57 protein-coding genes (1 of these 57 cut by a window edge) are annotated in these 53,627 nt (G+C 72.6%); 33 read left to right on the top strand and 24 right to left on the bottom strand.

Translation table 11 applies throughout. The features are described 5' to 3' along the window. Positions 1–73, bottom strand: the 5' end (the start) of a protein-coding gene (locus tag ACZ7HT_RS28995) for an NADPH-dependent FMN reductase (RefSeq protein ID WP_471171307.1). The gene continues 500 nt to the left of window position 1, outside the view; 73 of the gene's 573 nt are visible here — the first part of the coding sequence; its start codon is at positions 71–73; the stop codon falls past the left edge of the window. Positions 74–210: 137 nt separating this feature from the next. Here ACZ7HT_RS28995 and ACZ7HT_RS28990 point away from each other — a divergent pair, with 137 nt between their 5' ends. Further along, positions 211–1,593, top strand: coding sequence for an NAD(P)/FAD-dependent oxidoreductase (locus ACZ7HT_RS28990; protein ID WP_471171306.1), 1,383 nt, complete (start codon positions 211–213; stop codon positions 1,591–1,593). A gap of 100 nt (positions 1,594–1,693) precedes the next feature. Here the strand turns inward: ACZ7HT_RS28990 and ACZ7HT_RS28985 are convergent, their stop codons facing one another. After that, positions 1,694–2,485 (bottom strand): L,D-transpeptidase family protein, encoded by a 792-nt coding sequence (locus tag ACZ7HT_RS28985; protein ID WP_471171305.1) that lies wholly within the window; start codon positions 2,483–2,485, stop codon positions 1,694–1,696. A gap of 329 nt (positions 2,486–2,814) precedes the next feature. Here ACZ7HT_RS28985 and ACZ7HT_RS28980 point away from each other — a divergent pair, with 329 nt between their 5' ends. From ACZ7HT_RS28980 to ACZ7HT_RS28970, 3 genes are all read left to right on the top strand, one after another. After that, a complete protein-coding gene (locus ACZ7HT_RS28980; protein WP_471171304.1) occupies positions 2,815–4,215 on the top strand; it encodes a pyridoxal phosphate-dependent decarboxylase family protein in 1,401 nt (466 codons plus the stop codon). Positions 4,216–4,295: 80 nt separating this feature from the next. Next, a complete protein-coding gene (locus ACZ7HT_RS28975; RefSeq protein ID WP_471171303.1) occupies positions 4,296–5,372 on the top strand; it encodes an NAD(P)H-dependent amine dehydrogenase family protein in 1,077 nt (358 codons plus the stop codon). Beyond that, entirely contained in the window at positions 5,372–5,860 is a 489-nt protein-coding gene (locus ACZ7HT_RS28970; RefSeq protein WP_471171302.1) for a carboxymuconolactone decarboxylase family protein, read from the top strand. The genes ACZ7HT_RS28975 and ACZ7HT_RS28970 overlap by 1 nt, the downstream gene beginning before the upstream one ends. Positions 5,861–5,971: 111 nt before the next feature. Here the strand turns inward: ACZ7HT_RS28970 and ACZ7HT_RS28965 are convergent, their stop codons facing one another. The 3 genes from ACZ7HT_RS28965 to ACZ7HT_RS28955 form a co-directional block, all read right to left on the bottom strand. Continuing rightward, positions 5,972–7,621, bottom strand: coding sequence for a GMC oxidoreductase (locus tag ACZ7HT_RS28965; RefSeq protein ID WP_471171301.1), 1,650 nt, complete (start codon positions 7,619–7,621; stop codon positions 5,972–5,974). A gap of 122 nt (positions 7,622–7,743) precedes the next feature. Continuing rightward, complete coding sequence (aspA, locus tag ACZ7HT_RS28960) at positions 7,744–9,186, bottom strand: aspartate ammonia-lyase (protein ID WP_471171300.1); 1,443 nt, start codon at positions 9,184–9,186, stop codon at positions 7,744–7,746. Between the two features lie 357 nt (positions 9,187–9,543). Then, positions 9,544–10,665: an asparaginase gene (locus ACZ7HT_RS28955; protein ID WP_471171299.1), complete on the bottom strand. Its 1,122-nt coding sequence runs from the start codon at positions 10,663–10,665 to the stop codon at positions 9,544–9,546. A 118-nt stretch (positions 10,666–10,783) separates the two neighbouring features. On the opposite strand from ACZ7HT_RS28955, the gene ACZ7HT_RS28950 reads away from it, so the two are divergent. Then, the gene (locus ACZ7HT_RS28950) at positions 10,784–11,248 is read left to right on the top strand and encodes an Lrp/AsnC family transcriptional regulator (RefSeq protein ID WP_471171297.1); all 465 of its coding nucleotides are present in this window, start codon (positions 10,784–10,786) and stop codon (positions 11,246–11,248) included. Between the two features lie 210 nt (positions 11,249–11,458). After that, entirely contained in the window at positions 11,459–11,860 is a 402-nt protein-coding gene (locus ACZ7HT_RS28945; RefSeq protein ID WP_471171296.1) for a hypothetical protein, read from the top strand. 7 nt (positions 11,861–11,867) lie between these two features. On the opposite strand, the gene ACZ7HT_RS28940 is transcribed toward ACZ7HT_RS28945, so the two are convergent. Next, a protein-coding gene (locus tag ACZ7HT_RS28940; RefSeq protein ID WP_471171295.1) for an IS5 family transposase occupies positions 11,868–12,727 on the bottom strand; the annotation gives its coding sequence in 2 pieces (ribosomal slippage) (positions 11,868–12,385 and positions 12,385–12,727; 861 coding nt in all). A 225-nt stretch (positions 12,728–12,952) separates the two neighbouring features. Here ACZ7HT_RS28940 and ACZ7HT_RS28935 point away from each other — a divergent pair. The 9 genes from ACZ7HT_RS28935 to ehuA all read left to right on the top strand — a co-directional run bounded on the left by ACZ7HT_RS28935 (position 12,953) and on the right by ehuA (position 20,328). Next, positions 12,953–13,756, top strand: a complete 804-nt coding sequence (locus tag ACZ7HT_RS28935) for an endonuclease I family protein (RefSeq protein WP_471171293.1) — start codon at positions 12,953–12,955, stop codon at positions 13,754–13,756. A gap of 341 nt (positions 13,757–14,097) precedes the next feature. Continuing rightward, entirely contained in the window at positions 14,098–14,628 is a 531-nt protein-coding gene (gene ectA, locus ACZ7HT_RS28930) for a diaminobutyrate acetyltransferase (protein WP_471171292.1), read from the top strand. A gap of 53 nt (positions 14,629–14,681) precedes the next feature. Then, entirely contained in the window at positions 14,682–15,962 is a 1,281-nt protein-coding gene (gene ectB, locus ACZ7HT_RS28925) for a diaminobutyrate--2-oxoglutarate transaminase (protein ID WP_471171344.1), read from the top strand. Between the two features lie 28 nt (positions 15,963–15,990). Next, complete coding sequence (locus ACZ7HT_RS28920; RefSeq protein WP_471171290.1) at positions 15,991–16,401, top strand: ectoine synthase; 411 nt, start codon at positions 15,991–15,993, stop codon at positions 16,399–16,401. A gap of 34 nt (positions 16,402–16,435) precedes the next feature. Next, positions 16,436–17,332 carry an ectoine hydroxylase gene (gene thpD / locus ACZ7HT_RS28915; RefSeq protein WP_471171289.1) on the top strand — a complete coding sequence of 299 codons (897 nt, stop codon included), beginning with the start codon at positions 16,436–16,438 and terminating at the stop codon, positions 17,330–17,332. Beyond that, positions 17,329–18,219 carry an ectoine/hydroxyectoine ABC transporter substrate-binding protein EhuB gene (ehuB, locus tag ACZ7HT_RS28910; RefSeq protein WP_471171288.1) on the top strand — a complete coding sequence of 297 codons (891 nt, stop codon included), beginning with the start codon at positions 17,329–17,331 and terminating at the stop codon, positions 18,217–18,219. The genes thpD and ehuB overlap by 4 nt, the downstream gene beginning before the upstream one ends. Positions 18,220–18,231: 12 nt before the next feature. Further along, complete coding sequence (ehuC, locus tag ACZ7HT_RS28905; RefSeq protein ID WP_471171287.1) at positions 18,232–18,906, top strand: ectoine/hydroxyectoine ABC transporter permease subunit EhuC; 675 nt, start codon at positions 18,232–18,234, stop codon at positions 18,904–18,906. Next, the gene (gene ehuD / locus ACZ7HT_RS28900; RefSeq protein WP_471171343.1) at positions 18,906–19,541 is read left to right on the top strand and encodes an ectoine/hydroxyectoine ABC transporter permease subunit EhuD; all 636 of its coding nucleotides are present in this window, start codon (positions 18,906–18,908) and stop codon (positions 19,539–19,541) included. The genes ehuC and ehuD overlap by 1 nt, the downstream gene beginning before the upstream one ends. Next, on the top strand, positions 19,531–20,328 hold the full coding sequence (gene ehuA / locus ACZ7HT_RS28895; RefSeq protein WP_471171286.1) for an ectoine/hydroxyectoine ABC transporter ATP-binding protein EhuA: 798 nt from the start codon (positions 19,531–19,533) through the stop codon (positions 20,326–20,328). Before ehuD ends, ehuA begins: the two co-directional genes overlap by 11 nt. A gap of 36 nt (positions 20,329–20,364) precedes the next feature. On the opposite strand, the gene ACZ7HT_RS28890 is transcribed toward ehuA, so the two are convergent. Then, positions 20,365–21,282: a SigB/SigF/SigG family RNA polymerase sigma factor gene (locus ACZ7HT_RS28890; RefSeq protein ID WP_471171284.1), complete on the bottom strand. Its 918-nt coding sequence runs from the start codon at positions 21,280–21,282 to the stop codon at positions 20,365–20,367. 180 nt (positions 21,283–21,462) lie between these two features. On the opposite strand from ACZ7HT_RS28890, the gene ACZ7HT_RS28885 reads away from it, so the two are divergent. Continuing rightward, on the top strand, positions 21,463–21,891 hold the full coding sequence (locus ACZ7HT_RS28885) for an ATP-binding protein (RefSeq protein ID WP_471171282.1): 429 nt from the start codon (positions 21,463–21,465) through the stop codon (positions 21,889–21,891). A 10-nt stretch (positions 21,892–21,901) separates the two neighbouring features. Here the strand turns inward: ACZ7HT_RS28885 and ACZ7HT_RS28880 are convergent, their stop codons facing one another. Both ACZ7HT_RS28880 and ACZ7HT_RS28875 read right to left on the bottom strand, forming a co-directional pair. Next, positions 21,902–23,395, bottom strand: coding sequence for a SulP family inorganic anion transporter (locus tag ACZ7HT_RS28880; protein WP_471171280.1), 1,494 nt, complete (start codon positions 23,393–23,395; stop codon positions 21,902–21,904). A 252-nt stretch (positions 23,396–23,647) separates the two neighbouring features. Next, positions 23,648–24,205 (bottom strand): HPP family protein, encoded by a 558-nt coding sequence (locus ACZ7HT_RS28875; protein WP_471171279.1) that lies wholly within the window; start codon positions 24,203–24,205, stop codon positions 23,648–23,650. A 168-nt stretch (positions 24,206–24,373) separates the two neighbouring features. Between ACZ7HT_RS28875 and ACZ7HT_RS28870 the strand changes: the two genes are divergently transcribed. From ACZ7HT_RS28870 to ACZ7HT_RS28860, 3 genes are all read left to right on the top strand, one after another. Then, positions 24,374–25,216 carry an N-formylglutamate amidohydrolase gene (locus ACZ7HT_RS28870; protein ID WP_471171277.1) on the top strand — a complete coding sequence of 281 codons (843 nt, stop codon included), beginning with the start codon at positions 24,374–24,376 and terminating at the stop codon, positions 25,214–25,216. Between the two features lie 10 nt (positions 25,217–25,226). Continuing rightward, complete coding sequence (locus ACZ7HT_RS28865; RefSeq protein ID WP_471171276.1) at positions 25,227–25,490, top strand: DUF6296 family protein; 264 nt, start codon at positions 25,227–25,229, stop codon at positions 25,488–25,490. Positions 25,491–25,609: 119 nt separating this feature from the next. Next, complete coding sequence (locus tag ACZ7HT_RS28860; protein WP_471171274.1) at positions 25,610–26,326, top strand: flavodoxin family protein; 717 nt, start codon at positions 25,610–25,612, stop codon at positions 26,324–26,326. A gap of 388 nt (positions 26,327–26,714) precedes the next feature. Here ACZ7HT_RS28860 and ACZ7HT_RS28855 read toward each other — a convergent pair whose 3' ends face one another. After that, positions 26,715–27,329 carry a TIGR03086 family metal-binding protein gene (locus tag ACZ7HT_RS28855; protein ID WP_471171273.1) on the bottom strand — a complete coding sequence of 205 codons (615 nt, stop codon included), beginning with the start codon at positions 27,327–27,329 and terminating at the stop codon, positions 26,715–26,717. 80 nt (positions 27,330–27,409) lie between these two features. On the opposite strand from ACZ7HT_RS28855, the gene ACZ7HT_RS28850 reads away from it, so the two are divergent. Next, positions 27,410–28,348 carry a helix-turn-helix transcriptional regulator gene (locus ACZ7HT_RS28850; RefSeq protein ID WP_471171272.1) on the top strand — a complete coding sequence of 313 codons (939 nt, stop codon included), beginning with the start codon at positions 27,410–27,412 and terminating at the stop codon, positions 28,346–28,348. 281 nt (positions 28,349–28,629) lie between these two features. Here ACZ7HT_RS28850 and ACZ7HT_RS28845 read toward each other — a convergent pair whose 3' ends face one another. Next, complete coding sequence (locus tag ACZ7HT_RS28845) at positions 28,630–29,064, bottom strand: DUF6892 domain-containing protein (protein WP_471171271.1); 435 nt, start codon at positions 29,062–29,064, stop codon at positions 28,630–28,632. Positions 29,065–29,434: 370 nt separating this feature from the next. Here ACZ7HT_RS28845 and ACZ7HT_RS28840 point away from each other — a divergent pair, with 370 nt between their 5' ends. Next, positions 29,435–29,647: a hypothetical protein gene (locus ACZ7HT_RS28840; RefSeq protein ID WP_471171269.1), complete on the top strand. Its 213-nt coding sequence runs from the start codon at positions 29,435–29,437 to the stop codon at positions 29,645–29,647. A gap of 151 nt (positions 29,648–29,798) precedes the next feature. On the opposite strand, the gene ACZ7HT_RS28835 is transcribed toward ACZ7HT_RS28840, so the two are convergent. The 3 genes from ACZ7HT_RS28835 to ACZ7HT_RS28825 all read right to left on the bottom strand — a co-directional run bounded on the left by ACZ7HT_RS28835 (position 29,799) and on the right by ACZ7HT_RS28825 (position 33,932). After that, positions 29,799–30,080 (bottom strand): hypothetical protein, encoded by a 282-nt coding sequence (locus ACZ7HT_RS28835; protein WP_471171267.1) that lies wholly within the window; start codon positions 30,078–30,080, stop codon positions 29,799–29,801. 11 nt (positions 30,081–30,091) lie between these two features. Further along, positions 30,092–31,774: a serine/threonine-protein kinase gene (locus ACZ7HT_RS28830; RefSeq protein WP_471171266.1), complete on the bottom strand. Its 1,683-nt coding sequence runs from the start codon at positions 31,772–31,774 to the stop codon at positions 30,092–30,094. Between the two features lie 292 nt (positions 31,775–32,066). After that, positions 32,067–33,932 carry a PLP-dependent aminotransferase family protein gene (locus ACZ7HT_RS28825; protein WP_471171264.1) on the bottom strand — a complete coding sequence of 622 codons (1,866 nt, stop codon included), beginning with the start codon at positions 33,930–33,932 and terminating at the stop codon, positions 32,067–32,069. A 381-nt stretch (positions 33,933–34,313) separates the two neighbouring features. Between ACZ7HT_RS28825 and ACZ7HT_RS28820 the strand changes: the two genes are divergently transcribed. Genes ACZ7HT_RS28820 through ACZ7HT_RS28810 form a run of 3 tightly spaced genes read left to right on the top strand, consistent with a single transcriptional unit; the run spans position 34,314 to position 37,004 of the window. Continuing rightward, positions 34,314–34,850 (top strand): hypothetical protein, encoded by a 537-nt coding sequence (locus ACZ7HT_RS28820; RefSeq protein ID WP_471171263.1) that lies wholly within the window; start codon positions 34,314–34,316, stop codon positions 34,848–34,850. A gap of 52 nt (positions 34,851–34,902) precedes the next feature. Beyond that, positions 34,903–36,177 (top strand): VWA domain-containing protein, encoded by a 1,275-nt coding sequence (locus ACZ7HT_RS28815; protein WP_471171261.1) that lies wholly within the window; start codon positions 34,903–34,905, stop codon positions 36,175–36,177. Then, positions 36,177–37,004: a hypothetical protein gene (locus tag ACZ7HT_RS28810; RefSeq protein WP_471171259.1), complete on the top strand. Its 828-nt coding sequence runs from the start codon at positions 36,177–36,179 to the stop codon at positions 37,002–37,004. Before ACZ7HT_RS28815 ends, ACZ7HT_RS28810 begins: the two co-directional genes overlap by 1 nt. A 69-nt stretch (positions 37,005–37,073) precedes the next feature. On the opposite strand, the gene ACZ7HT_RS28805 is transcribed toward ACZ7HT_RS28810, so the two are convergent. Further along, positions 37,074–38,324 (bottom strand): MFS transporter, encoded by a 1,251-nt coding sequence (locus tag ACZ7HT_RS28805; protein WP_471171258.1) that lies wholly within the window; start codon positions 38,322–38,324, stop codon positions 37,074–37,076. A 63-nt stretch (positions 38,325–38,387) separates the two neighbouring features. Between ACZ7HT_RS28805 and ACZ7HT_RS28800 the strand changes: the two genes are divergently transcribed. Then, complete coding sequence (locus ACZ7HT_RS28800) at positions 38,388–38,762, top strand: MerR family transcriptional regulator (RefSeq protein ID WP_471171257.1); 375 nt, start codon at positions 38,388–38,390, stop codon at positions 38,760–38,762. 85 nt (positions 38,763–38,847) lie between these two features. On the opposite strand, the gene ACZ7HT_RS28795 is transcribed toward ACZ7HT_RS28800, so the two are convergent. The 3 genes from ACZ7HT_RS28795 to ACZ7HT_RS28785 all read right to left on the bottom strand — a co-directional run bounded on the left by ACZ7HT_RS28795 (position 38,848) and on the right by ACZ7HT_RS28785 (position 42,128). Next, entirely contained in the window at positions 38,848–39,327 is a 480-nt protein-coding gene (locus tag ACZ7HT_RS28795; RefSeq protein ID WP_471171256.1) for a (2Fe-2S)-binding protein, read from the bottom strand. 14 nt (positions 39,328–39,341) lie between these two features. Then, on the bottom strand, positions 39,342–41,717 hold the full coding sequence (locus ACZ7HT_RS28790; protein WP_471171255.1) for a molybdopterin cofactor-binding domain-containing protein: 2,376 nt from the start codon (positions 41,715–41,717) through the stop codon (positions 39,342–39,344). Between the two features lie 69 nt (positions 41,718–41,786). Then, positions 41,787–42,128: a hypothetical protein gene (locus ACZ7HT_RS28785; RefSeq protein ID WP_471171254.1), complete on the bottom strand. Its 342-nt coding sequence runs from the start codon at positions 42,126–42,128 to the stop codon at positions 41,787–41,789. Between the two features lie 160 nt (positions 42,129–42,288). On the opposite strand from ACZ7HT_RS28785, the gene ACZ7HT_RS28780 reads away from it, so the two are divergent. Then, positions 42,289–42,726 carry an OsmC family protein gene (locus ACZ7HT_RS28780; protein ID WP_471171252.1) on the top strand — a complete coding sequence of 146 codons (438 nt, stop codon included), beginning with the start codon at positions 42,289–42,291 and terminating at the stop codon, positions 42,724–42,726. 10 nt (positions 42,727–42,736) lie between these two features. On the opposite strand, the gene ACZ7HT_RS28775 is transcribed toward ACZ7HT_RS28780, so the two are convergent. Further along, entirely contained in the window at positions 42,737–43,429 is a 693-nt protein-coding gene (locus tag ACZ7HT_RS28775; RefSeq protein WP_471171251.1) for an RraA family protein, read from the bottom strand. A 185-nt stretch (positions 43,430–43,614) separates the two neighbouring features. On the opposite strand from ACZ7HT_RS28775, the gene ACZ7HT_RS28770 reads away from it, so the two are divergent. Then, complete coding sequence (locus tag ACZ7HT_RS28770; RefSeq protein WP_471171249.1) at positions 43,615–44,121, top strand: DinB family protein; 507 nt, start codon at positions 43,615–43,617, stop codon at positions 44,119–44,121. Between the two features lie 57 nt (positions 44,122–44,178). Here the strand turns inward: ACZ7HT_RS28770 and ACZ7HT_RS28765 are convergent, their stop codons facing one another. Continuing rightward, entirely contained in the window at positions 44,179–45,621 is a 1,443-nt protein-coding gene (locus tag ACZ7HT_RS28765) for a carboxylesterase/lipase family protein (RefSeq protein ID WP_471171247.1), read from the bottom strand. Between the two features lie 195 nt (positions 45,622–45,816). On the opposite strand from ACZ7HT_RS28765, the gene ACZ7HT_RS28760 reads away from it, so the two are divergent. Further along, complete coding sequence (locus ACZ7HT_RS28760; protein ID WP_471171244.1) at positions 45,817–46,182, top strand: hypothetical protein; 366 nt, start codon at positions 45,817–45,819, stop codon at positions 46,180–46,182. A gap of 88 nt (positions 46,183–46,270) precedes the next feature. Here ACZ7HT_RS28760 and ACZ7HT_RS28755 read toward each other — a convergent pair whose 3' ends face one another. Beyond that, entirely contained in the window at positions 46,271–46,642 is a 372-nt protein-coding gene (locus ACZ7HT_RS28755) for a cupin domain-containing protein (protein WP_471171242.1), read from the bottom strand. Between the two features lie 382 nt (positions 46,643–47,024). Between ACZ7HT_RS28755 and ACZ7HT_RS28750 the strand changes: the two genes are divergently transcribed. The 3 genes from ACZ7HT_RS28750 to ACZ7HT_RS28740 all read left to right on the top strand — a co-directional run bounded on the left by ACZ7HT_RS28750 (position 47,025) and on the right by ACZ7HT_RS28740 (position 49,383). Continuing rightward, on the top strand, positions 47,025–47,384 hold the full coding sequence (locus tag ACZ7HT_RS28750) for an SPW repeat protein (RefSeq protein WP_471171240.1): 360 nt from the start codon (positions 47,025–47,027) through the stop codon (positions 47,382–47,384). Between the two features lie 225 nt (positions 47,385–47,609). After that, a complete protein-coding gene (locus ACZ7HT_RS28745) occupies positions 47,610–47,969 on the top strand; it encodes a DUF805 domain-containing protein (protein WP_471171239.1) in 360 nt (119 codons plus the stop codon). Between the two features lie 124 nt (positions 47,970–48,093). Next, positions 48,094–49,383, top strand: a complete 1,290-nt coding sequence (locus tag ACZ7HT_RS28740; protein ID WP_471171238.1) for an ATP-binding protein — start codon at positions 48,094–48,096, stop codon at positions 49,381–49,383. Here the strand turns inward: ACZ7HT_RS28740 and ACZ7HT_RS28735 are convergent. Beyond that, entirely contained in the window at positions 49,361–50,299 is a 939-nt protein-coding gene (locus ACZ7HT_RS28735) for a carbohydrate kinase family protein (protein WP_471171236.1), read from the bottom strand. The two genes, ACZ7HT_RS28740 and ACZ7HT_RS28735, sit on opposite strands and share 23 nt — an antisense overlap. Positions 50,300–50,437: 138 nt before the next feature. On the opposite strand from ACZ7HT_RS28735, the gene ACZ7HT_RS28730 reads away from it, so the two are divergent. Next, positions 50,438–51,013, top strand: a complete 576-nt coding sequence (locus ACZ7HT_RS28730; protein WP_471171235.1) for a YdeI/OmpD-associated family protein — start codon at positions 50,438–50,440, stop codon at positions 51,011–51,013. Positions 51,014–51,026: 13 nt separating this feature from the next. On the opposite strand, the gene ACZ7HT_RS28725 is transcribed toward ACZ7HT_RS28730, so the two are convergent. Both ACZ7HT_RS28725 and ACZ7HT_RS28720 read right to left on the bottom strand, forming a co-directional pair. After that, on the bottom strand, positions 51,027–51,533 hold the full coding sequence (locus ACZ7HT_RS28725; protein ID WP_471171233.1) for a GNAT family N-acetyltransferase: 507 nt from the start codon (positions 51,531–51,533) through the stop codon (positions 51,027–51,029). A gap of 84 nt (positions 51,534–51,617) precedes the next feature. Then, a complete protein-coding gene (locus tag ACZ7HT_RS28720; RefSeq protein ID WP_471171232.1) occupies positions 51,618–53,111 on the bottom strand; it encodes a hypothetical protein in 1,494 nt (497 codons plus the stop codon). On the opposite strand from ACZ7HT_RS28720, the gene ACZ7HT_RS28715 reads away from it, so the two are divergent. Continuing rightward, positions 53,110–53,529 carry a hypothetical protein gene (locus tag ACZ7HT_RS28715; RefSeq protein WP_471171230.1) on the top strand — a complete coding sequence of 140 codons (420 nt, stop codon included), beginning with the start codon at positions 53,110–53,112 and terminating at the stop codon, positions 53,527–53,529. The genes ACZ7HT_RS28720 and ACZ7HT_RS28715 overlap by 2 nt on opposite strands. The last annotated feature ends 98 nt before the right edge of the window (positions 53,530–53,627 follow it).

Raw genomic sequence — 53,627 nt, 5'->3', positions numbered from 1 at the left:
CCCGGGACAGGATCCGGTTGATGGACTTCGTCGAGAGGCTGCCGACGAAATAGCCGACCTGGTACGTGGTCATGCGCGCTGTCCTGCCTTCCGCTGGGGGGAGTTTCCGGGGCCTTCCATGGGGCCTTCCGCAACGTAACCCGAGGAGCGATACGTCACCAATCGCGATAAAAAGGGTGAAACCAACGCTCATACGGAAGGGCGGACAGCGTGACGCGACCGAGAATCCTCGTGGTGGGCGCCGGTTTCGCCGGTGTGGGCTGCGTACGGCGGCTCGAACGGCGGCTTGCCGATCGGGAGGCGCTGATCACGCTCCTCTCACCGTTCTCGTACCAGCTGTACCTGCCGCTGCTCCCCCAGGTGGCCGCGGGCGTCCTGACCCCGCAGTCGGTCGCGCTCTCGCTGCGCCGCAGCCAGCGGCACCGGACCCGGATCGTCCCTGGCGGTGTCGTCGGCGTCGACACGGCCGCGAAGGTCTGTGTGGTGCGGACGATCTCCGGCGAGTTCGTGACGGAGCCGTACGACCACCTCGTCCTCGCGCCGGGCAGCGTGACCCGCACCTTCGACATCCCGGGGCTCGCCGATCACGCGCGCGGGATGAAGACCCTCGCGGAGGCCGTCTACATCCGCGACCACGTCATCGCCCAGCTGGATCTGGCGGACGCGAGCGACGACGACGAGGAGCGGGCCGCACGGCTGCGGTTCGTCGTGGTCGGCGGCGGCTACGCGGGCACGGAGACGGCGGCCTGCCTCCAACTGCTCACCCGCAACGCGGTCAAGCGCTACCCCCGGCTCGACCCCGACCTCATCAAGTGGCACCTCGTGGACATCGCGCCGAAGCTGATGCCCGAACTGGGCGACAAGCTGGGCGCCGCCGCCATGGACATCCTGACCAAGCGCGGCATCGAGGTGTCGCTCGGAGTGTCGGTGGCCTCCGTGGACGACGAGGCGGTGACCCTCACCGACGGGCGGGTGCTGCCCAGCCGGACGCTGATCTGGACGGCCGGAGTGGCCGCGAGCCCGCTGATCGGCACGCTCGGCGCGGAGACCGTCCGGGGCCGGCTCGTCGTCTCGGCCGAGATGGACGTGCCGGGGCTCGACGGGGTGTGGGCGCTCGGCGACGCGGCCGCCGTCCCCGACCTCGTCAAGGGCGACGAGGGCGCGATCTGCCCGCCGACCGCGCAGCACGCGATGCGGCAGGGCAAGGCCGTCGCCGACAACCTCGTCGCGACGCTGCGACACGAGCAGACCCACCCGTACACGCACAAGGACCTCGGGCTCGTCGTGGACCTCGGCGGGATGGACGGGGTGTCGAAGCCGCTCGGTGTGGAACTGCACGGGGCCGCCGCCCAGGCCGTGGCCCGCGGCTACCACTGGGCGGCGCTGCGGACCAATGTGGCCAAGACCCGGGTGATGACGAACTGGCTGCTCAACGCCGTCGCGGGCGACGACTACGTACGGACCGGGTTCCTGGCCTCGAAGGCGGGGACGCTCCGGGACTTCGAGTACACGGACGCGTATCTGACGCCGGAGCAGGTCCGCGAGCACACGGGCTCGTTGCGCGGGGCGGTCGGGACGGGCGGCGGCGACTGACGCACTCCGCGCGGCGGAGACCGACACCCTCCGCGCGGCGCCGGGTGTCCGATTCCCGGCGCCGGGCAGGCTGTCCGTACGCGAGACGCCGCGCGGGCCGTCATTCCGCGAGTTCTCGCGCCGGGCCCATGACCACGACGGGATCCGCGGCCGGGTCGAGGGCGCGCAGGAGTTCACGCAGCGCCTCCTGGTCCAGGGCGATGCAGGCCTGCGTGGGTCCGCCGTGGTCGACGTGGATCCAGACGCCGCCGCCCTTCTCGTCGCCGAGCGGACGCTCCCTGTCGAGCGGGCTCCGCCCCGGCACCCGGTTGTAGTCGATCGCGATCACGTGATCGAACGATCCTTCCAGCGGCTCACCCAGGAAGCCGGTGCCGCTGATGTCGAACAGTTCGTCCTCGTCGTACGGGAGCCGGGTGCCGGGATCGGGGAGCCTGCCGCCCGCGTCGCCGATCCGGAAGACCCCGATGGGGCTGCGCAGATCACCGGCCGTGTGGTCGGAGGTCCAGCCCTGGAGGGCGTTGTGGGCGCGCCACGGTCCGGCGGCCTCGATCCAGCCACGGGCGGGGTCGCGCCGGTACAGGGTGGCGGTCGAGGTGTTGGAGTCCTCGGTGGCGCCGGTGACGACGAGGGCCTGGGTGCTGCCGTCGGGCACGAGGGCCTGGGTGTCCGGGCCGACACCGGGGAGCCTGGGCACGGGGACCGGGGCGGACGCGAGGTGGTTGGCGCCCGCGGCCGGCGAGGCCGGGTGGGGACGGCCGTCACCCGAGGCGGGCGCGGTCGTGCGGGCGGGTGCGGGTGTGGGTGCGGTGGGGCTCGCGCAGCCGGTGAGCAGCAGGGCGGCGCACAGTGCGCCGGCGCTCAGCAGCGCGGGTGCGCCCTTGCGGACGGGCATGGGACGGCATCCTCCTGGCCGGGGGCAGTGCAGCGATCCGTACCCGTTCGACGGGCGGCACTGCCGCCGCGACCGCGCCCTCACCCGTACGGCTGCCTCCGTGGCGCGAACGGCCGACCGCGCCTTCCCCGCGCGGCCCGACCGGAATCCGTACCAGTGAGGTACCGCCGAAGTACCGCTGAAGTGCCATTGACGTGCCATTGAGGTGCCACCGAGGCACGGCTGAGATACCACTGAGAGCGATCGGCCCGCCTCCGGATCCCGAAACCAGGCCACTTCCTTCGGATTGGCCCCCGCGTTCCCCTTGATCGACTGCCTACTCTGAGGCCATGCATCCCAGCCTCGCCGCCGACCTCGCCCGCCTCCCCGAACTCCTCCAGTCCGCCCGCGACTTCGCGGCCGGTGAGCTGTCCCGGCTGGATGAGCGGCCCGTCGCCACCGCCGAGGATGCCCCCGTGCCCGAGCCGCTCCCGGCGGAGGGCGTCGGCGCGCAGGGCGCCCTCGACCGGTTCGCGCGGCGCTGGGACCCCGGCTTCTCGGGCTCGGCGGGCCCGCGCTACCTCGGCTTCGTGACCGGCGGCGCCACCCCGGCGGCGCTGACCGGCGACTGGCTCACCGGTACGTACGACCAGAACGGATCCAGCGGCGGGGGTTCGACCTCCGACGCCCTGGAGCGCGAGACGGTGGGCTGGCTGCGGGAGCTCTTCGGGCTGAGCGGGGAGCACCGGGGCGCGTTCGTCAGCGGCGCCACGATGTCGAACACCGTGGGTCTGGCCATCGCCCGGGAGTGGCTGGGCGAGCGGCTGGGCGTCTCGGTGTCGCGCGCCGGGGCGGCCGCGCTCGGCCCCGTCACCGTCCTGTCCGGCAGCCCGCACTCCAGCATCACCAAGGCCCTGTCGGTCCTGGGCATCGGGCGGGACCGGCTGCGGCCGGTGCCGCTGCTCGGCGGGGAGCGCGAGGCCGTGGACGTGGCGCGCCTCGCCGAGGCGCTGGAGTCGCTGGACGGGCGGCCGGCGATCGTGGTCGCCAACGCGGGGACGGTGAACACGGTCGACTTCGACGACCTGCGGGCGATCGCCGCGCTCAAGGAGCGGTACGACTTCTGGCTGCACGTCGACGCGGCGTTCGGCGCGTTCGCGGCGCTCTCCCCCGCCCACGCCTCGCTCGTCGACGGTCTCGACGCCGCCGACTCGATCTGCGTGGACCTGCACAAGTGGCTGAACGTCCCCTATGACGCCGCCGTCCAGTTCACCCGCCGTCAGGACCTCCAGGTACGGGTCTTCCACAACGAGTCGCCGTATCTCGGCCTCCCGACCGGGACGCCCGACTTCCTGCATCTGACGCCGGAGAACTCGCGGCGGCTGCGCGCCCTGGCCACGTGGTTCTCGCTGACCGCGTACGGGCGCGAGGGGCATGCCGAGATCGTGGAGCGCTGCGCGGCCCTCGCCCGCCGCCTCGGCGAGGGGATCGCGGCCGCCCCCGGCCTCCGGCTCCTCGCGCCGGTGCACCTGAACGTCGTGTGCTTCACGCTCGCCGACCGTCCGACGGCGGAGCGGCTCGCCGCCGTGGCGCGGGCGGTCGCCGACTCCGGCGAGGCCTTCCTCACCCCCACGGTCCTGCACGGGACGCCCGCGCTGCGCGCCGCGTTCAGCAACTGGCGGACGACGGAGCAGGACACGGACCGGGTCCGGGACGCGCTCGCGCGGGCGGTCGCGCTCCTTCCGGCCTGAACCGGCAACTTTCTGACGACCCGTCAGAACATCTCGTCGCGGGTCTGGGAACCTCCGGCGCCCGGCGCTACCCTCCGCGCATGATTCGGACGGTGGTGTGGGGTACGGGGAATGTCGGGCGCGCGGCCATTCGCGCCGTGGACGCCCATCCGGGTCTCGAGCTCGCGGCCGTGCTCGTGTCCGACCCGGCCAAGGTGGGCCGTGACGCGGGCCGGCTCGCGGGGCTCGGGCGCGATCTCGGGGTGCTCGCCGGCGACGACGTCGGCGCGGTGCTCGACGGGCGGCCGGGGGCGGTGGTGTACGCGGCCTCCGGCGACACCCGGCCCGACGGGGCGCTCGCCGATGTGGCGCGGGCCGTGGCGGCGGGCGCGGTGGTGGTGACACCCGCCCTGTATCCGCTGTACGACCAGCGCAACGCGCCGCCCGAGTTCCGGGATCCGGTGCTCGCGGCGGTCGCCGAGGGCGGCGGTTCGCTCTTCGTGTCGGGCGTCGACCCGGGCTGGGGCAACGACGTGCTGCCGCTCCTGGTGAGCGGCCTCGCCGCCACGGTGGACGTGATCCGCTGCCAGGAGATCTTCGACTACTCGACGTACGAACAGGAGGAGTCGGTCCGCGAACTCGTGGGGATGGGCCGGCCGATGGAGTACGAGCCGCCCATGCTCTGGCCGTCGGTCCCGACGATGATCTGGGGCGGGCAGATACGCCTGATGGCCCGCGCGCTCGGGGCCGAACTCGACGAGATCCGCGAGACCTTGGAGCGGCGCCCGCTGGAGTCCACGGTGAAGACGCGGACGATGGGCGCGTTCGAGGCGGGCACGCAGGGCGCGGTCCGCTTCGAGGTCCAGGGGATCGTCGGCGGGGAACCCCGCATCGTGATCGAGCACGTCACCCGGATCCACCCCTCGTGCGCGCCGGACTGGCCGGTGCCGCCGGACGGGGCGGGCGCACACCGGGTGATCGTCGAGGGGAGCCCCCGGATCGAGGTGACGGTGGCGGCGACCGACGAGGGCGAGAACCGGTCGGCGGGCGGGAACGCCACGGCGGTGGGGCGGCTCGTCGGGGCGATCGAGTGGCTGGCGGCGGCGGAGCCGGGACTGTACGACGCGCTGGACGTGCCGCTGCGGCCGGCGGTCGGGAAGCTGGGAAGGAGACCGTAGTGATCATCGACATTCCCGAGGGCCAGGAGCCGATCGGGTACGTGTGGGGCGACATGGTCCCGGAGATCGGGACGGCGGCGGCGAACTTCTCGCTGTCCGTGTACGCCCATACGACCCTGGGGCTGCGCGAGTTCGAGGCGGCGCGGCTGCGGATCGCGCAGATCAACGGCTGCGGCTTCTGTCTCGACTGGCGCACGGACCGGGACGGGGTGAAGGTCGAGCAGGGGTTCGACGAGCTCGTCGCGGCGTGGCGGGAGACGGAGGTCTCGGAGTCCTTCGACGAGCGGACGCGGCTCGCGGCCGAGTACGCGGAGCGTTACGCGCTCGACCACCACGGTCTCGACGAGGAGTTCTGGGCGCGGATGACGGCGCGGTACAGCCAGGCGGAGATCGTGGAGCTGACGATGAGCCTGGGCTCGTGGCTGGCGTTCGGGCGGCTCAACCGGGTGCTCGGGCTCGACGAGGTCTGCGTGCTGCCGACGCACTGAGGATACGGAGAGGGGGCGGCCGCTCGCCGGCCGGCCCCTCGGCGCCTTCGGAGGCCCTCGCGTTCCGAAGTCCTCGTCCTCAGAAGTCCTCGCCCTCCGAAGTCCTCGTCCTCAGAAGTCCTCGGCGATGATGCGCTCGATGTTGCGCTCGGCGAGGGCGGTGATGGTGACGAACGGGTTGACGCTGGTGTTCCCGGGGATGAGGGAGCCGTCCATGACGTAGAGCCCCTGGTAGCCGTGGAGGCGGCCGTGGTTGTCGGTGGCCCGGTCGAGGACGGCGCCGCCCAGCGGGTGGTAGGTGAGGTGGTCGCCCCAGATCTTGTAGGCACCGAAGAGGTCGGTCCGGTAGATCGTCCCCTCCCTGCTGTTGATCTTGTCGAAGATGGACCTGGCCATGTCGATGGACGTCTGCTTCCAGGCCCGGTCCCAGCTCAGGTCGACCTTGCCCGTGGCCGGGTTCCAGCTGAACTCGGCGCGGCGGGGGGTGCGGGTGATGGAGAGGTAGAACGAGGCGTAGGTCTCGATGCCGGTGGGCAGCGGGGCGACCTCGGAGAAGGCACCGCCGGCCTCCCAGTTGTCGATGCCGGCGGTGGGCATCGAGGACTGGAGCTGTCCGGTGGGGTCCCACATGTGGTTGGCGCGGCCGCACATGACGTTGCCGTTGTCGCCCCAGCCCTTGCCGATCTCGTCGTTGAGGGCGCCCAGGGCGCCGGTCGCCTTGAGCCGGGTGAGGAGCTTGCTGGTGCCGACGCTGCCGGCGGCGAAGAAGACCCGGTCGGCGCGGACGGTCTTGGTGACGAGGGTGGCGCCGGTGGTGTCGATCTGCTCGATGACGACGGTGTAGCCGCCGGCGGCGGCCGGGCTGACGGAGGTCACCCGGTGGAGCGGGGAGACGTTCACCCGGCCGGTGGCGGCGGCCTGGGCGAGGTAGGTCTTCTGGAGGCTCTTCTTGCCCGCGTTGTTGCCGTAGATGACCTCGCCGTCCAGGGCGGACTTCTGGACGGCCCCGGCGGCCTCCTGCTTCATGTAGTCCCAGTCGTAGACGTTGGGCACGAAGACGAAGGGGAAGCCGGAGCGCTCGGCGTGCTTGCGGCCCACGCGCGCGTACTGGTAGCAGTCCTGGTTCTCCCACCAGTTGACGTCCACCGAGGTGACGCCCAGGCCCGCGTTGGCGCGCGGGTAGTAGGTGGCGTACATCTCGGCCGGGTCGACGGTGGGGAGGATCGCCGGGAAGCGCTCCCGGAGCGGGGTGACGGCCATGCCGCCGTTGACGAGGGAGCCTCCGCCGACACCGCGCCCCTGGTAGACGGTGATGCCGGCGAAGTCCTCCGCGTCGAGAATGCCGGTGTGCACCGGCACGTCCTTGTCGAGGGGGAAGCCGAGGAACTGGCTCAGCGGCTGCTTGGTGCGGCTGCGCAGCCAGAAGGAGCGGTAGTCCGGCTTGGTGGTGTTGGCGAAGATCTTGCCGTCGGGGCCCGGGGTGTCCCAGGCCATGCCCATCTCGATCATGTGGACGTCGACGCCGGCACGGGCGAGCCGCAGGGCGGCCACGGAGCCGCCGTAGCCGGTGCCGATGACGAGGGCACGGACCTGGGAACCGTCGGGGATGGGGGTGCAGTTCAGGCCGGGCACTTCGGCGCGGGCGGGGGTGGTGATCGTACCGGCGAGGGCGGCGGCGCCGAGAACAGAACCTGTTCCGGCGAGAAAACTGCGGCGGCTGACTCTGTGGTTTCCCTGGGCGGACAGGGGGTGTTCACTCATGTGATCTTCCTCGGCTTCGCGAGTGAATGGGAACACGTTCTACGACTGCCCGCCGAGGAAGTCACGAGAAACTGCCGGGTAACTTATGGCCGGAGAGGCCCTCTTGATCCCCCTGCCCGCGCTCAGACGGCGGCCGGGCCCGGGGCTCCGGTGAGGCGCTCGGGGGTGAGGAGTTCGGCGAGTCGCTGGGCGGGCAGCAGGCCCTTCTCCACGGTGAGTTCGAGGACCCCGCGGCCGGTGGCGAGCGCCTCCTGGGCGATGGCGGTGGCGGCGGTGTAGCCGAGGTGCGGGTTGAGGGCCGTGGCGAGACCGATGGAGTTCTCCACGGCCGCCCGGAGCGCCTCGGCGTTGGCGGTGATGCCGTCGACGCAGCGCTCGGCGAGGGTGAGGCAGGCGGCGCGCAGCGAGAGCAGGCTCTTCGAGAGGGCGTGGAAGATCACCGGCTCGAAGGCGTTGAGCTGGAGCTGTCCCGCCTCGGCCGCCATGGTGATGGTGATGTCGTTGCCGATCACCTCGAAGGCGACCTGGTTGACGACCTCGGGGATCACCGGGTTGACCTTGCCGGGCATGATGCTCGAACCGGCCTGCACCGGCGGCAGGTTGATCTCGCCGAGGCCCGCGCGCGGCCCCGAGGAGAGGAGGCGCAGGTCGTTGCAGGTCTTGGAGAGCTTGACCGCGATCCGCTTGAGGACGCCGGAGAGCTGGACGAAGGCGCCGCAGTCCTGGGTGGCCTCGATGAGGTTGGCGGAGGTGACGAGCGGGAGCCCGGTCAGCTCGGCGAGGTGGCGGCGGGCGGTCTCGGCGTAGCCGGGGGCGGCGTTGAGGCCGGTGCCGATGGCGGTGGCGCCGAGGTTGATCTCGTGGATGAGCTCGATCGCCTCGGCGAGCCGGCCGCGGTCCTCCTCCAGCATCACGGCGTACGTGGAGAACTCCTGGCCCAGCGTCATGGGCACCGCGTCCTGGAGCTGCGTGCGGCCCATCTTCACGACCTCGCGGAACTCCAGGGCCTTGGCGGCGAAGGCGTCCTGGAGGACGGCCATGGCCTTGAGGAGCTCGCGGGCGGCGCCGATCGCCGCGATGCGGATCGCGGTCGGGTAGACGTCGTTGGTGGACTGGCCGAGGTTGACGTCCTCGTTGGGGTGGAGGTGGGTGTACTCGCCCTTGGCGTGGCCGAGGAGCTCCAGGGCCCGGTTGGCGACGACCTCGTTGGCGTTCATGTTGGTGGAGGTGCCGGCGCCGCCCTGGACGACGTCCACGACGAACTGGTCGTGGAGCCGTCCCGTACGGATCTCCCGGCAGGCGCCGGCGATGGCGGCGGCCTTGTCGGAGGGGAGCAGGCCGAGCTCCTCGTTGGCGCGGGCGGCGGCCTCCTTGACGGCGGCGAGCGCGTCGATGAGGAGCGGGTAGACCGAGATGGGCGTGCCCGTGATGGCGAAGTTCTCGGTGGCGCGCAGGGTGTGGACGCCCCAGTAGGCGTCGGCGGGGACGTCCCGGTCGCCGAGCAGATCGTGCTCGCGGCGGACAGGAGCGTCGTGCGGGGCCGGTGCGGGAACCGCGGGAACCATGAAGGGCCGTCCTTGGGGAGAGGAGGGGAGGGATACCGGGTGGTACGGAGGCGTGCGCGGGCGCGGGAGGCGCACGTGCGGCCGGGTGGCTGTGTCCGGGCACGGCGGAGCCGCCGGGTGACCCCGGCGGGCGCGGTGCGCCGGTGAGGGAGGTTGAAATCCGGCTCGCGGGCGGGCGGGGGGTGCACCGTCCGCGAGCCGGGGCTGTGGGGTGGCCTGTCCGGGCCCGAGCCGCCGGGCGGGGCAGGCCTGCGGGGCTCTCGGGCCTGAACCGCCGGGCGGGGCGGTCCGGTGGAGCTCTCGGGCCTGAACCGCCAGGCGGGGCGGTCCGGTGGAGCCGGAGCCGCCGGACAGGCCTTAGACGCGGGCGGCGACCGCCGAGGCCGAGCGGGAGTGGCCGGTGGCGAGGGCGGGCTCGTCGCGGACCGGTCCTTCGAGGAGGCGGCGCAGGAGGGCGGTGCTGCGGGCGGGGTCGCCCACGGCGGCAGCGCCTTCGGCGAGGAGCGTGGAGAGCAGGGCGATGCGGGCCTGGCCGGCCCGGAGGGTGCCGGTGAGCAGGGCGCCCGAGGCGACGAGGTCGACCGCGCCGCCGCCGGTGTATATCTCGGCCAGCGGCCCGGCGGGGACGCGGGTGGTCACGGCGACGAGGACGCCCTGGGCGACCGCGTCGGCCACGGCGTCGGCGATCTCGGGGGTGGCGTTGCCGGCGCCGGTGGCGACGAGGACGATGCCCCGGGCGCCGGCGGCGACGGCCGCGTTCAGCAGGAACGGGTCGCCGTCGGAGTGGTGCGTGACGATGTCGACGCGGGGCAGCGGGGTGGCGCCGGGGCCGGTGGCGCCGGGCGCCGCGGTCCGCGCGGCGGTCGGCAGGGGCAGCGGGGCGGGGCGCTCCGGCTGCCGCTCGATGTCGACGCGGGAGAACCCGACGCGGCCGAGGCGCTCGGCGGAGGGGTCGGAGAAGGCGTCGGCGGCGAGGGTCTGGGTCTTCACGGTGCCGCGTGCCGCGTGGACGCGTCCGTCGAAGACGATGAGGACGCCGAGGTCGCGGACGGAGGCGGCGACCTGGAGGGCGTCGTAGAGGTTGCCGGGGCCGTCGCCGTCGCCGGTGCCGAAGGGGCGCTGGGCGCCGGTGAGGACGACCGGGCGCGCGTCCGCGTGGTGGAGGTCCAGGAGGAAGGCCGTCTCCTCCAGGGTGTCGGTGCCGTGGGTGACGACGATGCCGTCGACGCCGGGGTCGGCCAAGGTCTCGTGGACGGTGCGCAGCAGCGCGAGCTGGTGGGCCGAGGTCATGCGGGAGCTGTTCACGTTGAACAGGTCGACGACCTCGACGGTGACGCCCTCGGGCAGGGGGGCGGTCGCCAGCACGTCGTCGCCGGAGGCGTCGGCCGCGTAGCCGGTGCCCTGCCAGCGGCTGGCGATCGTGCCGCCGGTGCTGATGACGACGATCCGGCGCGCCCCTCCGTCGTTCGTCCGCTTCATGCCTGCCGTCCTCACTCCGTACCCATTTCTCCTGCGATCGCAACGATAGGACAGGAAGCGCGCAAGGCGATTGCGAAATCAGCCCCCTCTCTGTTTCAGCGTGGTGGATAATTGCGCCATGGACCGGATTGATCTCCACATCTTGCGTGAGCTCCAGAACGACGGCCGGCTGAGCAACCAGGAGCTGGCCCAGCGGGTCGGGCTCAGCGCCTCCCCCTGTCTGCGCCGGGTGCGCCAGCTGGAGCAGGACGGGGTGATCCAGGGCTACCGGGCGATCATCGATCCGGAGGCGGTGGGGCGGGGCTTCGAGGTGCTCGTCTCGGTGGAGGTGAAGCGGGACCGGGAGACGGTGGAGGCCTTCGAGGAGGCACTCCAGGACGTGCCGGACGTGATCGAGGCGTACCGGCTGTTCGGGAGCCCCGGCTGTCTGCTGCGGATCGCGGTGGCGGACCTCGCGGCGTACGAGCGGCTGTGGATCGAGCGGCTGACGACGCTGACCGGGGTCACCGAGGTGAACTCGCAGATCATCATGAAGCGGATCAAGGAACCGAAGGGGATGCCGGTGGACGTCCGGGGCGTCTGAGCCTCCGGGCCTAGAGCCTGTCTCTCAGATCCGCCTGTGGCATCGTCATGCTCGTAATCGAGGCCTGGTTGGCTCGGCGATTTCTAGGGCCAGCACCGCCTGGCGCAGGGGGAAGGCATGGTTCACAGTCCATTCGACGTTTCTTTGGCGCACGGCCAGAGCATGCAATGGAAGCTCGGCGGGTCTGGGTGGGCCACCTGGTCATGGTCAGTGAACGCTGCGGAACAGAAGGTGCACGCCTCCTATGTAGGACCCGAGGTCCTGGCCGCGTTCATGAACGGTGTCCGGGATCTACTCCGTGGGTGCAGTGCGACCTTCGTGACGTTCTTCGACGAGCCAAGCGGGACGAGAGTCTTCTTCAACCAGACAGAGAAGGAGGTCTTCGTTCAGATCGTGGAGTTCGCGGACTTGAACGAGCCGTCGTCCTGGTGGTCGGACGCGAAACTGGTCTGGGCCGGTCGGCTACCAACAGAGGCATTTGTCGGCGCTTTCATGGCCATGACTGAGGAGCTTCTCTCCGAACACGGGACAGACGGGTACCTGAAGCGCTGGGGCTACGAGTTCCCCGCCCTGGAATGGGAGACGCTCCAGGCAGCGCACACCTCCCGCTGACCCGCACCTATGCTCGCGTCCAGATCAAGATGGCTGCGAGGTGGAGTGCGCCCTCGTAGGCGATCGCGAGCTTGTCGGTTCGCATGGCCAGGCCGCGCCATTGCTTGAGGCGGTTGATGCATCGCTCGACCGCGTTGCGCTGCTTGTACGTCTCGGCGTCGAAAGCGGGCGGTCGGCCGCCGGCCCTGCCGCGACGAAGGCGGTGACCGACCTGGTCGGCGGGCTGAGGGATGACGGCACGTATTCCGCGTCGGCGAAGGTGGTTCCTGATCGCGCGGGATGAATACGCGCGGTCGGCCAGGACGGCATCCGGTCGGCTCCTCGGTCTTCCAGGCCCACGTCGCGGAACGCGAATGTCGGCCATGACGGCCTCAAAGGCCGGCGCGTCACCTGCCTGACCCGCGGTGACGCGGACGGCCAGCGGCCGCGCATGGCTGTCGCTGGCCAGGTGGACTTTCGTGCTCAGTCCGCCTCGGGAGCGTCCCAGCGCGTGGTCCTCGGGTTCGGCCTGGTCTGGAGCCCCTTTTTCCTGGCTCCGGCAGCGTGCTGGTGGGCTCGGCAGACGGTGGAGTCCACCGACACGGTCCAGCCGATGTTGTCAACGGCGTCGGCCGCTGCCAGGAGCGCGGCAAGGATGCGTTTCCAGGTGCCGTCCGCAGCCCATCTGAGCAGCCGTTTGTGAGCGGTCTGGAACGAGCCGAGCTCGTCCGGCAGGTCACGCCAGGGTGAGCAGGTGCGGTACTTCCACGCGATGGCTTCAAGGGTTCGGCGGTGGTCGGCCCACCGCCGCCCACGGACCGGATCGGCCGGCATCAGCGGCTCGATCCGGTCCCACATCGCATCAGTGATCACCAACCGGACAGACATGTCCGATCAACTGACCAATCGACCAAAGAGACACGCCCTAGCCCCCTGGGCCGGTTTCGGTTGTGCCGGATGCGAGAACGTCACGGAACAGCCTCCTTCCCGTTACATGACAGGTACCTGACGTGTGCCACTCTCCCGATGACACCCAGTCAACACGCGTAGACAACGGCGGCGTTGAGCCACGCCCGCCGTCCCGCGCGTGCCGTCCCCGGGAAAGGGCCCCCCATGTCCGTTGTTCGGATCGGTGGATGGAAGGCGTGGGCTGCGGCCGTCGCCGCCACCCTCGTCGGCATCACGCTCCCCGCGGTCACCGCGACTCCCGCGAGCGCCACGACCACCGCGTACGACAGCACGTACTACAAGGACGCGATCGGCAAGACCGGCACGAGCCTCAAGTCCTCGCTGCACACCATCATCAGCAGTCAGAGCAAGATCTCGTACGACGCGGTCTGGAACGCGCTGAAGGCGACCGACCAGGACCCGAACAACACCAACAACGTGATCCTGCTCTACAGCGGCGTCTCGCGCAGCAAGTCCCTCAACGGGGGCACCGTGGGCGACTGGAACCGCGAGCACACCTGGGCCCAGTCCCACGGCAACTTCGGCACCACGGCCGGCCCCGGCACCGACCTCCACCACCTGCGCGCCTGCGACGTGCAGGTCAACAGCACCCGGGGCAACAAGGACTGGGACAACGGCGGCAGCGCGGTCAGCGGCGCGCCCGGCAGCTACACGGACAGCGACTCCTTCGAGCCGCGCGACGCCGACAAGGGCGACGTGGCCCGCATGATCCTCTACATGGCCGTCCGTTACGAGGGCGACGACGGCTTCCCGAACCTGGAGCCCAACGAGTCGTCCACGAACGGCAGCGTGCCCTTCCACGGCCGCCTCTCGGTCCTGAAGCAGTGGAACGAGCAGGATCCGCCGAGCGCCTTCGAGGAGCGCCGCAACGACGTCATCTACAACACCTACCAGCACAACCGGAACCCGTTCATCGACCACCCGGAGTGGATCGAGGCGATCTGGTAGCCCCCGCGCCGCGGAAGGGACACGGAGCCGGGGGGGGGGGGGGGGGGGGGGGGGGGGGGGGGCGGCGCCCCCCCCCCCCCCCCCCCCCCTCCCCGCTTCCCGCCCCTTCAAACGCGAAAACCCGGATCTTCTCACGCTCTTAAGAGATCGCATCCGACAAGCCGGAGGCGTTATTCATCCGTTATAAACGGTGACTCTGCCCACTTTTGATCGAAATTGCCGTGCGTCAGGGAGTGGATTCCCACCACGGAGACCGTCGACGCATCTATCACGCCACCGGCCATCCGAACAAGACCGCCGCCCCAGGAAGTTCCGCCGTCCGCTCGGTAGCTTCGGCGCCCATGACCACTGCCCCCCTGACATCCCCGGTCGGCGGCGTCTCCGTCGGCCCGGCCGAGATCGCGGACGGCGCCGAGCTCTGGCGGATCGCGCGCGGCTCGGGAGAACTCGACCTCAACTCGCCCTACAGCTACCTGCTGTGGTGCCGCGACTTCGCCGACACGACCGCCGTCGCCCGTGACGCCACCGGACGACCGGTCGGCTTCGTCACCGGATACCTGCGGCCCGACGCGCCGGGGACGCTCTTCGTCTGGCAGGTCGCCGTGGAGGGTTCGCACCGCGGAACCGGGGTAGCCGGGACCCTGCTCGACGCTCTGGCCGCCCGCGTGGCGGACGGGCACGGACTCGACCGGGTGGAGGCGACCGTCACACCGGGGAACCTGGCCTCCGACCGGCTGTTCCGGTCCTTCGCCCGCCGGCACGGCGCGGACCTCACCCGCGAGGTCCTCTTCCCGTCCGCCTCCTTCCCCGTGGCGGGACACAACGCCGAGGTGCTCTACCGCATCGGCCCTCTCGCACCCCCGGCGTCCTGAGCCGAGTCGCCCCACTCCCCCGCACCACACCCTGGAGAAGAGACTTCGTGACCCTGACCGACATCGCCGCCCCCTCCGTCTTCGAGACCGTCGAATCGGAGGTCCGCAGCTACTGCCGCGCCTGGCCCGTCGTCTTCGAACGCGCCAGCGGGAGCCGGCTGTACGACGAGGACGGCCGTCCGTACCTCGACTTCTTCGCCGGGGCGGGCTCGCTCAACTACGGCCACAACAACCCGGTGCTCAAGCGCGCCCTCCTCGACTACCTCGCCGACGACGGCATCACCCACGGCCTCGACATGTCGACGACCGCCAAACGCTCCTTCCTGGAGACCTTCCGCGCCACCGTCCTGGAGCCCCGCGCCCTGCCGTACAAGGTGATGTTCCCCGGACCCACCGGCACCAACGCGGTGGAGGCCGCCCTCAAGCTCGCCCGCAAGGCCACCGGACGGAAGACGGTCGTCTCCTTCACCAACGCCTTCCACGGGATGTCGCTCGGCTCGCTCGCCGTCACCGGCAACGCCGCCAAGCGCGCCGGCGCGGGCGTGCCCCTGCCCCATGCCACCCGGATGCCCTTCGACCGGTACCTCGGCGGCAGCACACCGGACTTCCTCTGGTTCGAGCGGCTCCTCGACGACCCCGGCTCCGGCCTCGACCACCCGGCCGCCGTCATCGTCGAGACCGTCCAGGGAGAGGGCGGCGTGAACGTCGCCCGGGCCGAGTGGCTGCGCGCACTCGCCGAACTCTGCCGCCGGCACGAGATGCTCCTCATCGTGGACGACGTCCAGATGGGCTGCGGACGCACCGGCGACTTCTTCTCCTTCGAGGAGGCGGGCATCACGCCCGACATCGTCACCCTGTCCAAGTCCATCAGCGGCTACGGCCTGCCCATGGCCCTCTGCCTCTTCCGCCCGGAGCTCGACCTGTGGGAGCCCGGCGAGCACAACGGCACCTTCCGCGGCAACAACCCCGCCTTCGTCACCGCCACGGCCGCCCTCGACACCTACTGGCGCGACGACGCACTCCGCGAGCGCACCCTGAGCCGGGCCGACCGCGTGGAGCGCGCCCTGCTCGACCTGTGCGGCGACGACGGGGCGACGGGGGTGGCGGTGCGCGGCCGCGGCCTCGTGTGGGGACTGGAGTTCGCCGACGGGGAGCGTGCCGAGGCCGTGTGCCGGCGGGCCTTCGAGACCGGTCTGCTCCTGGAGACCTCCGGGCCTCGCGGCGAGGTGGTCAAACTGCTGCCGCCGCTGACCGCCACGGACGACGAACTCGACGAGGGCCTCGGCGTCCTGGCCCGCTCCGTCCGCCACACCGCCGGCCGCCTCGCCGCCTGACCACCCCCGCACGAAAGGCCGACACCCCGTGATCGTCCGTACCTTCGACGAGCTGGAGAACACCGAGCGGCACGTCCGGGCCGCGTCCGGGACCTGGGAGAGCAAGCGCATCGTGCTGGCCCGCGAGCGGGTCGGCTTCTCCCTCCACGAGACCGTGCTGTACGCCGGGACCGAGACCTCCATGTGGTACGCCCACCACGTCGAGGCGGTCGTCTGCACCGCCGGCGAGGCCGAGCTCACCGACCACGAGACCGGGCGCACGTACACGATCCTGCCCGGAGCGATGTACCTGCTCGACGGGCACGAGCGCCACACCCTCAGGGTCAAGCGGGACTTCCGCTGCCTGTGCGTCTTCAACCCGCCGGTCACCGGGCGCGAGGACCACGACGAGAACGGCGTCTACCCGCTCCTGACCGAACCCGAGACCGGTCAGGCCTGAGCCCGCTCCCCCGTACGCGAAAGGAAGGCACCCCATGGCCTCCGCACCCACCCGTCCCGTCGACCTCTACCCCACCCGCGGCTCCCGCGAGGAGCTCATCGGCCGCAAGGACCCCGTCGTCTGGTCCGAGCCCGGCACACCGGGACCCTTCTGGGCCCGGGAGCTGGCAGGGTACGACCGGGACGGCTTCGTCACGGTGGACGAGATCGTCACCCCGGACGAGGTCGACGAGCTCCGCGCCGAGCTGGACCGGCTCGTCGCCGACCCCGCGCTCCGGGCGGACGAGCGGGCCGTCGTCGAGCCCCGCTCGCAGGAGATCCGCTCCGTGTTCGAGGTGCACCGGATCAGCCCGGTCTTCGCCCGGCTCGCCGAGGACCAGCGGATCGCCGGGCGCGCCCGGCAGATCCTCGGCTCCGACGTGTACGTCCACCAGTCGCGGGTCAACGTCAAGCCCGGCTTCGGCTCCAGCGGCTTCTACTGGCACTCCGACTTCGAGACCTGGCACGCCGAGGACGGACTGCCGCGGATGCGGACCGTCTCGGTCTCGATCGCGCTCACCCCGAACCACACCACCAACGGAAGCCTGATGATCATGCCGGGCTCGCACCGCACCTTCCTGGGCTGCGCGGGCGAGACGCCCGAGGACAACTACAAGCAGTCGCTGCGGATGCAGGACGCCGGGACCCCGTCCCAGGAGGCGCTCACCACCTTCGCCGACGCGTGCGGCATCCGGCACTTCACCGGCCCGGCGGGATCGGCCACCTGGTTCGACTGCAACGCCCTGCACGGTTCGGGCGACAACATCACCCCGTACCCGCGCAGCAATGTCTTCCTCGTCTTCAACAGCGTCGAGAACGCACCCGAGGCGCCCTTCGCCGCCCCCGTCCGTCGTCCCTCCTTCATCGCCGCCCGCCCGGGAGACCGCTCATGACGCTCGGCCGCCGCGGCTTCCTCACCGGAGCCTCGCTCCTCGGCGGTCTCGCCCTGACCGCGTGCACCCGCACCCAGGCCGGGACGGGCGCGCCGGAAGGCGACGGGCAGCTCCTCGCCCACCTGCGCGAACAGGGCTTCGTGCGGGTCGGGTTCGCCGGTGAGGCGCCGTACGGCTTCCAGGACGGCGGCGAGCTCGCCGGGGAGGCCCCGACGCTCCACCGCGAGATCTTCAGGGCGCTCGGCGTACGTGAACTGCGGCCCACGCTCACGGAGTTCGGCGCGCTGATCCCCGGGCTGCTCGCCGGCCGGTTCGACGTGGTGAGCGCGGGGATGGCGATCACTCCGGAGCGCTGCGCCAAGGTGATCTTCTCGGAGCCGGAGTTCGTCTCCCCCACCGCGCTCATGGTCCGCGAGGGCAACCCGAAGGGCGTGAGCGACCTGGAGTCCTGCGCGACGAAGGGCGCCACCGTCGGGGTGCTGACCGCGGCCGTCGAGGCGTCCTACGCCAAGGCGGCGGGCGTCCCGGACGGTGCCGTGAAGACGCTGGCCAAACAGCAGGACGGGCTCGACGCCCTGCTGGCCGGCCGGATCGACGCCTTCGCGCTGACCGCCATCTCCCTGCGCTGGCTCGCCCGGACGAACCGGGACGCGCCGGTGGAGGTGGGCGAGGCGTTCGTCCCGGTGGTCGGCGGCGCCCGGCAGCTCGGGGCGGGCGGGGCCGTGTTCCGGCCGGGGGCGGGCGGGCTGCGGGACGCCTTCGACCGTGAGCTCCTGAAGATCACCGGCTCCCCCGACCGGTTCGTCGGACTCGTCGGGAAGTACGGCTTCACCGCCCGCGAGGTACCGCCCCGCTCGCTGCGGACCGCCGACCTGTGCACCGGCTGAGGGGCACCCGGCGTGGCTGACTTCCTGCCCGAGCTCCGGCGCGCGCTCCCCCGGCTCGCGGAGGGGCTCCTGGTGACGGCGGAGGCCACGGTGCTCGGCGCGGCGCTCGCCCTGCTCCTCGCGTACGTCCTCGGGCTTTCGTCCCGGTCGGCGCGGCTCCCGGTGCGCGGTGCGGCGCGGTTCGTCGTGGAGTTCTTCCGGGGGACCTCGCTGTACGTGCAGCTGTTCTGGCTGTTCTTCGCGCTCCCGATGGTCGGCTTCCGGCTCGAACCGCTCGCCTGCGCCGTACTCGCGCTCGGCCTCAACTACGGGGCGTACGGCGCCGAGGTGGTGCGGGGCGCGGTCGCGGCGGTCCCCCGCGCGCAGACCGAGGCGGGGATCGCGCTCGGCATGGGTCCTGTGCTGCGCCTGCGGCGGGTCGTCCTGCCGCAGGCGCACGCCCTGATGGTCGCGCCGTTCAAGAACCTGCTCGTGCAGCTCCTGAAGGCGACGCCGCTGCTGTCCCTGGTGACCGTCCCCGATCTCACCTTCCAGATCGACCAGTTGCGCTCGTCGACGGGCGCGACGGCCGCCTCGTACCTGCTGCTCCTCGGGCTCTACTTCGCCCTGGCCGTGGGCCTGGGCCTCCTCATGAACGCCCTGGAGCGGGCGGCGAAGGCCCGGCTCGGGCAGGAAGGCGGTGCGTGATGTGGGACGGGGAGGCGGCCCGGGCCGCGCTGCCCGCCGTACTGGAGGGGTTCGGCGTCACGGTCCTGGCGACCGTGCCGGCGTTCGCCGTCGCCGCGGTCCTCGGGCTCGCGCTCGCCCTCGTCCAGCGGGCGGGCCCCGGGTGGCTGGCGCTTCCGGTGCGCGCGGCGGCCGCGTTCGTCCGCTCGACGCCGCTCCTGGTGCAGCTGTTCGCGGCCTGGGTCCTGGTGCCGGCGCTCGACGCGCCGGTGCTCGGCGTCCTGGTCCTCGGCGTGCACTACGCCACGTACCTCTCCGAGGTGTACCGGACGGGCATCGACGCCGTACCGCGCGGCCAGTGGGAGGCCTGCACGGCGCTCTCGCTGCCGCGCCGGCGGGTGTGGCGGGCGGTGGTGCTGCCGCAGGCCGTGCGGAACGTACTGCCGCCGCTCGGCAACTACGCCGTGTCCATGTTCAAGGAGACCCCCCTGCTCTCGGTGATCACGGTGCACGAGATGGTCCACGAGGCGAACACCTTCGGCAGTACGCACTTCGCCTATCTGGAGAGTTTCACCCTGGCCGCCGCGGTGTTCCTGCTCGCGAGCTGGCCGACGTCCGTCTTCGTACGACGACTGGAGGCACGCCTTGCCCACTGAGGACCGGAAGGATCCGGCGGCCCCCGCGGTCCGCTTCGACCGGGTCACCAAACGGTTCGGCGACCACACCGTGCTCGACGGCCTCGATCTGGAGGTGGGGCGCGGGGAGCGGGTGACGCTGATCGGTCCGAGCGGGTCGGGGAAGACCACGATCCTCCGGCTGCTCATGACGCTGGAGCGGGTCACCGACGGGCTGATCCTCGTGGACGGGCAGCCCTACTCGCACATGCCGCGAGGCGCGGGCGGGAAGCTGGTGCCGGCGGACGAACGCCATCTGGCGGTTCTCCGCCGCCGGATCGGCATGGTGTTCCAGCAGTTCAACCTGTTCCCGCACATGAGCGTCCTGGACAACGTCGTCGAGGCACCCTTCCACGTGCTCGGCGAGGGCCGGGAGGAGGCCCGTCGCAGGGCGCGGGACCTGCTCGATCTGGTCGGGCTCGGCGTCAAGGCCGCGGCGCGGCCGACCCGGCTCTCCGGCGGCCAGCAGCAGCGCGTGGCCATCGCCCGCGCGCTCGCGATGCGGCCGGAGATCCTGCTCCTCGACGAGGTGACGTCCGCGCTCGATCCGGAGCTGGTGGCGGAGGTGCTCGACGTGCTGCGGGACATCGCCCGCAGCACCGACATCACCCTGCTGTGCGTGACGCACGAGATGGGCTTCGCCCGGGACGTCTCCGACCGGATCCTGATGTTCGACCGGGGCCGGATCGTGGAGTCGGGCCCGGCGGGCGAACTCCTGGAGTCCCCCACGCACGCGCGCACGCGCGCGTTCCTCGGCTCGGTGCGCTGAGCCCACCGGCCGGGTGCCCGGGGCGCGATCCGCCCGTCAGTCACCGGTCGCCGCCCCCGCCATGCCCTGCCGCAGACGGTCCAGGCTGCGGGCCAGGAGGCGCGAGACGTGCATCTGGGACACACCCAGGCGTTCGCCGATCTGCGTCTGGGTCAGCTCCTCGACGAAGCGCAGGTGCAGCAGCAGCCGGTCGCGCTCGCCGAGGGCTTCCACGAGCGGGGCGAGGGTGTGGAACTCCTCGAAGAGCGCGAGCGCCGGATCCTCCTCGCCGATGAGGTCGGCGAGGGCCGCGTCGTCGTTCTCCTCGTCACCGCTGCCGAGCGCCGCGTCCAGGGAGGTCGACCGGTGGCCGTTCGCGGCCAGCTGCGCCTCGACCACCTGCTCCTCGGACAGGTCCATGACGGGCGCCAGTTCCGCGACCCGGGGTGCGCGGCCGAGCCGCGCGCTCAGTTCGTCGGTGGCCTTCGCCGGCTCCGACCGCGCCTCCCGGAGCCGGTGCGGGACATGGACGGCCCAGGAGGTGTCACGGAAGAACCGCTTGATCTCGCCCACGATGTACGGCACGGCGAAGGTGGTGAACTCCACCTCGCGGGACAGGTCGAAGCGGTCGATGGCCTTGATCAGGCCGATCATGCCGACCTGGACGATGTCCTCCCGCTCGTCGGCCCGCGCGGGGAACCGGCCCGCCGCGTACCGGACGAGCGTCATGTTCATCTCGATCAGGGTGTTCCGGACGTACTGGTGCCCGGCCGTGCCCTCCTCCCGTGCCGCGAGTTCACGGAGGAACACCCGCGACAGGGCGCGGGCGTCCCGGGGCGGCACCTCGCGGGGCGCCCGGAGAAGGGGGAGGTCGCCCGCCCGGAGACGGGGAAGGTCCCCCGCCGGAAAAAGGGGGAGGTCCCCCCTCGTACCGCTCGTCACGTCCGTCGTCGCCTTGGCCACCTCGGTCCGCACGGGGACGACCTCCTCCTGCTCTCTGTCCGTTCGGCGGTCCCGGTTCGCGTACCCGCTCCGCGCGGACGCACTCCTCGGCGGTCCGGGGCGTCCTCGGCGCGTCCGGGAGGCATCACTCCGGCATGTCCGGGCAGGCGTCTCCCATCACCCTTCGACGCATCGGGAAGTGAGGGACCCGCGATGAACAGCCGGAGCGAAGCCCGGACCCGTACGACCGCCGCGGCTTCTCCGGCCGCCGCCGGAAGGGCCGGACCGACGCCGCTCCTCACTCCGGCGCAGGCCCGCCGGCTGGTCAGCCGCACGCTGACGGCTCTCGGCCCGCTGCCGCCCTCCCAGGTCGACGACCTGTTGCTCGTCACTTCCGAGCTGGTCACGAACGCCCATCGCCACGGGGGCGGGGTCACCTCGTTCGGGATCGCCGTCGGCCGCGACCGGGTGACCGTCTCCGTGGCCGACGCCAGCGGGGAGCCGCCGCGCCACGAGCTCCACGGGGAGCTGCGGCCCGGCGGCTTCGGCTGGCCGATCGTGCTGCGGCTGTGCCGCGAGGTGTCCGTGGACACCCGGCCGGACGGAAAGACCGTCCACGCGGCGGTGACCGTCGACCGCTGACGCCGTGCCCTCAGGCGTCCGCGGGGCGGGCGGGGTGACGCTCCGGCGGGCCGTGGAGGTGTACGGAGGCGGGGCCGCCGCGCGTGCGGTGGCGGTCGGCCCAGGACTCCAGGGCGGCGCGGCAGGCGTGGTCGAGGTGGTGGAGCCCGGAGAGGTCCAGGACGACCGGGCGGTCGCGCGGCAGGGATTCGAGGGTGTCGAGGATCGTGGGCAGCCGCAGGAAGGTCACCGTGCCGGACAGGCCGACGCGGACCGGTCCTTCGCCTTCGTCGGTGTGGTCGACGCGGAGGTGGGAGGCGTCCCAGGCCGCCTTGGCGACGGAGACGACGAGTCCGATCAGGACGCCTTCGAGCATGTTCACGGAGACGATCGCCAGGGCCGTCACCACGAGGACGAGCGCCTCGCCGCGGTGGCCGCGCCACAGGGTGATCAGGCCCCTGAAGGGGATCAGCTTCCAGCCCGCGTGGACGAGGATGCCGGCGAGCGCGGCGAGCGGTACGTACTCCAGGGTGCCGGGCAGCAGGGCGGCGAAGACCAGGAGCCACAGCCCGTGGAGCACGCGGGAGGTCTTGGTCCGGGCGCCCGCCTGGACGTTGGCCGCGCTGCGGACGATGACGGCGGTCATGGGCAGGGCGCCGAGCAGCCCGCAGAGCGTGTTGCCGAAGCCCTGGGCGAGCAGCTCCTTGTCGTAGTCGGTGGACGGTCCGCCGTGTAGCCGGTCCACGGCCGCCGCGCTGAACAGGGACTCGGCGGAGGCGATCAGCGCGAAGGCGAGGACGGTGCCGAGCAGGGCGAGGTCGGTCAGGGCGGAGAGGCCGTCCGCTCCCGGCAGCCGCACGGCGTCGACGACTCCGTTCACCCGTACCGTCGCGACGGGCAGGTCGAGCAGGGCGGTCGCGAGCGCCGCGAGGAGGACGGCGACGAGTGCGCCGGGGACGGCCCGCACCCTGTGGGGAAGGTGCCGCCAGCCGGCGATCACGAGGACCGTGGCGGCGGCGAAGGCGAGCGGGACGAGGGTGGCGCCGTCGGTGACCGCGCGCCCCAGGGCGGCGGGCAGTCCGGCGAGCCGGGACGGCCCGGAGGCGGGAGCGCTGAGTCCGGCCGCCGCGTAGAGCTGGCCGGCCACGATGACGAGGCCGATCCCGGCGAGCATGCCCTCGACGACGGAGAGGGAGATGGCCCGGAACCAGCGGCCCCAGCGCAGCAGGCCCAGGGCGACCTGGAGCAGCCCCGCGAGGAGCACGATGACGCCGAGCGCGGCCGGGCCGAGGGTCCGGACCGCGTCGAGGACGAGGACGGTGAGGCCGGCGGCGGGGCCGGAGACCTGGATGCTGCTGCCCCGCATGAGGCCGGTGACGGCGCCGCCGACGATGCCGGTGACGAGCCCGAGTTCGGCGGGGACGCCGGAGGCGACGGCCACGCCGATGCAGAGCGGCAGCGCGACGAGGAAGACGACGAGGGAGGCGGCGAAGTCCTGCCGGAGGTACGGAAAGGAAGTTGCCATACAGGGGGTCATACGCCCTCGTCCCTGACGGTCCGACGTCCGCGGGCGGCTTCCGACCGGAACCGGCCGGAACGTGACCCGATCACCCCCGGGGAAGGCGCCCGGAGGTGCGGATCACCGGGGGCGCACCGGGCCTCAGGCGCCCGCACACGCGTTCAGCCGGAGGGCGTACGGTCGCCACGCCGGGGCGCAGGGGTGCGGAGGCTCCGGGACTCCGGGACTCCGGGACTCCGGGCTCCGGGGCTCCGGGCCTCACCACCAGTAGGCGGGGTACCTCGGGGCCGCGCGGCGGACGCGGGAGGCGGCGAACGCGGTCAGGACGAGCAGCACCGTCGCCCCGAACAGCAGGGGGACGAACCCGCCGGGCGCGGGGGCCTGGAGCACGATGACGACGGCGGTCGCGCAGGCCGGTGAGTGCGGGGTGCGGGCCAGCGTGGTCAGCGCGAGGGTGACTCCGGCGGCGACGGCCGCGGCCCAGGCGCTGCCGTGCGCGGCGACGGCCGCCACGGCGTATCCGGCGGCCGCGCCGAGGAGGTGGCCGACGATCACGCTGCGGGGCTGGGCGAGCGGCAGCGCGGGGGCGCAGTGGACGAGCGCGGCACTTGCGGCCAGCGGGGGTATCAGGACCGGCTCGTGGATGAGGGCGCCGATGGCGACGAGCCCGAGGAGGGCGGCGGTCGCGGCGCTGACGCTGTGGACGGCGGCGCCGGGCGCGGGGCGGGCCGGGGCACGGCCGGCGATCCATCCCGGGCGGGAAGCCGGTGGGGCGGAGGTGACGGTGTCGGGACGCGGTGCGGCGTCGATGCTCATGGGATGCGCGGTTTCCGGGACTGGGACGGGCAGGGGTGGTCGTACGGGTCCCTGTGGTCGACAGTCGGCCCGGTCTCACGCCTGAGCCTGGTGCGGCGGCGCGACCTCCCACCACTCTAACCAGCGGTTTCGCCACGGCGCGGGCGGGGTCGGAGGCAGGATCACTCCATGACCGACGCAGCCGGCACGACCTCCGACACCCCGCCCTCCTTCCGTCTCCTCCCCGGGGCCCCGGGCTCCCCGGTCCTCCTCCATGTGCCGCACTCCTCCCGCGAGATGCCCCCGGACGTACGCGACGGGATCCTGCTCGGCGACGAGGAGCTGGCCCGCGAGCTGGACCACATCACGGACTCCCACACGGCGGAGATCGCCGCCGTGGCCGCGGCGGCGGCGGGCGCGGCGCCCTGGCGGTTCGTCAACGGGCTGTCGCGGCTCGTCGTCGACCCCGAGCGGTTCCCGGACGCGCGCGAGGAGATGCTGTCGGTCGGGATGGGCGCGGTGTACACCCGCACCACCCACCGCGCGCCACTGCGGTCGGCCGGGTTCGATCCGGCGCCGCTGCTCGACCGGTACTTCGTCCCGTACGCCCGGGCGATGGCGGAGGCCGTGGCCGAGCGCCTGGCGGCAGCGGGGCGGGTGGTGATCGTCGACGTCCACTCGTATCCGACGGAGTCGCTGCCGTACGAGCTGCACGGCGACGGCCCGCGCCCGCCGGTCTGTCTGGGCACGGACGCCTTCCACACGCCGCCCGCGCTGCTGGACGCGGCGCGGGAGGCGTTCGGCGGGTTCGGCGGCGTCGGGACGGACAGCCCGTTCGCGGGGACGTACGTGCCGCTGGAGTACTACGGACGGGATCCGCGGGTGAGTGCCCTGATGGTGGAGATCCGCCGTGACCGGTACATGCGCGAGCCGGGCGGGCCGGCGGGCCCGGGTGTCGAGGCCCTCGGGAGGGCCCTGGCGGCCCTGGTCGACGCGGTGGCTCCGGCGGGTGAGCCTGTCCGATCGGCGTAAAATCAGCTAAATGAGCCCACTCCGATACGAGCTGGTGTTCTCCGACGGTACGGGATCGGCGCAGGACGTCGTGGTCGTGGAGCGCACGCCCCTCAAGGGGCCCGGAGGCCATCCCGTCTTCGTCGACGCCACCGGCATCATCCGGGCCGAGATCAGCGACCGGGACGAGGTGCGCATTCTCGCGAGCGGGGGCCATCAGGAGATCTCCGGGCAGGTGCTGGCCCGTGCGCTCCCGGACCCCGGTCCGAAGGATCCGCCCGCCTCGACGACCTGAGGCCCCCGGCCCTCATGGCCCAGCTCCACGAGCGCCCGGGGCGAAGGACTGGTGAGCTGTACTCGGAGATTTCCGGTGCCGTCACATCCGGACTCCCGGACCGTATCGAGGAGGAATCCGTGCCGGACTCGACGACGTCGTACGCCGACCTGCGCGCCCTGGTGATCAACTGCACCCTGAAACGTTCCCCGGAGCGCAGCCACACGCAGGGGCTGATCGACATCAGCACCGGGATCATGGAGCGCCAGGGCGTGCAGGTCGAGGTGCTCAGGGCGGTGGACATCGACATCGCGACCGGTGTGTGGCCGGACATGACGGAGCACGGGTGGGAGACGGACGAGTGGCCGGTCATCTACTCGCAGGTGATGGCCGCCGACATCCTGACCCTGGCGGGGCCCGTGTGGCTGGGAGATAACTCCTCCATCATGAAGAAGGTGATCGAGCGTCTGTACGCCTGCTCGTCGATCCTCAACGAGCACGGCCAGTACGCCTACTACGGTCGTGTGGGCGGCTGCCTGATCACCGGCAACGAGGACGGCGCCAAGCACTGCGCGATGAACGTCCTCTACAGCCTCCAGCACCTCGGATACGTCATCCCGCCGCAGGCGGACGCGGGCTGGGTCGGCGAGGCCGGCCCGGGCCCGTCGTACCTCGACCCCGGCTCCGGCGGGCCGGACAACGACTTCACGAACCGCAACACCACCTTCATGACCTGGAACCAGCTCCATCTGGCCAGGATGCTCAAGGACACCGGCGGCATCCCCGCCCACGGAAACCAGCGCTCCGAATGGGACGCCGGCTGCCGGTTCGACTTCGAGAACCCCGAGCACCGTTAGGGCGGGCCGGGCGCCGTAGAACAGCCGGGGATCAAGCAGTGGACACCGAGCGTGAGGGACATGGCTGCCCTGTCAGCGGGGTGGGGCCGGTCCCGCGCACGTGCCGCTGCGGGCGCCCGTCCTGTCCGGGGTCCGTGACGACCGTACGGCGGAGCCATGGCAAGCGCAGGTTCTGATGCGCCGACAACGGCCCCCATGATGGTGGAAGCCCTCCTCACCTGCTGGCCCACCGCCAAGCTTTCGGCGTACACCGTGGCCTCGTACACCACCCTCCGCGAGAAGGAGCGCAATGTCGCCGTCGGCCGCCGGGTCGTGGGGTCGTCCTGCCTGCACGTGCGGGGAGGGCGACCCCAGCCACGGGGCCGCCCTCCCTGTTTTCGGATGCTGATTACGGCTTGCGTCCGCACCACGCCACGAGGCGGTCGATGGCCGGCGCGTCCGCGTCCACGTCCACCGCGGCCCCGAACGGCGCACCGTCACGCGGCCCGGCGGGCAGCGCGCGCTTCATGGCGGCGTACGAGATCGCCACGAGTTCGGGGTCCCAGTCCGGGAGCTGGCCGGTCGCGGTGGCGATGTCCCAGGTGTGCACGGTGAATTCCGAGGTCCAGACGGCTGCGGCGGCCGCACCCGGGAGGCTGCCGAACGGCAGTGTCAGCGTCCGGCCCAGGATCGCGGGATCCGCCCACGCCGCCTCGACCTCACACACCGCGGCGTCCCACGCCTCTTGCCATTCGGTGTCCGCGAGGTCGTCGGCGACCGTGGGGAGACTCGTCACGTCGCCGCCGCGTCCGGCGAGGGCGATCCGGCGCAGGACGGCGACGAGGTGCCCGGCCAGCCGCCGGACGGTGAATTCGGTGCAGGGCGTGGGCCCGTCGAACTGTTCGGGCCGGACTGCGGCGACGGTGTGTCCGGCCAGCGCGACTGCCTTCAGCAGGCCCTGGCGAGGGTCGTCGGTGGGGTCAGAGGTGGCAGTAGAGCGTGGGGTGTTCTCGGTGTACGTCATGGCCCCATCCTGGAAGCTGAACAGGTCATCTCCTGGCCACTTTAGGGAAGAGAATGGTCGGTATGAGAGCCGATCGTCTGGTGGCGACCCTGCTGTTCCTCCAAACGCGTACCCGTGTGACCGTGGCCGAGGTCGCCGCCGAACTCGAAGTGTCGCCGCGGACCGCACGCCGCGACCTGGAGGCCCTGTCCACCGCAGGCATCCCCGTCTACTCGCAGCGTGGCCGCGGAGGCGGCTGGTCGCTGGTCGGCGGCGCCCGTACGGACCTCACCGGGCTGACCGCCGAGGAGATCCGGGCGCTGTTCCTGCTCGCAGGCCCTTCGTCATCCACGCCCGAACTCCGCACAGCATTGCGCAAGTTGGTGCGTGCGCTGCCCGCACCTCTGCGTGCGGGCGCCGAGGCCGCGTCGCGGGCCGGCCTGACCGACGGCACGACCTGGTCGCGTGCCGACGTCACGGCCGCCGGACCGCACCTCGACGCGCTCCGGCGGGCTGTGGTGGACGGGATCCAGGTGCGGCTCGGGTACGCCGGACCCGGCAAGCCCGTCGGCGTGCGAACCGTGCATCCACTCGGGCTCGTGGCCAAGGCGGGTCACGACTACCTCGTCGCCGAGACGGAACAGGGTTTGCGGACCTTCCGGCTCAGCCGGGTCGCCTCGGTCGAGGCAACCGGCGAGCCCGTCGTGCGGCCACCCGGCTTCGACCTTCCCACGGTCTGGCATTCGTTCGCCGCGCGCTTGGAGGAGCGGCTGTATGCCGCGACGGTTAGGGCCCGGGCCGAGCCGGGCACCATGGCGATCCTGGAGCGACTGTTCGACGGGCGCCTGCACGTCGGTCTGACGTTCCCCGACGGATGGATAGAGATACGGGTCGACGGGCCGACGCCGGAGGTCATCGCGACACAGCTGGCCGGGCTGGGGGCACGCATCACAGTGCTGGATCCGCCGGAGGCAAGGGAACGGCTCGCACGTCTGGCGGTTGAACTTGCCGGTGTGTACGGACCGCCAGGCTCCTTCTGAGCAACGAAGAAGAACATCGCCTATCTCAAAGCGCAGAACCGGCATGCGCACGCCGGGGACAATGTCCCGGCAGCGCAGCAGGCGCTCGACCGGGCCCGGGCCGACCAGGCGAAACTCCGCAACATGGCCGAGGCCAGTGGCTGAGGCGTGCGGTGTCGGGGCTGACGGTGGTGCCCGCGGCAGAGCTGCCGCAGCACCCGTCGTCGCTGGAGGCGTCCGTGTGACGGAGGTGTGCGGCCTTCCCCGGCCGGGGAGAGCGGACGACGAACGGGCGTGGGGGATCAGTCGGTGTCGATGCCGCGTGCGGCGAAGGCCTCCTCCGCGTCGGGCACGGCCAGGACACCGTCCTCGACGAAGGTGACCTCCCGCAGGTTGGGCAGCAAGTCGAGGTCGTCGAGCGAGCGGACGTCGAAGAGGTCGTCCTCGCCGTCCCAGGCGGGGGCGCAGTGCCGGAAGACGTCCGCCCCGGCGTCGAAGCACAGCTCCTCGACGCGGGCAAGCAGTTCGGCCGGGATCTCCAGGGCCTCGAAATGGTCCCGGGCCTCCGGCAGCACCTCCGTGTGGAGGCCGTTCTCCAGGACGTAGGACGCGGGGTCGCCGATGCCCCGTTCGGCCAGCTGCGCGGGCAGGTCGTAGACCGGGAGGAGCGGCTCGGGGCCGTACATGAGCTCCTCGATGACGAGCAGCTTGAGGTTGAAGTCGCGGAACTGGCTCATGGGGCATGAGTACCACGGAGGTACGACAAGGGTTCCGGCGCCCCGTCCCCGGCCGGGCGGCGGCGTGCGAGCTCGCGGACGCCACGGCCGGTCCCGGCTGGAGCGTCGCGGCGGCCGACGACGTCCTGGCCGCTGCCCTCGCCCAGACCGGCCCGAAAGTCCGTGAGGGCCTGGCCACGGTGACGGCCGTCTCGGCACGGCCCGTCGGCCCCGAGGTACATCCCGAGTCGCCGACGACCGTCCCGTCACTACGGCGACGTCCTTCGCGGCCGTCGACGAACTCGTGCCGGCGGTCCCGGAGCAGCGCCGGCGACAGCGGCGGGCGGCATGAGTCCCGTGCCCTGTCGCGGCCGGCTTCGTTAAGCACGGTATGACGATCTTCAGCCGCCGCGTCCTTGCCTCGGCCACTGTCGCCGCCACCGCCGTCCTCGCCTCGGCCGGGGTGGCGTCGGCCGACAGCGTCGGTAACAACCTTCCTGGGCTCGGACTCCTGTCCCAGAGCTTTGGAAACGGTGACCAGCAGGACAACACGGCCGACACCCTGCCCACGCACAACGCCTTCAACAATGTCACCCTCCCCTGATCGAAGTCGTCCCGGGCTGGACCGGGCCGTGTGATTCCCGGAGGCGCACACCGGGCGAGGGGTTCGGCGACGGGATGGTGCTTGCTGCCGCAGCCGCGCAGCTCGGCGATGAACGGCGGCGGCACGACGACACCGGTGGTCTCCCGGATGGTCACGGTCCGGGCCGGGCGCGGTCGCCGATCCGGGGGGCCTCGATCGACGAGTCGATGATGTTGGCGGCGGCGGCCGGGGGCTTCACCTCGACGCCGCAGCGCGGGCAGCAGTACACGTACCGCGGTCGTACTTCCCGGCGGCGTTGCCCTTCCTCCACGTCCGCCGGGCGTCGACCGGCCCGCACCCCGTGCAGACGGCCAGCGGTGACGTCCACCGCTCGATGTCGGGGCAGCGGGTGTCCTTCGGGGTAGGAGCCCTTGCGGACAGCTACGATCCGCAAGGGCGTTGACCTCAGGACGCGGGCAGGGTCGACACGACCTTGCCGGAGGCGTCGGCAGCGAGATAGCCGCTGGCGCTGTAGGCGTTGCTCAGGTAGAAGCGCAGGGTCGGACGGTCGTCGTTGAAGGTCCAGCGGTCGACGATCACGTAGCGCATCGTGGGGTCGTCCACCTTGAGGTCGCGTTCGCCGCGCTTCATCAGCGCGGGGAGGCTGTCCCAGGGCATCGTGGACACGTCGAAGGGCTGCTCGTCGGCGTCGTCGGCGCTGATGGTGCCGCCGGGGCCGGTCTTCCTGGCCACGCCGGCCCGGTACTCGTACGCGTCGTAGGTCTTCGCGCCGGGCCGGGTCGGGATGTTCGCCAGGGCGTACTCCTCATAGACCGTCAGATCCTTGATCGTCGTGGTGCCGCTCGCCCGGCGGAGCTCCGCGATGACGGCACGGACGTTGGCGGTGGTGAGGAGGCTGCCGCGGACCGCGGGCGCGGGCGCGGAGGCGGCCGGGACCGTGCCCGAGGTCTGGCCGGGGGTGCGTACGGCGCCGGTCGGCGAGACACCGCCCTTCGCCCCGGAGGTTCCGCCGCTGCCGTCGCCGCCGTCGGGGAACAGATTCACGACGCCGATCACCGCGGCGGCCGCCAGCGCGAGGCCGACGACGACGCCTGCGGCGCGCTTGCGCGGGCTCGAGGGCGCGCGGGTGGGCAGCGTCGGCGGGCCGAAGCCCGCGCCCGGCGCGGCGGGCGGGCCGTAGGCGGGGTGCGGGTACGGCACGGGCGCCGGCGCGTACGGGCCGGGGGCGGCAGGGACGGCGACGGGGGCAGAAGGAACAGCGGCGGAAGCAGGAGCCGCGGCAGCGCCGCCCTCCGCCTCCGCCAGCAGCCGGTCCAGGAGCGCCCCGTCCGGCCGCTGCGCCGGATCGCGGACGAGGAGCCGGGTCAGTACGGGACCCAGCGCGCCGGACCGCACCGGCGAGGGGATCGGGTCGTCGAGCACCGCGACCACGGTGGCGAGGCCGGTGGCGCGGCGCAGCGGGTGGTGGCCCTCGGCCGCCACGTACAGGAGCATGCCGAGCGACCACAAGTCGGAGGCCGGGTTGCCCTCCTCGCCGCGGACCCGCTCGGGGGCGATGAACTCCGGCGAGCCGATCAGGTCGCCGGTGGAAGTGAGCCGGGAGGTGGCGCCGTCGAACGCGGCGATGCCGAAGTCGGTGAGCACGGCCCCGCCTTCGTGGCGGAGCAGGACGTTGGCGGGTTTGACGTCGCGGTGCTGGATGCCGGCGGTGTGCGCGGCGCGCAGTGCGGAGAGGACCTGGCGGCCGAGGGCGAGCACCTCGGGGACGGGCATCGGGCCCGCAGCGAGCCGGTCGTACACGGAGCTGCCCTCGACGAGCTCCATCACGATCCACGGGTGCGAGCCGTCCCGTGGCTCGACGATGTGGTGGATCGTCACGACGTGCGGGTTCGACACCCGGGCCAGGGCGCGGGCTTCGCGGACGGCGCGTTCGCGCAGCTGCGCGGCGAATCCGGGGTTCGCGTCCTCGACGGCGGGGTCGGGCGGGCGGACCTCCTTGAGGGCGACGTCGCGGTCGAGGGCGATGTCGCGGGCGCGCCAGACCGTGCCCATGCCGCCGCTGCCGAGTCGGGAGATCAGTCGGAAGCGTCCGTCGACCAGGGGTCTTCGGTCGTCATTCGTGCTCATGGGCGGTCATCGTAGGCGGTATCGGGTGACAGGTCGGAGCGGGCCCGGCCCGTCACCCGGCGCGGGGTGCGGCAGGGCGGCGACCGGGCCATCTCGTACGCACCGGACAGCACCTCGACGAGCGGGGCGTGGAGAACCAGCGCGAAGAGCCGGCCGACGGCAAACAGCGGGTCCAGGTCGCGGCTCTGCTCGTCTCACCGCCGCCACAGACCATCTCCGTCGCGAGCCCGCGCGGCCCTGGTTGCCGAGCAGCCAGGGCCGGGCGGGCGGGAAGAGAGGGCGTCGGAGCCCGTTACTGGAAGCCGCCTCCTGTGAGTGGCAGTGCGGCGAGTGACAGCGCGCCTTCGGCGAGCTCGATCGAGGTCTCGGGTGCCGCGGGCGCGGCGGCGGTCACGGGGAACCGGTAGGCGGGGTCTTCCCTGAGGTCCTTCAGCAGGGCTCGGATCTTCTCCTTGTCGACGGAGGACATCAGGAAGACGTGCACGTACCGGCGTCGGGTCGTCGTGTCGTGCGGATCCATCAGCACGTCCTGCGAGGACAGGGACCACTTGGCCACCAGCTCGTCGCTGGGCCGGCGGAACCGCACCGTGACGGCACCTTCGGTGAGTGCCGGCCACAGCTCGATGTGCTCGTGCTGCTCCAGCTCCCGGAGCTGGTCGTACAGGTCGACCGCCAGGTCCTGGGCCTTCCTGATCAGGTCGACCTGGTCCTGGTAGGAGTGCTGGGCCAGGTGGTCCCAGAGCACCAGCGGCGAGAAGCCGTTGCGCGATCCGGCGAAGGTGGTGTCGGGCGCGCCGATGTACTGCGGCTGGGACGGCGGCGCGATCTGGTACTTGACCTTCGTCATGTAGATGCCGCACGGCCAGGGCGCGCCGGGCCACTTGTGACCACTCATGGAGATCGACGAGACCATGTCGACGTTGCCGTACTTCTTGCTGGGCACCCTCAGGCCGAAGTCGAACTCGGGCAGGTTCTTCCTGGGGGTCCAGCGCCACTGCGTCGGGTCCTTGTGGGCCATCCGCACGAACGGCGCGTAGCCGGCTCCCAGTGCGCCGTCCACGTGGATCCAGAACCCTCGGCGGCGGTCGACCAACGGCAGGCCGGTGCTCCTGTCCTTGCCGTACTCCACCTCTCGGTCCACCAGCCCGTACTGCTCGAAGACCGGCAACAGGCGATCGCAGACCGTGCGGACGTCGTCGTGCGCACCCTTGAAGGTGCTGCCCAGGTTGAGGTTGATGAAGACGGGGTGGCCCTTGGCGGCGAAGAACGTCACCAGTGTCACCAGGGCGTCGATGTCGATCTCGCCGGGACCGTCCGAGGAGTAGCCCGACGGCCCCTTCCTGGAGGGCACTTCGGTGGGCCACTCCGGGATGTCGGGCGTGGGCCCCACGAGCGGGCACTCCCCGGGGTACAGGGCTTCACCCACAGCGTGGAAGGTCTCGACGCCCAGCGCGCGGACGGCCTTGGCGAACGAGTAGTGGGTGTCCTCGGAGTAGAACGCCACCGGTCGATAGGCGTTCGTGTTCTTCGGGTTCGGGGCGGCCTGGACGTAGCGAAGGGCGCCGGACGGGTCGCGCTCGGTCTTGATCAGGGCCTTGCCGCCGAGGTAGTCCCGGGCGTTCCACAGCGCGTACATGTTGCCCTCGGTCGAGCCCATGGACAGCACGTACCCCCAGTACGACTCGCGGTCGTCGTCCCTGTGCGGCCACTTCGCGTTCCACAGGCAGGCGTAGTAGTCGAGGACCGCGCGCTCGACGACCTTCGTGTTCGGCTTGTAGCCACCGGCACGGAACGGATCACCGATGTTGTTGATGTGGTGCTTCATGAACCGGGCGAGGTCGACCTGGTAGCCGTTCATGTCCTGGGTGACCTGGTAGCCGAGCATGCGTCGGCGCGTCTTGTCCAGGTACTCGTCCATGATGTTCAGCGCCTTGAGCCGCTGGCCGGCGCTCAGACCGCGGTAGTCCAGTTCGAAGTCGCAGAGGTCCAGGTCGGCCTCGGCCGGATAGGTGACGCACGGGTCGGCCGTCGGTGAACTGATCGGGGCACCATGGCCGTTGAGAAGACCCTGCTCTTTGAGGATCTGTTCCCAGGGCTCACGGCTCGGGCCGAAGGCGAACTGCGGGACCGGTTCGGCGCGGAAGCTGACGTCCGTCATGGGTGGGACTCCCAGATGTGGATGCGGATGGGGATGTGCGGTGCTCGCGTACGAGTGGGCGCGGGACTGGCGCCGGTGCGTGCCTGCGGGCACTGAGGGACGGGAACGGCGAGGGCCTGTCACACACCGAGGATCACGGTGAGCCACCAGGCGTCACGTTGAGTATCGATCGGGCGGCCGCCGCCCGCGAGTCGGGCGCCCGAATGAACACCGCGCCGGCCCACCCGGGCCTGGCGGACTCCGCGGAAGGCGGGCGCCATCGACGCTTGGTGAAGATTCCGTGACTGCGGCGTGCACCACACGGGCTTGACGTGCACACGGATGGGAACTTAGCTTCGCCTTACCTAACCTATTCCGTCCATACGTCCGGAAGATCAACGCATGTCCAGAACCGCGCAGGAGCTCACCCCTTCCTGGCTCCTCACCGCCCTCGGGCTCGTCGCCACCGCCGGTATCGCGGCAGCCTGCTGGACCGCCGGACACGTCCACGCGGACGCCTCCCTGCTGACGGTCGCCCGCTTCTTCCACGTCGCCTTCCTCGTCGTGGGGCTCGGCTCGGTGCTCGCCGTGGACTGGCTGGCCGTGCTCTGGCTGACCGGCAAGCGGCCGCTCGCCGCCGTCCTCGACACGGCCGTCGCCCTCCAGACGCCGATCTGGACCGGCCTGGGCGGACTCGTCGTCTCCGGTCTCTTCCTCCGCCCCGACCTCCACTCCCCGCTGACGCTCACGAAGCTGGGGCTCGTCGTCGCCGTCACCCTCAACGGCCTCTGGGCGCACCGCCTCGGCCAGCTCCTGGAGGCCCACCGCTCCGGCTCCGTCCCGCGGGGGCTGCTCGTCCGCTCGGGCCTGGCTGCGACCGTCAGCCAGACCGGCTGGTGGGGCGCCTGTCTCATCGGCTTCCTCAACAGCCAGGGGTGACAGGAGCTACCCCGGTTTTGGTTTGTCGGACGATCATCAATACGATCCGGCGATGATCACGAGAAAACGGCTGGCGACCGGGGCCTGCGCACTGCTCGCCGCCCTGAGCGCCGTGCTCCTGCCGACGAGCGCGGCCGCCGACGAGCCGGCGGCGAAGGATTCCCCCAAGGTCGAGCTGGTCCTCGACGTCAGCGGCTCCATGCGGGCCAAGGACATCGACGGCAAGTCCCGTATGAGCGCCGCCAAGCAGGCCTTCAACGAGGTCCTGGACGCGGTGCCGGAGGAGGTCCGGCTCGGCATCCGCACGCTCGGCGCCGACTACCCGGGCAACGACCGCAAGCGCGGCTGCAAGGACACCCGCTCGCTCTACCCGGTCGGACCGCTCGACCGGACCGAGGCCAAGACCGCGGTGGCAACCCTGGCCCCGACCGGCTGGACGCCGATCGGCCCCGCGCTGCTCGGCGCGGCCGACGACCTCGGCGAGGACGGGGCGACCAAGCGGATCGTGCTCATCACGGACGGCGAGGACACCTGCGCCCCGCTCGACCCGTGCCAGGTGGCGCGCGAGATCGCGGCCAAGGGCATCCACCTCGTCATCGACACCCTGGGCCTGGTTCCGGACGCCAAGACCCGGCAGCAGCTCATGTGCATCGCGGAGGCGACCGGAGGCACGTACACCTCGGTCCACCGCACCGAGGAACTCTCCCACCGCGTCAAGCAGTTGGTCGACCGCGCGGCCGACCCGGTCGTCACCCCCGTGGCCACGGAGGGCGCGCTGCAGTGCGACAAGGCGCCGCAGCTGAAGCCCGGCCTCTACACGGACCGCGAGTCCTTCGGCGAGCACCGCTGGTACCGGGTGGACCTGCTGCCCGGCCAGGAACTGCGCGCCTCCGTCAGCGTGTCGGCCGACCGGGCCGTCAACAACGACTACGGGGTGCTGCTGCGCGCCGTCACGCTCCACGGCCGGGAGATCGTCCGCGGCTCCGAGGCGGGCGACGGGCGCACGGACGTCGTCTCCACCGGACTGCGCTACCCGAAGCCGGAGGCCGACGACGCTGCCGGGGACGCCAAGCCGGCGGCCGAGACGGTCTGCCTCCAGGTCAGCAACTCCTTCTCCGCTCCCCCCTCGGTCAAGACGACGCCGGGCATGCCGGTCGAGCTGACGGTGGACGTCGTCGACGGCCCGTCGAGCGCGTCGGACGTCGCCTCGTTCGGTCTCGGCCGCGGCTGGTGGCTGCTCGGGGTGCTGGTGCTCGCCGGCTTCCTGGCCGGTCTGCTCTGGGGCTGGCTGTCCCGCTGGCGCTTCGCTGTCTGGAGGACCAACTGATGCGTACCGTACGCATGCTCGCCACGGCCGCGCTCGCGGGCGCGGCCCTGCTCGGCCTCGCGGCCCCGGCTGCCCTGGCCGACTCGCCCAGCGCCTCGGCGTCCCCCTCCGACGAGGCCGGCCCCACGGAGGCGGGCACCACCTTCCGTACCGCCGCCCGGTTCCTGCCGGGACAGCAGGCCACGGCGCAGGCCGCCACGGGTGACTACCTGTACTGGGTGTTCCCGGCGGACACCGGGGAGCGGCCGACCGTGAAGGCCTCGGTCACCCTGCCCGACGCGGCGCTGCGGCACGGGCCCGCCACCTGGCGGATCGACGTGTACGACGGGCTGCGGCGCCGTCAGCCGTGCATGTACGGGATGCAGTCCCGTGCGGTGGCGAAGGACGCCGCGACCGTGGAGCTGGCCTGTGTGCTGCGCCCGGTCCGGGCCTCGGCCGACGCCTGGGCGAACGACCCGCTGCCCGGCAGCTACTACGTCCGGCTGACCCGCACCGGCGGCCCGGACGAGGACCTCGGTCAGCCGTTCACCGCGCGGATCGGGGCCGACGTCCTCGACAAGGGCGGGGCCTACGCCACCGACGGCTCGCTCGCCGCGCCGCTCGTCCCGGGCGCGACCACCGCCGACCAGGCGAAGGCCGACGAGGACGCCGGCCGGAAGACCGCCGTCGAGGCGGCGGCCCCGGAGGACGGCTGGTCCTCCGGCTGGTGGTCCGACCGCTGGATCTGGACCCTCGCGGGCGGCGTTCTGGCCGCGCTCGCGGGCATCGGCGGCTACGTCCTGACGCGCGGCTCGGGCCGCCCGTCGCGGGTGCCGCCGGGCGTCTGACCCTGCCCTGGATGTACGGAGGCCCTCCACCGCGCGCGGTGGGGGGCCTTCGTACATCCAGGGCTTTCGTCATCCGCGGGCCGGGAAGCCGTGGGCGCGGGCGCCGGTCACGACGGCGACCACCGGGACGAGCAGCAGGAGGACGCTCCAGGGCAGGGCTCCGGCGCCGAGCCCGCCCAGGAGGAGGCCGCCCGCGACGCCGCCCGCCGCCATGGCCGCGTTCCAGAGACTCACCAGCAACGTCTGCGCGGTGTCGGCGTCGTCCCCGCCCGCCTCGGCGACGGCCGTCTGCAGCAGGGTGGGCGCGCCGCCCCAGCCGAGGCCCCAGAGCGCGGCGGCCACGAGGACGAGGGCGGTGCTCGCCGCCGGGACGGCGAACACGGCCGCGGCGACGGCGAAGAGGATCGCTCCGGCGAGGGTCAGGGCCCGGAGCCCGCGGTCGATGTGACGGCCGGTGAACCAGATCCCGACGAGCGAGGCGGCGCCGAAGACCAGCAGGACGAGGCCGGTGGACCCGGCGAGGCCGAGGTGGTCGAGGTAGGCGGCGACGTAGGTGAAGAGGACGGTGTGGGCCAGGACGAGGGTGAAGGTGACGGCGAGGACGGGCAGGACGCCGGGGGTCTTCAGGGTGCGGGCGACCGGGGCGCGCCCGCCGCGCGGTTCGCCCGGCAGGTCGGGGACGGCGAGGGCGATCCAGCCGAGGAGGGCGACGGCGATCACGGTCATGGCGGTGAAGGCGGCGCGCCAGCCTACGGCGGCGCCGAGGAAGGTGCCGGCGGGGACGCCGAGGGAGAGCGCGAGCGGGATGCCGGTCATCGCGACGGCGACCGCGCGGCCCTGGAGGTGCGCCGGGGCGATGCGGCGGGCGTAGCCGGCGAGCAGGGCCCAGGCGACGCCTGCGGCGACCCCGGCGAGGAACCGGGCGCCCATGGTGAGGGCGTACGAGGAGGAGACGGCCGTGACCGTGTTGGCGGCGGCGAAGCCGGCCATCGAGGTGAGCAGCAGCCGCTTGCGACGCCAGCCGGCGGTGCGCGCGGCGAGGGGGACGGCGGTGAGGGCCGTCCCCAGGGCGTAGCCGGTGACCGACTGGCCCATGGCGGCCTCGCCGACGCCGAGGTCGGCGCTCATGCCGGGCAGGACTCCGGCCGGGAGGGTCTCGGTGAGGCTGGTGACGAAGACGGCGGTGGCGAGGGCGAGCAGCGCGGGGAGGGGCAGCCGGCCGGAGGCGGGACGGAGATCGGGGGAGGCGGGACGGGAATCGGGGGAAGCGGGCGCAGGGGAGGTGGCGGGACCGGCCGCCACTGTCGTGTCGTGGGTCATGTCCGTATGCTCGAACCCTCACATTGATGTGAAGGTCAAGCGATTCCCTGGAGGGGGCCTCCCATGCGGATCGGCGAGCTGTCCGAGCGCACCGGAACGCCGCGCAGACTCCTGCGCTACTACGAGGAGCAGGGCCTCCTCGTCGCGGACCGGCTGCCGAACGGCTACCGCGTCTACGACGACTCGAACGTCGACCGGGTGATGCAGATCCGGGGCTTGCTCGACGCCGGTCTGCCGACCCGGATCATCAAGCAGATCCTCCCGTGCCTGAACAAGCCGAGGATCATCCACTTCCCCGACGCGACCGCGGAGATGCTGGAGACCCTGGAGAACGAGCGGGACCGGATGACCGACCGGATCCGCTGCCTCACCCGGAACAGGGACGCGGTGGCGGAGTATCTCGACGTGGTGCGGGAGAAGTTGGCGGCGGGGGCGTAGCCCGTACGGGACCGCCGCACGCCGCGTACGCCCGGTTCACGGCCGACAGACGGCCTGCACGGAGGCGGCGCCGTTCCCCCGCGGGTCAGTCCATCCGGCGGGCGCCCTCCAGGACGGCCTGCCGGATGCGGTGGTAGGTGCCGCACCGGCAGATGTTGCGGATGGTGTCGAGGTCGGCCTCGGTGACCTCGCGTCCGGCCTCGCGCGCCTTGCGGACCGTGGCGACCGCCGCCATGATCTGGCCCGGCTGGCAGAAGCCGCACTGGGCGACGTCGAGGTCGAGCCAGGCCTCCTGCATCGGGTGGAGTTCGGCGCCGACGCTGTCCGGGAGGCCCTCGATGGTGGTGATCTCGTCGGTCGGGGCGACGTCGTCGACGCGTACGGCGCAGGGGGTGAACGCCTTGCCGTTGAGGTGGCTCGTGCAGGCCCGGCAGACGCCGACCCCGCAGCCGTACTTGGGGCCGGTGACGCCGAGGACGTCCCGGAGGACCCAGAGGAGCCGGACGTCGCCCTCGACGTCTGCGGTGACGGCCTTGCCGTTCAGGATGAAGGTGTGCTGCGGCACGGGGGCTCCAGGTCTCAGATGGTGCGGTCGCGGCCGTCGGTGGGCGAGGCCGGGACGGGCGGGACGGTCGGCAGGGGCGTGAAGGCGAGCGGCTCGCCGTGGTTGACGGGGAAGACCGTCGGCATCGTGCCGGTGGCCCGGCCGTAGGCGCAGGCGACGGCGGCCATGGCGCCGGCGACCGCCAGCTCCCCCGCGCCGCCGGGCTTGTCGCCGCTCGGCGGCATGACGATGATCTCCAGCTCGGGCGGGGTGTTCCACTGCCGGGTGTAGAAGTACTGGTCCCAGCTGCCTTCGAGGAAGTGCCCGTCGCTCAGGTGGAGTCCGGACGTCAGGGTGATGGCGATGCCGTCGGCGATGCCGCCCATCATCTGGGCCTCCAGGCCGCGCGGGTTGACCGCGAGGCCGACGTCCACGGCGCAGACCACCTTGGTCACGCGCGGCCCGGTGTAGGCGCCCGGGATCTTCCGTCCGGCGGTCTCGGGACGGCAGTCGATCTCGGCGAGGATCGCGACGGCGGAGTGGTACTCGGTGTGGACGGCGATGCCCTGGCCCGTGCCGGCCGGCATGCTCCGGCCCCACTGCCCCACCTCGGCGACCTTGTCGAGGACGGCGCGGGCCCGCGCGTCCTTGAGGAGGCGGCGCCGCATCCGGTACCTGTCCTGGCCCGTCCGCTCGGCCAGTTCGTCCAGGACGAGTTCCTGGGCGCAGCGGACGTTGGGCGAGTAGATGTTCCGCATGGAACCGGTGTTGAAGCCCTTGTCGGTCTCGGCGAGCAGCTGGGTGGTGACGCCGAGGTGGTACGGGCTGATCTGGGTGAGCTGGAACATCGTCTCGGAGAAGGTGGCGTCGGCGACGGGCAGCCGGGCCGCCTCCGCCGTGAGGACCTCGCCGACGCCGTGCCCGAAGTCGGTGGCCACGGAGGTGTGGCGCTGCTCGTACGTGAGGACCTCGCCGAGCGCGTACGTGGCCCGGACCCGGGAGGTGGACATCGGGTGCGTACGGCCCTGGCGGAAGTCGTCGGTACGGTGCCACATCAGCTTCACGGGCTTGCCGAGGGCCTTGGAGATCTCGACGGCCTCGTGGGCGGCGTCGGAGAACAGCTTGCGGCCGAAGGAGCCGCCGCCCTCGGTGACGTGGACGCGGACGGCGGTGGGCGGCAGGCCGAGCTTGAGGGCGATCTGCTCCTGGGCGACGATCGGCGCCTTGAGCGAGGCCCAGATCTCCGCCGAGTCCTTCCGCACGTCCGCGATCGCGCAGTTGGTCTCCAGGGCGGCGTTGCTGGCGAAGTGGAAGGTGAACCGGGCGTCGACGGCCTTGGTGAGGAGCGGCAGCGGCGGGACCACCAGCGGGAGTTCGGCCCGGCGGAGCTTCTCCAGGATCGTGGCGTCGGAGGCGCCCTCGGCCGTGCCGGGTCCCCAGTCGACGCGGAGGGCGCGGACGGCGTCGACGCACTGGCCGAAGGTGCGGCCGCGGACGGCGACGCCGGTGGAGACGGTGACGACGTCGGTGATGCCGGGCATGGCCCGGACCTCGTCGAGGTTGGCCACCGAGCGGACCGTGCCGTTGATCGTCGGCGGACGGCAGACCATGGTGGGCAGCGCGTCCGGGACCTGGAGGTCCATGGCGAACTTCTTGCGCCCGGTGACCGCTTCGAGGGCGTCCAGCCGGCGCTGCCCGGTGCCGATGACGCGGAAGTCGCCCGCGTCCTTGAGCGTGACCTCGACGGCCGCGTCGGTGACGGCGGCGGCCTTCACGGCCAGTTCGCCGTAGCCGAGGAGCGCGCCGGCCGGGGAGACGACGGCGCCGGCCTTCGTGGTGAGGGTCTCGACGGCCTGGCCGAGGACGAGGGAGGCGGCGTGGAGGAGCCGTCCCCGGGCGAGGGCGGCGGCGACCCGGATGGGGGTGTAGGTGGAGTAGGTGGTGTTGGAGCCGCCGGTGAGCTGGTTGAAGAGCAGCTCGGGGCGGGCGTCGGCGAGGGTGACCTTCACCTTGTCCAGGGGCAGGTCGAGTTCCTCCGCGACGATCATGGCGCTGGAGGTGGTGACGCCCTGGCCGACCTCGGCGCGGGGCAGGGCGAAGTGGGCGGTGCCGTCGCTGTCGACGCGGATGGTGACGAGGTTGCTGGTGGGCAGGGCCGCGAGCGTGAGCAGCTCGTTGAGGTCGAGGAGTTCGGCCGGCCCCGGCAGCGAGGGGATGAGCGCGGGCGTCGCCGCCGCGGCCTCACGCGGGGCGAGGGCCTCGGCGCCGAGCTGGGCGGCGACGGTGAGGGTGGGCGCGGCCAGGACGTAGCCGAGGAACCGCCGCCGACCGATGCCGGGCCCGTCGGCGGGCCCTCGGCCCCCGGTGCCGCTCGTGTGGTCGTCGTCCCGCGCGGGGTGCCGCCTCGCCATTCGGTGTGCCCTTTCGCCGTGAACCCGGCGTGCTACTCCCGGGTAATCCTCAGAGAGGACGATCATCGCTCATGTCCGGGGCCTCCGGGAGCCGTTCGGCGTGGACGTCTTGTGGGGACGTCCTGCCAGGACACCGTGGCGGAGGCGCCGCCCGAGGCGGGGTCCACGACCGCGCTCGGCCTGCCCGGCGCCCCGCGCCCGCAGCCTGGCTCCCGTCCGGAGCTGGGCGCGGGAGATCCGGGCGCGCTGGCCGCCGCCCGCGATCAGGGCGTTGACGGAGACCATCGGGTCCCCGCCGACCGACTTGGCGAAGAGTGCGCCGAGGACCAGCGGGCCGAGGGCCACCGCGAGGGCCGTGCCGGTGGCGGTGACGTGCTGGAGGCGGCGGGCGCGCCGGGCGTCGAAGGTCATGCCGCCAGTCCATCAGCGGGCGGCGGCCACCGCATCGGTCGGCGTACTCAGCCGCCCTCACCGCGCTACTCAGACGTGGCGCGGCGGCCTCGGGGGCGGCGGGAGAACCCCGGCGCGTACCGTACGAGCACACGCACGTGAACGAAGGAGCCCCGCCGCCATGGCCGACTACCGGATCGAGACCGTCCGCACCGGGTACCGGAACTGGACCGCCCGCAACGACCGGGGCGCGGAGGTCCGGATGGCCGCCGCCGACGACGCGGACGCGCAGCCCTCCTTCACCCCGGTCGAGTTGCTGCTCGCGGCGATGGGCGGCTGCGGCGGCCTCGTCATCGACCGGACGGCCCGCGCGGTGGACCACGACGACCTGCGGATCGTGGTGGAGTCGGTGTCAGGACCCGAGGACGGCGGACGGTTGGGCCGGATCCGGGTGAGCTACGAGTTCGACCTGCCGGACGAAAACCCGAAGGCGGCCGAGGTGTTCGCCCGTGGTGTGCGCCTGACGCACGAGAAGTTCTGCACGGTGAGCCGGACGGTGGAGCACGGCGCACACGTGGAGGCGCTCCTGCCGGACGGCACGGTCGGCTTCGAAGGCTGAGCGTCCCGGCCTATTCCTCGATCGCCCCGCCGATCCGGCGCAGATGGCGGCGGAAGGTGTACGAGGGGTCCTCGGCGCGGCCCGCGAGGTACTCGTCGAACCGGGTCTGTGCGCGCAAGGTCTCCCCCGCCCTGATCCGGCGGGCCTGTTCCCGTTCGGTGCGGAAGATGCTCCGGGCGGTCTCCAGGACGGCGTCCGCGCGGTCGGCCGCCACGAAGACCACGCCGTCGTCGTCGCCGAACACCACGTCGGCGGCGGTGACCTCGTGGTCGGCGAACCGCGCGGCGGTCAGCGCGTCGGGGTCGCGGTCGTCGAGGCGTACGGGGCCGGGGGCGTGGCGTCCGTACGAGAAGACGGGCAGTCCGATCTCGACCAGGTCCGGGGTGTCGCGGTGCAGTCCCCAGACGACGACCCCGGCGACGCCGGCCGCTTCCGCCTCCAGGACGGCGAGGTCGCCGACGCAGGCCTCGTCGCGGCGGCCGCCGTTGTCGATGACGAGGACGTCCCCGGGCGCGGCCTGCGTGAACGCCTCCAGGAAGACGTCGACGCTTCCGTAGTGGCGGGCGGGCAGCACCCGGCCGGCGACGCGCTGCCCGGTGACGACGGGCAGGATCCCGGCGGGCGCGGCCCGCAGGGGTTCTCCGAGCCGTACGCAGGCGTCGGCGACGAGCGGCGTGGAGAGGTCGGCGAAGTCCTTCAGCATCTGGCGGTCCGATCCGTCCGTGGGCGGGCGCGTGGGGCTGAGCCCGATGCTAGGGCCTGTCTGACGATTCGCGTCGGGTCCGGCCCGCCCGGCTCGCACGCTCGCCGCCCGGCCGCGTACAGGGGTGCCGGGGAGGTCGGTAATTGCCTCGACACCGGTCGCGGTGATCGGGGACGCTTCGCGCGATGACCAGAACAGACGACACACCGCCCGCGTGGGACGAGCGCACCCAGCTCACCACCTTCCTCGACTACGCCCGTGACACCGCTCGCGCCAAGTGCGAGGGCCTCTCCGAGGAGAACGCCCGCAAGGCGCTCCTGCCGGGTTCCCCGCTGATGACCATGAGCGGGCTGATCAACCATCTCCGCTGGGTCGAGTACTACTGGTTCCAGGCGGTCTTCCTCGGCGAGGAGGACCAGGGGCCCTGGACCGTGGAGGATCCCGACCGCGAGATGCGCATCGCGGTCGACTTCCCGCTCGCGCAGCTGCTCGACGAGTACGCCGGACAGAGCGCCCGCTACCGCGAACTGGTCGCCGGGAGAGACCTGGACGCCGGGGCGAAGCGCCCGGTCCGCGACGGCCTGCACGTCGACCTGCGCTGGATCCTCCTCCACCTCACCGAGGAGACGGCCCGCCACAACGGCCATCTGGACATCCTGCGCGAACTGCTCGACGGCACGACCGGGGACTAGTCGCTGTGGCCCGTCCGCCCGCCTCCGGCCGGACGGGCCCCGGTGCGTCCGGCCGGCTCAGCCGAGCCAGATGTCGCGGACCCGGCGCACCGGGTCCGGGGCGACCCGGGGTTCCGCGTCCCAGATCTTCGTGGCCCGTTCGGCGGCCGTGTAGCGCGGCCAGTCGGCGCCCGGGTCCTGGTCGGTGACGAAGCCGACCCAGGCCCGGTGCAGGGCGTCGGCGAGCGCGCGCGGCGGCTCGTCGCCGGCGACGGCCGCGACGCCCTCGGCATCGAGGAGGTCGAAGGCGAAGGGCAGGTCCAGGCAGTGGAACGCGAGCCCGAGACCCGGCGAGCGCCAGCGGAACTCGTAGAACCAGGTGGGCCGTTCCCGTGCGGCGCGGGCGTCCGCGACGGCGAGGTTCGGGGCGCGGAAGACCGTGTCGGTCAGCGCCTGGCCGAAGTACCGCTCCTCCCCGGCCTCCGCGTACGCCTCGGTGAAGGCGTCCGCCCTGGCCGCCTCCAGGCCGAGCCCGCCGAGGAGAACCGGCAGCGGCGGGGCGTCCGGACCGGGTCCGGGGATCATCGTGAACTCGTCCGCGGTGAAGCCGAGCATCAGCGGTACGTCCGCGCCGGCCCCGCCCGTCGTCAGGGCGTCCAGGACGGGTACGGGGATCAGCTCCCCGTCGGCGAAGGGGGCGAGGGCCAGCATCGGCGGCAGGCCCTCGCGGTCCGGGCCCGGTGCGGACAGCTGGTCCTGGAGGTCGAGGAGTTCGTCGTCGGTCAGGTCGCGCAGGGCGGCGGCGGCGGCGGGGACGCCGGTGCGCGAGGTGAACAGCCGGGCGGCGGCGCGGGCGACCTCGGGCCCGTCGGGCCGCATGACCGCGCCCGAGACGGAGAGCGCGCCCCGGAACAGGCCCTGCGCCGAGGGGACGGCGAGCAGCGTCTGCACGGCGCCGCCGCCCGCCGACTGGCCGGCGATCGTGACCTTCGCCGGGTCGCCGCCGAAGGCCGCGATGTTGTCCCGCACCCACTCCAGGGCCGCGATCCAGTCCCGTACGCCCCGGTTGTCCGGCGCGCCCTCCAGGTGCAGGAATCCCTCGATCCCGAGGCGGTAGCCGACCGAGACGAGCACGACGCCGTCCCGGTTGAAGGCGGCACCGTCGTACCAGGGGCTCGCCGCCGAGCCCGCCACGTAACCGCCGCCGTGGATCCAGACCAGCACCGGCAGACCGGCCTCCGGGTCCGCCGCCGGCGTGAACACGTTCAGGTTCAGCACCCCTGTGCCCGGGATCGACGGCTCCGGGATCGTCGTGACGTCCGCGAACGGCCGCTTCTGCGCGGTCGGCCCGTACGCCGTCGCGTCCAGCGGCTCCGACCAGGCCTCCGGCGGCACGGGGGCCGCGAAACGGAGGTCGCCGACGGGCGGCTGCGCGTACGGGATGCCCAGGAAACGCAGGGTCCCGTCCGCACGGCGCTCGCCGCGCACGGGTCCTCGGTCGGTGGTGACGGTGGTGCTCATGGGGTGCTGCTCCTTCTGCGCGGGCACACGGGGCCGGAGCACGAGCCTGTCACCGGCTACTTACACGTGTCAATCCTGCGCCCCGGGAGGCCGCCACCCGGGGGCGCCGAGCCGGGGAGGGGGCACCCGGGAGCGGCGCCCCCTTAGACTCGGAGGCTCGGGAAGGGCACGCGCGGGCAGGGGAAGGCGGCGGCGATGAAGTGGGACGCCGGTGCCGTGGGGTGGACGCTCTGGTTCCTGTCCGGCGCGGGCCTCATGGCCGCCGGGGTGATCTGGAAGGGCCGGGCCGTGCGGCCCTTCGCCGCCTCGCGGGCGCGGACCGTCGCCCAGCGGGAGTACGCCAGGGACCTCCAGCGGGCGGCCGACCACGTGATCGCGGAGGCCCGCCGGTCCGCCGGCGAGGGCGAGCCCGCGATCGTCACCGTCACGGCGGTGATGCGGACGGCCGAGGAGCGGTACGGCCACGCGGGAGTGGAGCGGCCGCATGCGGCGGCGGCGCTCCGGCGCAGGTTCGAGCACTGGCGCTGCGCCGCCGACTGCGTCACGGACGCCTACGGATAGGCCTCACGGGCCCGATCGACAGGCGAGCATGATTCCCGCCCGGCAGCACTCCCAGGCACTGCCCGTTCGCTGCCGGGCGAGGAGGCCGTCAGGAGGACTGCGGCACGGCGTAGTTCGTGAAGCCCAGCCAGTCGAGGGCCACGCAGGGCTCGTCGCCGAGGACCCAGGCGTCGTGTCCGGGCTTGACCTCCATGTAGTCGCCCGCCCCGAACTCCGTCGTCTCGCCGTCGTCCATGACGACCTTCATCCGGCCACTGATCACGTATCCGACGTGCGACGCCTGACAACTGTCGGTGCCTGCGATGGGCTTGACGTGCTTGGACCACTGCCAGCCCGGCTCGAAGACGGCCCGGCCCACCGAGCCACCGTCGCCGATGAGCAGGTCGAGCCTGCCCTTGCCGTCCTCGAAGGGACGCGTCTCGTCCGCTGAGTCGAAGCTCTTCCGTACGATGCCGGCCATCGTGCACTCCCGGGCGGTGGAAGTTCCGGTCCCCGAGTCCTTTTCCAGGCTACGCCGGGGCGGTCATGGCCACCGCGCGGGCCGCCGTACGCATACCGATGCGAAGAACGGTTCGACTTTGCGCTGAATTTTCCTTGACCGGAAATGACCTTTTGGCGGATCCCCGCACATCCACGGCTCCTTTTCTGTACACATCCCCACCGGACAGACCTACACATAAAGGCCAGATAAGAGCACAATGGAGCCGCGGTGCAATTGCCGCAGTGCGGCCAGACACGCAGGACGCCAGAAGGAGGCGAGTCACATGGCCGACGTCTCTCACCGTCCCGGTGATATCGCGGGACACCCCGATGCGTCGGAAATGCGGGACCGTTATGCCCGCATGCTCCAGACGAGAGGTGTCGCGGCCGTCGAGGAGCTCGTGATCCTCGCCGGTCTGTGGACCGCGATCTCCGCTTGGACGGTCCACTTCTCCGCCGCCCGGCCGGAGCTGGCCATCACCAACCTGATCGTCGGCATCGCCCTCGCGGGGCTCGGCCTGTGCATGTCGATGGTTCCCGAACGGTCGCAGGACCTGAACTTCGTCGTCCTGCTCCTGGGCGCATGGCTGATCGTCGCCCCGTGGGTGGTCTCGCGGCACCCCGACACGGGCACGGTGCTCAGCAACGTGATCACCGGCGCGTGCGTCTGCCTGTTCTCCCTCACGGCCGGCGGAATTCTCATGACCAAGAGGAGGACGTGACGTTCTGATCGTCCGGCTCCCGGACCTTCGTCGATCCTCTCCCCGGAACGGCGGCATCTCCTCTCCAGGAGGTGCCGCCGTTCACCGCGTCGACGCGCGTTCCGCGTGTGAACCGCGGACGTCCGAGAACCGATTGACCCCCGCGCTTTCCGCCGCATAGGTTCTTCGTCGGCTCGCTCCACAGGGCCGGCCTTCCGCTCGTACACCCAGTCCTCGGGGGACAATGTGAACTGGTATCTCGACGTGCTCAAGAAGTACGCGGTGTTCAGCGGCCGTGCGCGCCGCACGGAACACTGGATGTTCTTCCTGGTCAACGCTATCGCGGTCATCGTCGTCGTGGCGATCGACCTGGCGATCGGCACCTTCCCGCTCCTCTGGGCGATCTACTTCCTGGCCGTGCTCCTGCCGCACCTGGGCGTGATGGCCCGCCGTCTGCACGACACCGGCCGCTCCGCCTGGTGGCTCCTCATCGCCCTCGTTCCGCTGGTCGGCTGCATCGTCCTGATCGTCTTCCTCGCCACCGAGGGCGAGCAGCGGCAGAACGACTACGGCCCGGACCCGAAGCAGGCTCCGGCCCCTGCGTAGAGCCGCTGCATAGAGCCGGTACGGAGCGTTGGGACGCGCCGCCTTGTGCACGGCGGCGCAGGCCCCCGCCCCACCCCTCCGCCTAGCCTCGCCGCAACAGAGCGAACGAGGGGCGGTACCACCGGTGAACTGGCACATCCACGACTACCGCGAGAGCGATCTCGCGGCGGTCGTCCATCTGATCGACACCACCGCCGAACTCGGGCAGGAGTCCGTCTTCTCGCTCGCCGAGTGCCTCGGGGCCCTCACCACCCGCCAGCCGGCCGTGGTCGCCGTGCACCAGGGCGCCCCCATCGGGGCGGCGCTCGCCTGTGTCTCCGGCGAGCGGGCCTGGGTCATGCGGATCGCGATCTCCTCGGCGTGGCGGGGCCGCGGCCTCGCCAGTGCCCTGCTCGTGGAGCTGGAGCGGCGGCTCGTCGCGGCCCGCGTCGGGCGCATCGCGTACGTCCTGCCGGAGGAGGAGCTCCTCGGCGAGGGCCTGTTGAACGCCGGGTACACGCGCCAGCCCGCCGTCGCGTACTTCGAGAAGGTGGAGCCGCTGCACGGCCCCGCCGCCGGGCTCCTCGACGACCTGGGCGGCCGACTGCTCCCCGGGGACCTGTGGGCGAAGGTGGCCGGCATGGAGCGGGAGAAGGACCTGATCGAGCGCCGCGTGGTGCTGCCGCTCGCCGAACCGGAGCGCGCCAACCGGCACGGCGTACGGCCGCCGCGCGCGGTCTGCCTGTTCGGCCCGCCCGGCACCGGGAAGACCACGTTCGCGCGGGGCATCGCCTCCCGGCTCGGCTGGCCCTTCGTGGAGATCCTGCCCTCCCGCCTCGCCGACGAGGGGAACCTCGCCGCCGCGCTGCGGTCCGCGTTCGCGCGGATCGCCGAGCTGGAGCGGGTCCTCGTCTTCATCGACGAGGTCGAGGAGATCGCCCCGGTCCGCTCCGAGCCCGCCCAGCCGGGCGGGATGCACGGGGTGACGAACGAACTCCTGAAGCTGATACCGGGGTTCCGGGAGCGGGACGAGCGGCTGCTCGTCTGCGCGACCAACTCGATCCGCTCCCTCGACCCGGCGTTCCTGCGGCCCGGCCGCTTCGACTACCTCATCCCGATCGGTACGCCGGACAAGGCGGCGCGGGCGGCGATCTGGGCCCGCTACACCGACGGGCGGACCGACGTCGACATCGACGAACTGGTGCTCGCCAGCGAGCTGTTCACCCCCGCCGACATCGAGCACGCGGCGCGGATCGCCGCCCAGGCGTCCTTCGAGCGGGACCTGGTCGCGGTCGGCGGGCGCGGCGGGGACGCCCCGGCGCCCGGCGCGAGCACGGCCGACTACCTGGAGGCCATCGCCCAGTGCCGGCCGACGGTCACGCCGGAGATGGTCGAGCAGTTCGCCGCGGACATCACCTCACACGCCCGCACCTGACGGTGAACCGCTCCCCGGCCGCGTCCAGTTCGGCCCGGTCGGGGGGCTGGGCGCCGGCCCGGGAGACGGTGACGGCCGCCGCCGCGGTCGCCCTGCACAGCAGTCGCGCGAGGTACTCGGCACCGAGCCCGGCGAGGGTCTCCCGCCCGCGCCCGGCGAGGATGTCGAGGACGGCGGACATGAAGGAGTCGCCCGCGCCGACCGTGTCGACGACGGTGACCGGAGGTGCTTCCACCGTGACCGTCTCCCGCCCGGTGAAGGCGATCGAGCCGGCCGCGCCCCGGGTGACCAGGACGACGGCCGGGCCGAGGGCCCGCCAGCGGGCGGCGACCTCGTGCGGCTCCGCTCCGGGATACAGCCAGGCCAGGTCCTCGTCGCTCGCCTTGACCAAATCGCTGAGGGCGACACAGCGCTCGACGCGGGCGACGGCCTCGCCGTGCTCCCCCATCAGCGCGGGCCGCACGTTCGGGTCGTAGCTGACCGTGGCCCGGTCGCGCAGCCGCTCGACCTCGGCGAGGACGGTGGCCGCGCCGGGAGCGGTGACGGCGGCGATCGAGCCGATGTGCACGTGCGCCGGCGCCTCGGCGGGCGGCGCTCCGGTCTCCAGCGTCCAGGCGATGTCGAAGGTGTACGCGGCCCGGCCGTGCGCGTCGAGCCCGACGGCCGCCGACGGGGTCCGTACGGGAAGGCCGCCGACCTCCACCCGTACCCCCGCGCCCTTCAAGTGGTCCGCGATCAGCCGCCCGTCGGCGTCGTCGGCGAGCTGCGTGAGCAGCATGACGTCCCGGCCGAGGCGCGCGAGGCCGTAGGCGACGTTGGCGGGGCTGCCGCCGGGGTGGACACGGTCGGCGGCACCGGATCCCTCGGCGGCGCGGACGATGTCGGCGACGCACTCGCCGATCACCAGGAAGGACATGGGGCGGAACTCCTCGGGGACGACCTGGAAACGGTGTGACGGGTGCCCTGGGGGACGATCCGCAGATCGTACGTGCCACCGGCCGCCTATCGTGGCCCCAGGGACGTCCGGCGGTGACGGTGGGGAGGAAGGTGTCCGATGGAGACGGTCGAGGGGCTCTCGGTCAAGGCGTTCAGCGGCGGGGAGGAGCTGGAGGCCTGGCTGGACGAGCACCACGGGGACACCCCGGGCATCTGGCTGCTGCTCGCCCGCAAGGGCTCGGACCTCGCCTCGCCGAGCGCGGAGGAGATCCTCGACGGCACGCTCGCCTACGGCTGGATCACCGGCAAGCGCAGGGCGCGCGACGAGCGGAGCTACCTCCAGAAGATCACCCCGCGCCGGCCCCGCAGCCTCTGGTCCCAGGTCAACGTGCGCCAGGTCGAGGCGCTGACCGCCGCCGGCCGGATGCGGGAGCCGGGCCTCGCCGAGGTGCGGGCGGCGCGGGCGGACGGCCGGTGGGACGCCGCGTACCCCTCCCAGAAGGACGCGGCGGTGCCGGACGACCTGGCGGCGGCGCTGGCCGCGGAACCGGGGGCGGCGGAGGCCTTCGAGGCCCTGGGGAAGACCGACCGCTACCTGGTGATCCTCAGCCTCTGGCAGGCCCGCACCGCGAAGACCCGGGCGGCGCGGCTGGAACGGGCGGTGGCGGCGCTGGTCGCGGGCGGGTGTTCCTGACCGGGCCGGCCGGTCAGGCGCGCCGCCGGTAGAGCACCTGGCGGGCGTCCCACTCCACGAAGGACTCCGCGTGCTCGAAGCCGACGGCCTCCAGGAGACGCCGCGAGGGGTGGTTCGCCTCCTGCGTGAGCGCGACCACGCTCGCCGCGCCGTCCAGGACGCGGGTGACGACCGCGTCCACCGCCTCGCGCGCGTACCCCTGTCCCCAGTGCTCGGGCAGGAACTGGTACGAGACCTCCGTCTCCCCGTTCCGCGCGCCGTCCTCCACCGTCACCAGACCGACGAGGACACCGTCCTCGGCCCTGACGACCGCGTGGAACCCGGGCGCCCCCACGATCCGCCGCTGCCGGATCCGGACGACCGACTCGATGACGGGACCGCCGAGGTGCTGCCGCACCAGGGGGTCGGTCCAGAGCCGCGTCACGGCCGGCACGTCCCCGCTCCGGACCCGCCGCAGCACCAGCCGCGCGGTGACGAGCGGGCCGGCGGGGTGGGTGGCGGGGAGCGGGGAGACGATCACAACTCCCATCATCGCAGGCCCGGGCCGTGGCCGTACGGGCCCGGGCGGATTGCTGCCGTCCCTCGCCGCCCCTGTCCGGGCCGCTCAGCCCATGCGGCGGGTGAGCGCGGCCAGTGCGCCGGGGCGGCGGCCGGGGACGCGTCGGCGGAGGTCGACCAGGAGCGGCCCGAGGGCCCGGGCGCGGCCGGGATCCTCGATGTGCTCCCACTGGTGGTGGGCCCGGTCGACGGCCCCTTCGACGTCGGGGTCGTCCGGGCGCTGGCGCAGCCCGAGCCGGGCCTCGGCGGCGGCGAGCCAGAGTTCGCAGCTGCGGGCCGGTTCCCCGGCGAGGCGGGCGAGGTCGGCCCGTACCTCCGTCCAGTGCACGGCCTCCACCGACCGGGGTCCGTGACGGCGCAGGGCCTCGTGCTCCCAGGCCGCCGCCACCGCCGCCGCCTCCCCGTGCCGACCCGCCATGGCGGCGGCGAGGATCGCGGGGTGCGGGTCCACGGGGACCGCAGCGGGCCCGTGCGCACCGGCGGGCACGGGCGCCGGAGGGATCGCGGGCAGGGGCGCGGGCGCGAGCCGGATCACGGGAACGGGCGCGGGAGCCGAGGCCGGAGGCGACGCGGGTGCGGATGCTGTACGGGCCGGGTGGCCAGCCGCCGGGCCGGGCGCGGACGCGGTACGGGCTGGCGGTACGGCCACCGGACTCTGCGCGGAGTCGGGACGAGCCGCGGGTACGGCTACCGGATCCTGCGCGGAGTCGGGACGAGCCGCGGGTACGGCTACCGGATCCTGCGCGGAGTCGGGACGAGCCGCGGGTACGGCCACCGGATCCTGCGCGGGTGCCGTATGGGCCGGGCGCTCGGCTCCCAGGCTGGGCGCGGGTGCCATGACGGCCGGGTACACGGCCGGCCAACCCGGCGCCGCCGCCGTTCCGGCCGGGGGAACAGCCCCTGCACCAAGCCCCGGGCTCGTCGGCGCCCCGGCCTCGGGGGCCCCTTGCGGTGCCGGCCCTGGTGTCAGGAACACCGGTTCCGGTGCCGGTGCCACCGTCATCGCCCGCGCCGCCGCCTCCGCGTGCGTCGCGCTCGGCGTCAACCGGGCGCCGGAGCGCCAGAGTTCGGCCCAGGCCCGCAGGTACTCGGGGGTCGTGGGTTCGCCCCGGCGCGGGGCGGGCACCACGCGCCCGTAGAGAAGGGGGCCGGGCCCCAGGTGCAGGAGTCCCGGCGCGGTGGTGAGGCGCTGCCAGACGTCCGGGTCGGCCGCGAGGTCCGCGACGACGGTCGTGGTGCCGGGCTGCCGTACGCCGAGTTCGCCGGCGAGCCAGTGCCAGGGCAGCGCCGTGTAGCGGAGGGTCGCCTGCGTGGTGCGGGCGAGGGCGAGATGCGGCAGTTGCTGGCGGCGGTCGAGGTGGAGCTGGCCCGCGAGGCAGACGACCAGGGGGCCGGGGCTCGCGGCCGCGGCGCGCAGCCGGGTGAGGACGGTCTGCGGGTCGAGCGGGTCGGCGAGTTCGACGACCGTCGCGGCCGTGGTGCCGGTGAGGATCCCGGGCGGTACGGCGGCGAGCGCCGGCAGCACGGAGGCGGCGTCCATGGCGCGGCCCCGGCCGGCGGGCGCGGCGGCGAGCAGGACGGCGGTACCCACCGGGCTCGCGGCTGCCGGACTCACGGCCGACGGACTCGCGGCCACCGGGCTTGCGGCCGACGCGCTCGCGGCCACCGGGCTTGCGGCCACCGGGGCCGCGGCGACCAGGCCCGCGGCCGACACGCCCGCCGCCGACGGACTCGCGGCCGACGGACTCGACGCCGACGCGCCCGCGTCCGTACGCGCGTCCGGACGGCCCACAGTCGTGCCCGCCTCACCCGTCACGGCGCCGGGCGCAAGAGCCCCCGGCATTCCCGCACCCGCCCCCGTACGCACGTCCGAACCACCCGCGGACGCCCCGCCCGTGACCGTCGCACCCGCGCCCACCGTGCTGTTTGCGTCGTCGTTCACCACCCCAGCACCGTAACGGGTCGCGCCCTGTCCGATAATCGCCGGGCCTTTGGCATATGACGGAAGCACCACCGGATCGAGTGTTGCCAAATCCCTTACGGGCTGTCCCGGGCT

Source organism: Streptomyces sp. NPDC037410 (assembly GCF_055602235.1).
The sequence above is the reverse complement of the archived record's forward strand: the minus strand, read 5'-3'. Positions and strand labels throughout refer to the sequence as shown.

Bases quoted from the DNA above. Each gene is read 5' to 3' on its own strand.
- ACZ7HT_RS28985 (WP_471171305.1), bottom strand. From the start codon at position 2,485: ATGCCCGTCCGCAAGGGCGCACCCGCGCTGCTGAGCGCCGGCGCACTG.
- ACZ7HT_RS28980 (WP_471171304.1), top strand. From the start codon at position 2,815: ATGCATCCCAGCCTCGCCGCCGACCTCGCCCGCCTCCCCGAACTCCTC.
- ACZ7HT_RS28975 (WP_471171303.1), top strand. From the start codon at position 4,296: ATGATTCGGACGGTGGTGTGGGGTACGGGGAATGTCGGGCGCGCGGCC.
- ACZ7HT_RS28965 (WP_471171301.1), bottom strand. From the start codon at position 7,621: ATGAGTGAACACCCCCTGTCCGCCCAGGGAAACCACAGAGTCAGCCGC.
- aspA (WP_471171300.1), bottom strand. From the start codon at position 9,186: ATGGTTCCCGCGGTTCCCGCACCGGCCCCGCACGACGCTCCTGTCCGC.
- ACZ7HT_RS28955 (WP_471171299.1), bottom strand. From the start codon at position 10,665: ATGAAGCGGACGAACGACGGAGGGGCGCGCCGGATCGTCGTCATCAGC.
- ACZ7HT_RS28950 (WP_471171297.1), top strand. From the start codon at position 10,784: ATGGACCGGATTGATCTCCACATCTTGCGTGAGCTCCAGAACGACGGC.
- ACZ7HT_RS28935 (WP_471171293.1), top strand. From the start codon at position 12,953: ATGTCCGTTGTTCGGATCGGTGGATGGAAGGCGTGGGCTGCGGCCGTC.
- ectA (WP_471171292.1), top strand. From the start codon at position 14,098: ATGACCACTGCCCCCCTGACATCCCCGGTCGGCGGCGTCTCCGTCGGC.
- thpD (WP_471171289.1), top strand. From the start codon at position 16,436: ATGGCCTCCGCACCCACCCGTCCCGTCGACCTCTACCCCACCCGCGGC.
- ehuB (WP_471171288.1), top strand. From the start codon at position 17,329: ATGACGCTCGGCCGCCGCGGCTTCCTCACCGGAGCCTCGCTCCTCGGC.
- ehuD (WP_471171343.1), top strand. From the start codon at position 18,906: ATGTGGGACGGGGAGGCGGCCCGGGCCGCGCTGCCCGCCGTACTGGAG.
- ACZ7HT_RS28885 (WP_471171282.1), top strand. From the start codon at position 21,463: ATGAACAGCCGGAGCGAAGCCCGGACCCGTACGACCGCCGCGGCTTCT.
- ACZ7HT_RS28880 (WP_471171280.1), bottom strand. From the start codon at position 23,395: ATGGCAACTTCCTTTCCGTACCTCCGGCAGGACTTCGCCGCCTCCCTC.
- ACZ7HT_RS28875 (WP_471171279.1), bottom strand. From the start codon at position 24,205: ATGAGCATCGACGCCGCACCGCGTCCCGACACCGTCACCTCCGCCCCA.
- ACZ7HT_RS28870 (WP_471171277.1), top strand. From the start codon at position 24,374: ATGACCGACGCAGCCGGCACGACCTCCGACACCCCGCCCTCCTTCCGT.
- ACZ7HT_RS28865 (WP_471171276.1), top strand. From the start codon at position 25,227: ATGAGCCCACTCCGATACGAGCTGGTGTTCTCCGACGGTACGGGATCG.
- ACZ7HT_RS28855 (WP_471171273.1), bottom strand. From the start codon at position 27,329: ATGACGTACACCGAGAACACCCCACGCTCTACTGCCACCTCTGACCCC.
- ACZ7HT_RS28845 (WP_471171271.1), bottom strand. From the start codon at position 29,064: ATGAGCCAGTTCCGCGACTTCAACCTCAAGCTGCTCGTCATCGAGGAG.
- ACZ7HT_RS28840 (WP_471171269.1), top strand. From the start codon at position 29,435: ATGACGATCTTCAGCCGCCGCGTCCTTGCCTCGGCCACTGTCGCCGCC.
- ACZ7HT_RS28830 (WP_471171266.1), bottom strand. From the start codon at position 31,774: ATGAGCACGAATGACGACCGAAGACCCCTGGTCGACGGACGCTTCCGA.
- ACZ7HT_RS28825 (WP_471171264.1), bottom strand. From the start codon at position 33,932: ATGACGGACGTCAGCTTCCGCGCCGAACCGGTCCCGCAGTTCGCCTTC.
- ACZ7HT_RS28820 (WP_471171263.1), top strand. From the start codon at position 34,314: ATGTCCAGAACCGCGCAGGAGCTCACCCCTTCCTGGCTCCTCACCGCC.
- ACZ7HT_RS28815 (WP_471171261.1), top strand. From the start codon at position 34,903: ATGATCACGAGAAAACGGCTGGCGACCGGGGCCTGCGCACTGCTCGCC.
- ACZ7HT_RS28810 (WP_471171259.1), top strand. From the start codon at position 36,177: ATGCGTACCGTACGCATGCTCGCCACGGCCGCGCTCGCGGGCGCGGCC.
- ACZ7HT_RS28805 (WP_471171258.1), bottom strand. From the start codon at position 38,324: ATGACCCACGACACGACAGTGGCGGCCGGTCCCGCCACCTCCCCTGCG.
- ACZ7HT_RS28800 (WP_471171257.1), top strand. From the start codon at position 38,388: ATGCGGATCGGCGAGCTGTCCGAGCGCACCGGAACGCCGCGCAGACTC.
- ACZ7HT_RS28790 (WP_471171255.1), bottom strand. From the start codon at position 41,717: ATGGCGAGGCGGCACCCCGCGCGGGACGACGACCACACGAGCGGCACC.
- ACZ7HT_RS28785 (WP_471171254.1), bottom strand. From the start codon at position 42,128: ATGACCTTCGACGCCCGGCGCGCCCGCCGCCTCCAGCACGTCACCGCC.
- ACZ7HT_RS28780 (WP_471171252.1), top strand. From the start codon at position 42,289: ATGGCCGACTACCGGATCGAGACCGTCCGCACCGGGTACCGGAACTGG.
- ACZ7HT_RS28775 (WP_471171251.1), bottom strand. From the start codon at position 43,429: ATGCTGAAGGACTTCGCCGACCTCTCCACGCCGCTCGTCGCCGACGCC.
- ACZ7HT_RS28770 (WP_471171249.1), top strand. From the start codon at position 43,615: ATGACCAGAACAGACGACACACCGCCCGCGTGGGACGAGCGCACCCAG.
- ACZ7HT_RS28765 (WP_471171247.1), bottom strand. From the start codon at position 45,621: ATGAGCACCACCGTCACCACCGACCGAGGACCCGTGCGCGGCGAGCGC.
- ACZ7HT_RS28760 (WP_471171244.1), top strand. From the start codon at position 45,817: ATGAAGTGGGACGCCGGTGCCGTGGGGTGGACGCTCTGGTTCCTGTCC.
- ACZ7HT_RS28755 (WP_471171242.1), bottom strand. From the start codon at position 46,642: ATGGCCGGCATCGTACGGAAGAGCTTCGACTCAGCGGACGAGACGCGT.
- ACZ7HT_RS28750 (WP_471171240.1), top strand. From the start codon at position 47,025: ATGCTCCAGACGAGAGGTGTCGCGGCCGTCGAGGAGCTCGTGATCCTC.
- ACZ7HT_RS28735 (WP_471171236.1), bottom strand. From the start codon at position 50,299: ATGTCCTTCCTGGTGATCGGCGAGTGCGTCGCCGACATCGTCCGCGCC.
- ACZ7HT_RS28730 (WP_471171235.1), top strand. From the start codon at position 50,438: ATGGAGACGGTCGAGGGGCTCTCGGTCAAGGCGTTCAGCGGCGGGGAG.
- ACZ7HT_RS28715 (WP_471171230.1), top strand. From the start codon at position 53,110: ATGGCGCGGCCCCGGCCGGCGGGCGCGGCGGCGAGCAGGACGGCGGTA.
- ACZ7HT_RS28720 (WP_471171232.1), bottom strand. From the start codon at position 53,111: ATGGACGCCGCCTCCGTGCTGCCGGCGCTCGCCGCCGTACCGCCCGGG.